Below are 56,578 nucleotides of genomic sequence, written 5' to 3'. Positions count from 1 at the left end.
GGGCGGCTGTTCGGGTGGCGGCGCATCGCGCTGGGGGCCGCCGTCGTCCTGGTCGTCTACGCGCCCTGGGCGGGGTTCCAGGCGATGTCGGTGCCGCCGGGCAACCGCCTGCCCAAGATGCATCTGGCCGGGCAGAACTCACGCGACCTGCGCAGCACCACCCAGGCGCTGAAGGACGCGTACGGCGCGCTGACGCTGGAGGCGTGGTGGGACGCGCGGGTGCGCAACGTGACCTTCCAGGTCGGCACCGCCGATTTCCTGCACCTGCTGTCGCGCGTCACCGGCAAATGGTACGTCGGCAAGAGCGAGACGGTCGCGGTGGCGCCCTCCGCCCGGCACCGCGGGATCGACGTGGAGACGCTGGACACCAGTTGGAGCACGGTCACGGGGCTGTGGCGGATCTGGCAGCGCGAGCATCTGGTGCCGGCCATCGGCATCCCGGTGATCGGCTGGCTCCTGCTGGCCGGGGCGGCGTGGCGGCGCGGCTGGCGCGACCGCCATCCGGCGCTGCTCCCGTTCGCGGGCTACACGCTCGCCACCTTCCTCGTCTGGTGCGTGCTGGAGTTCCATCCGGCCTGGACCTGGATCACCCACGCCAGCTTCACGATGGTGCTCGGCACCATGATGGTGCCCGCCATCATGGTGCACGACGCCGGGCGCGCCGTGCGCAGCGCGGTGCTGGCGCTGCACGCCGCGGTGTTCGCGGTGCTGTGGATCCTGCCCCTGCCCGGCGGCCACATCCGCCGCCACCACCCGACCATGGAGACTGCCGATCCGGGCTTCGTCGCCCTGACCGCGGTGGGGCTGGCGGTGCTGGCGGCGCTTTGGCTTGGCAGCGAGTACGGGTCCCGGCGTGCACCCCGGCTCAGCCCCGCGGCCGCCCCTTGATCCCCATCAGGATCACGCCGGGGTGCGGCTCGTCGTGGAAGCGGTGGGCGTAGAAGCCGTCGAAGCCGCGGTCCTGCATCATCAGGGCGATGCGGTTGAGGTCGTAGACGTTCATCTGCATCAGCGGCTCGTTCCACTTCCGGCCCGACGCGAGGTTGAGCGCGTGGTGCAGCGGCAGGAAGCGGGCGCGGCTCCAGTTGACCGCCTTGCGCAGGCGGGTGGCGCGGCGGGTCAGGTTGATGTGCAGCGCGCAGGCCCCGCCGTCCGCCACCAGATCGAGCAGCCGCCCGATGATGCGGTAGCCGCGGTGCGGCTGGATGTGCTGGAGCACGATCACCGTGTTGACGAGGTCGAAGCCGCCTTCGACGTTCGGCAGGTCGTCGCCGCCCGACGGCCGGAAGGACGCGTTGGGCAGCCCGAAGCGGAGCGCGTTCGCCTCCGCCTCGCGGATCATGGAGGGGGAGACGTCCAGCCCGACGACGCTGTCGAAGCGGCGGGCCAGCGGCAGCGCCACACGGCCGACGCCCGACCCGAAATCGAGCGCCCGGCCCCGGCCGATGCGGCCGGCGTGCGTCTCCAGCCGGTCGAGCAGCTCGGCGACGTACGTCTCTCCGGACGCGAAGAACTCCGCCTTCGCCGTCTCCGACAGCCGTTCGGCCCGGTATTTCGGATCGGCCGCCACGCCGAAATAGGGATCGTCGCGGCCATAGGCCTCCCAGGACTTGTCGGGACTGTCGACGAACATCGTCTCTCACTCCTTGCGGCTGTCGCAGTCGGTGCGCCCGGTCGGTCTGGTCGTCTGGGATCAGCCCGGTTGCGGAAGGGGAAGCCGCGCCGCGCGGCCGGCGGCGGCGGCCTCGTGATACAGGCCCAGCATGCGCGGGCGGATGCTGTCGGCGGACAACTCCGCCCGGTACAGGCGGCGCGCACCCTCGACCATGGCGGCGTAGGCCGCCGGCCCGGCGTCGAGCGCGCGGATCAGGCCGGGGGCCGCGTCGTCGCCGTCCACCACCAGCCCGGCGCCGTGGCGCTCGACCAGCGGCGCCAGCGGGATCTCGCGGCTGACCACCACGGGGACGGACAGCGCCAGCGCCTCCGCCACGCTGAGGCCGAAGCCCTCGAAACGGGACAGCTGCACGTACAGGCGGCTGCCGGCGAGCAGCCGGTGCTTCTCCGCCTCCCCCACCCGGTCGCGGCGGATCACCGCGGCTTCGGTCAGCCCGTGCTCCGCCATCAGCGCGTCGAGCGCCGGCCGCTCCACCCTGTCGGCGGGGCCCGCCAGCGTGAGAATGGGGGCGGCGGGCCGCTCCCGCCGCAGGGCGGCGTAGGCGGCCAGCAGCCGGTCGATGCCTTTCTGGTAACGGTCCATGCGGCCGAGATAGAGCATCCCGCAGCGCTCCTCCGCCGGGCACGGCGGCACCGGCGGCAGGGGGATGAAGTTGCGGACCAGGTGGATGCGCCGGTTGGCGGTGTGCCGGGCGATGCAGTCCCTCCCCTCCGCCGTCAGCGCGTGCAGCACCGCGGCGCCGTCCAGCACCCGCCGCTCCAGCGTCGCGAGGTACAGGCGCTTGGCCAGGGCGCGTGTGCGCAGGCTGGCCGGGACGTACGAGTCATGGGGTGTGAAGACATACGGCACACCGGCCCGCCGGCACTCCGCCGCGATGGCGAAATTCAGCGGCGCGAAGACCGAATGCAGGTGCAGGACCGGCTCCCCGGACAGGCCGCCCAGCCAGCGCCGGAAACCGCGCGGCAGGCGGAAGTTGCGCAGGCCCGGACGGCCGAAGCCGTGGATGCGCACGCGCCCGTCCAGCCGCACCAAGTGGGCGTCCGGATCGGGCTCGCCGAAGCCGACGACGTGGAAGCCGACATCCCCTTCCAGCAGGCGCCCGAGATTGTGGATGACGCGGTCGACGCCGTTGGGAAGCTCCGGATCGAAATGGCCGACGTGGTACACCTGGAGCATCGTTCAAGCCCATGTTCCGCTGGGCGAGAGGCTACGCAGGCACCACCGGATCCTCCACGGCGCAAAAGGAACCACGGCTTAGACGGGGGGAGTAGCGGCCCTCACCGCGCGGAGATCCCGTCGAGCTGGGCGATCCACTGGTCGATGGGCGTGGCGGACCTTGCGGGCGCGCAACAGCCGCCGCCGTATGCGAGGGCCGGCACGCGTACGCGGGCCGCCGCGGCCACGGTCGCGACATCCTGGCGGTTGCCGCCCAGCTCGGCCGCGAGATACGCGGCGCGGTAGCCGTCGGTCATCCCGACGGGTGCTCCCCCCCCGAAGGCGGTCGGCCCCGCGTAGGGCCGCGTGCGCAGCTGCGCCGCGGCGTCGGTGGCGTACAACGTGGTGAGCAGGGCCGCCGCCATCAATGTCTTGACCATCATCACCCTCCCATAAATCTCCCTCTCCCGCCGGAGGCGGGAGAGGGAGTGTTGGAAAGGGTAAGGTAAGGGGGGGCCTAGGACCCGGCCATGGGGGCAGGGGGTGCGCCACGTTGGTGGGTGCCGCGGGCGGGGATCAGCCCTTCGTTCGGATGATCCGTGAAAGGCGTCACAGACCGGCGTGGTCATCCCGGTTGGCGCCGGTGCGCCGGTTACGACCTTCGATCGGGCCGCGGCCCACCGCCCTGGTGTGCCCTCAACGCCCTGCCCCGGTCATCCCGGTGCGCCCGTGCCGTGGCGGCGTTGCCGGACCATAGTCCGTGACCGACGGCAACTTTCCCGAACGATCGGGCAGGAACGGCATGGCCCGGTGGACAGGCATGATACTCGCATCGGCGTTGCTCGGGCTGACCGGCTGTGCGGGCAGCGGCCCCTACCCGGCGAACGGCGTGGTGCCGGTGACCGGCTTTCCGGTGACCGACAACCGGACACCCTACAGCCAATGCCTCGCCGAGCTCGCCGCCATCCCGGCCAGCAACCTGCCGGTCTTCGCGGTGGGCGAGGTGGCCGACCGCACCGGCCAGTACCAGGCGGCGGAGACGAACACGCTCAGCACCGTGGTCAGCCAGGGCGTGGCCGAGATGGTGATGAGCGCCTTGTTCAAGAGCGGCAAGGTCCATCTGGTCGAGCGCTACGACCTGCGGGTGCCGCTGGCCGAGGCGAAGATGGCGCAGCAGGGGCTGACGGCACCGCGCCCCATCGGCGGCGTGCGGGCCAGCGACTTCACCGTCGTCGGCGCGCTGACCGAGCTGAACTACAACATCGTCAGCGACGGCGCCCGGCTGGCGGTGGGGGGCATCGGGATCGGCGGGCGCACGGTGGTGATCAACGTGGCGATGGACCTGCGCGTCATCGACAACCGCAGCTTCGCCGTCCGCTACGTCACCAGCCTGCAGAAGCAGATCCTGGGCTACGAGGTGGAGGCCAACGTCTTCCGCTTCTTCGGGACCCAGCTCGTCGAATTCGACGCCGGCCGCATCCAGAACGAGCCGATCCAGCTCGGCGTCCGCTCGGTGGCGGAGATGGCCGTCTACCAGATCCTCACCGACTTCCTGGGCCTGCCCTCCACCGAGGGCTGCCGCCCCCGCCGCCTCGGCATCGAAAGCCGCGCGGCGGATACCACGACGACACAAACCCGCAAGGAGGGGAACGCAGGATGACTCGACAGACGCTGCTCACCGCACTGGCGCTCGCCGCCGCGGCACTCGCCGGCGGGGCCGGAAGCGCCGCAGCCCAGAGCTCCGGCGCCTGGAACTGGGACTCCGCGCCCACCACCCCCGACCCGGACGTGCTGACCGTGCGTAGCCGGCAGGCCGCCGTCGGCAATCTGGATGCCGTGACCGACCAGAGCCGCTTCCGCTTCGACTGGAACGGCAACGCCACCGCCCTGCCGAAGGTGGAGGGCGCCGCCACGGCGGCCGGCAACCTGCAGAGCATCGACACCGACCGCAACCTGGATGTCCGCAGCACCCAGTTCGCCGCCGGCCGCATCCCCGGCACGCCGGACGGCACGGCGATGACCGACCCCTGGATGGGCGGCCTCGGCGACGGGCGCTTCGCGGTCGGTACCGCCACCGCCGCCGCCAAGGCGGATGATGTGCGCAACGCCTCGGTCGACATCGCCGCCACCGCGGCGGCCAACCTGTCGGTCCTGTCGACCGCGGCCCGGGCCGGCGGCAGCACGTCGGCCACCGTGGGCCTGACGCAGGTGGGCAAGATGGACAGCTCGGCCGCGGCGCTGGCGACCGGCACCCGCATCGACAGCCGCGTCGCCGGGGCCGGCATCGACACGGCGATGTCGCGCGCCACCGCGTCGGCCTTCGGCAACGTCTCCTCGATCACCGTGCGCGCCGGCGTGCCCGGCAACTGAGGAGCGCCACCATGACCCGCTTGCAGCTCCTGATCGGGACCACCCTGCTGCTGATCGGCGGTGCGGCCGAGGCGCAGTTGATCGGCAACCGCCCCTACGGCTTCCCGGCGCGCGACACTTCCGCCGCGGCGCAGGCGCAGATGCGCCAGCGCCACGGGCCGGAGATGGTGATCAACCAGTACTACTCGACCTCCACCTCCATCGGGAACATGACCTCGGTGACGCAGCAGGTGGGGGCCGGCGGCAGCGCCGGGCTGACCATGAACCAGACCCAGAGCAACAGCGGCAACCAGGGCGCCAACGCCTCGGTCGGTCTGACCGCGATCGAAAACCTGACCAGCCCGGCGCGGTGAGGAGGGCATGTGCGGGCGGGGTGTCACCCCGCCCGCACATGCCCCAGCTTGTCGGGGTTGCGCATGATGTAGACGGCGGCGATGCGGTCGCCGTCGATCTCCAGGGCGGTGGTCTGCGGCAGCCCGTCGGCGGCGGTGAAGACGAAGCCGGGCATGCCGTTGATGCGCACCAGCGTGGCCGCCGCGGGCACCGCGTCGGCGTGTTTGCGCGCCAGGCCGGCGAAGAAGCGGGCGATGCGGTCGGCCCCGCGCAGCGGGTTCAGCACCGCCGGCCGCTTGCCGCCGCCGTCGGCGACCAGAACGGCGTCGGCCGCCAGCAGCCCCTGCAAGGTTGCGATGTCGCCCTGGTGGGTGGCCGCCAGGAAGGCGCGGGTCAGCGCCTCCCCCTGGTCGGGGCTGGCCGGGTAGCGGGCGGGCGACGCCCGCACATGCTCCCGCGCGCGGGCCGCCAGCTTGCGGCAGGTGGCGTTGTTGCGGCCCAGCGCCCGCGCCACCGCGTCGAAATCCAGGTCGAACACGTCGTGCAGCAGGAAGGCCGCGCGCTCCAATGGCGACAGCCGCTCCAGCGTCAACATCAGCGCCACCGACAGGTCGCCCGCCAGCCCGTCATCGTCCGCAGCCTCGGTCGTCATGGATTCCACCAGCGGCTCGGGAAGCCACGCGCCGACATAGGTCTCCCGCCGGACGCGGGCCGATTTGAGCTGGTCCAGGCAGAGGCGGGTGACCACGGTGGTCAGGAAGGCCGCGGGCTCGCCCACCGCGGCGCGGTCGGCGGACTGCCAGCGCAGCCACGCCTCCTGCACCATGTCCTCGGCCTCCGCCACCGAGCCCAGCATGCGGTAGGCCAGGCGGAGGAGCGGGCGGCGCCGCTCCTCGAACAGGGCCGCGTCGGTGTCCACGGGCGCGGTCACGCCGCCGCCGCCGTCTTCGCCCAGCTCGCCGGGTGCTGCTTGCGGAAGCCGACGGCGATGCGGTTCCACATGTTGATGGTGGTGATCAGCAGGGTCAGCCACACGATCTCCGGCTCCGTGAACTCCGCCTTCAGCGCATCGTACACGGCGTCGGGGGCGCGCGTCTCCGCGATCAGGGTCAGGGATTCGGTCCAGGCCAGCGCCGCCCGCTCGCGCGGGGTGAAGAGCGAGGATTCCCACCAGGCGGCGACCAGATGCAGCCGCTCCTCGGTCTCCCCGGCGGCGCGGGCGTCGCTGGTGTGCATGTGGATGCAATAGGCGCAGCCGTTGATCTGCGAGGCGCGCAGCTTCACCAGCTCGATCAGGCTGTACTCCAGCCCGCTTTCCTTGATGGATTTTTCCACCGCGTAGAAGGGGCGGAAGGCGGCGGGGACGACGGCGAAGGCGTCGAGACGTTCGGTCATGGAAGGATCCTCCTCGGGGGGGCGCGGGCGGGGCGCCACCGCCCCGCTCTGACCCCATGACGAGACGGGGGACCCGCCGCGTGACATGGAGGAGGAGATTTTTTTCGTGAGGGGGCGCCTTACGCCCCGGCGTCCATCGCGTGCAGCTTCTCCACCCGGCGGCGGCAGTCCTCGTCGGTGGAGAATTCGGCCGTGAGGTAGGCGTCCACCAGATCCACCGCCAGCCAGGCGCCGACGATCTTGGCGCCGATGCAGCAGACGTTGACGTCGTCATGCTCCACGCACTGGTGGGCGGAGTGGGCGTCGTGGCAGACGGCGGCGCGGATGCCCTTCATCTTGTTGGCGGCGATGGAGGCGCCGACGCCGGTGCCGCACACCATGATGCCGCGCTCCGCCGCACCCGAGGTGATCTTCTCCGCCAGGGCGCGGGCGATGTCGGGGAAGTCCACCGGGTTGCCGTCGTAGGCGCCGACGTCGATCACCTCGTGCCCCTTGGCCGTCAGGTGCTCCAGGATGGCGGGCTTCAGCGGCCAGCCGGCGTGGTCGGATCCGATGACGATGCGCATGTCGGAAATTCTCCTTGGAAAACGGGCCTTGGAAATGGTGTCAGCGCAGCAGGCCGGGCAGCCAGAGCGTCAGGTCGGCCCACAGCGTGATGACCGCCAGGGTGCCCAGCAGGGGGAGGTAGAAGGGCAGCAGCGCCCGCAGCAGGTCGCGCATGCTGACCCGCGCGATGTCGGTCAGCAGGAACAGCGACAACCCCATCGGCGGCGTCAGCAGCCCGATCATCAGGTTGAAGATGGTGACGATGCCCAGATGGACCGGGTCGACACCGGCGGCCACCAGCGGCGGCGCGATGATCGGCACGATCAGTAGCGTCGCGGTGGTGCTGTCGAGGAACATGCCGGCCACGAAGAACAGCAGGTTGACGATCAGCAGCAGCACCAGCGGGTCCTTGGAGATGCCGAGCAGCAGGCGGGCCACGTCCTGCGGGATCTGCTCCACCGCCAGGATCCAGCCGAACAGCGCCGCCACCGCGACGATGATCAGGATGGCGCTGGTGTTGCGCGCGGTGACGATGGCGGCACCGATCAGGTGGTCCACCGTCATCTCGCGGTAATAGAGGAAGCCCACGGCGATGACGTAGAGCACCGTCACACCCGCGGCTTCCGTCGGGGTGAACAGACCGCTCAGCATGCCGCTGATCATGAAGACCGGGGCGAGCAGCGCCGGCAGCGCCGGCTTCAGGTCGCGCCAGATCTCACGCCCCCGCGGCCAGCGCTCGGCGCGCGGGTAGCCCTTGCGCAGCGCGATGATCGCCGCCGTCAGCATCAGGAAGGCGACGCAGAGCAGCGCCGGCACGATGCCGGCGATGAGGAGCTGCACGATCGACACGCTGGTGACCGAGCCGTAGACGATCAGCGGGATGCTGGGCGGGAAGATCGGCCCGACGATGGCCGACGCACCCGTGACGGCACCGGAGAAGGCGGGGTCGAAGCCCTTCTTGTTCATCGCCGCGATCTCGATGCGGCCGAGCCCGCCGACGTCTGCCAGCGCCGCCCCCGACATGCCGGAAAAGATCAGGCTGGAGAAGATGTTGACCTGCGCCAGCCCGCCCGGCACCCGGCCGACGAGGGTGTCGGCGAAGCGGAAGATGCGGTCGGTGATGCCGGCCAGATTCATCAGGTTGCCGACGAAGATGAAGAGCGGTACGGCGACCAGCGGGAAGCTGTCCAGCGCATAGGTGATGCGCTGGGCCAGCAGCCCGTAGGGCAGCTCCTCCCACAGGATGTAGGCGGTGGCCGGCAGCAGGATGGTGTAGACGACCGGAAATCCGGCGATGAAGAGGACGAGGAAGCTCGCCAGCATGACCATGCCCATCGGCGTGCTCCGGGGTCAGAGGGCGATGTTGGTGTCGCGCTGCGGCGGGTGCCGCAGGTGACGGATGTGCACCAGCGCCGCCCCGGCGAAGCCGACGAAGGTCGCCGACATGAAGAGCCAGAAGGGGATCTTCAGCGTCGGCGTGGCGTTGGTCATGTACTGCATGGCCGTGCGTACGGTGACGTACGCCACGAAGACGGTGGCGGCGATGGCGGTGGCCGATATCAGCAGGTCGATGGCGCGCCGCGCGGCGGTCGGCAGGGCCGCCTTCAGCTCCCCCATCACGATGTTCTCGCCATGCGCCACCACCAGCGGGAAGCCGGTGAAGACCAGGCAGATCAGCAGGAAGCGGGTCAGCTCCTCCGCTCCGATGAAGGGGAAGCCGATCGTGCGCATGACGATCTGCAGCGACGGGACGAGGACGAGGCCGAACAGCAGCAGCACGTTCAGCGCCGTCAGAAGCTTGCGGAGCATGGCGGTCATGGGATGCGGGCCTTGCGGACGGGGTGCGGACCCCCGGTGAGGGGTCCGCCGCCGCTCACTTCACGGCGTCGATCTGCTTGATGAGGCCGTCCCAGGCCGGGAAGTCCTTGGACACCTGTGCCATCACCGATTTCTTGAAGGCCGCGAGGTCGAGCCCGTTCTCCGGCGTCACGAAGGTGACGCCCTTGCCCTTCAACTCGCCGACCAGCGTCTTCTCGGCCTCGGTCGCCCAGACCAGCGACTCCTCCGCCTTCTGGTTCAGGGCGGTCTTGATGGCCTTGCGGTCGGCGTCCGGGATGCCCTGCCAGACCTGCTCGTTGATGAAGACGGCGAGCACGGAGTGCATGTGGCCGGTCAGCGAGACGTGCGACTGCACCTCGTACAGCTTGTTGGCGTTGATCATGGTCAGCGGGTTCTCCTGCCCGACCACCAGACCGGTCATCAGCGCGGTCGGCAGCTCCGCCACCTCCACGGGCGTGGGGATGGCGCCGAAACCCTTGACCATCGACACCCACAGCTCCAGCGGCACCGCGCGGAAGGGCTTGTTGGCGAGGTCGGCCGGGCTCTTGACCGCGAACTTGGCGCTGATGTGGCGGGCGCCGCGGTAGATGCGGCCGATGATCCGCACCCCGCCGTCCTTCACCAGCTTCTCGTTGATGGCGGCGACCGCCGGGCTGTCGGGATCGGTGGCGCGCAGCGCGTGGGTGGCGTCGCGGTAGATGAAGGGCGCGTTGAAGACCGCCACCTCCGGCACGATGCGGGCCAGCGACGCGAAGTCGTGGTGGCCCATGGAGATGGAGCCCATGCGGATGCCGTCGACCATCTCCGACACGCCGCCGAGCTGGCTGGCCGGGAAGACCTTGACCTTGTGGCGGCCCTGGGTCGCCTGCTCGATCGCCTTGGCGGCCTCGTCGGCGAAGCGGGTCTGGATGTCGCCCTCGGCCCCGACATGGGCGTAGCGCAGATCCTTGGCCGCGGCCGGGCCGCCGATGACGAGGGTCGCGGCGAGGACGCCGGCGGCCAGCGGTGCGAAGCGGGTCAGAAAGCTCATGGCGTTCCCTCCTGGTTGTTTGGTCGCGCGGCCCCGTTTGCGGTGGCCGCGTCCTGGTAGGCGGCGATGATGCTGCGGCGGCGCAGCTCGTCGCCGATGGTGAAATGCTCGCGCAGCTTGCGCTCGGCGTCGTCGGGGTCGCGGCGCAGGATGGACAGGAAGACCTCGCGGTGGGCGTCGGCGAGATAGTCGCGGATGCCCTCCACCGGGATGGTGACCGCCCGCCGCTGCACGTGGGAGCGCAGCAGCAGCGCCGAGATGGCCGCGTACATGGTGGACAGCACGCCGCTGTGTGCCGCCCCGACGATGGCGAGGTGGAACTGGAAATCCGCCTCGCCGCCCTTCGCCGGGTCGTTCAGCGTCGCCATGATGGCGTCGAGCGTCGCCTGGACGCGGGCGAGGTCGCGGTCGGACGCGCGCTCGCACGCCAGCCGGATCGCCTGGCACTCGATGGCGATGCGGCCCTGCATGACGTCCTCCAGGATGTCCGGCTGCTGGGCCAGGCTGAAGGTGAAGAAGTCGCGCAGGACCGCCACGTCGGCGTGGCGCACCACCGTGCCGCGCCCGTGCTGGATGTCGAGGAAGCCCAGCATGGCGAGCGAACGCAGCGATTCCCGCAGCAGCGGCCGGCTGACGTCCAGTGCCGCCGCCAGCTCCCGCTCCGCCAGCAGCCGGTCGCCCGGCTTCAACTCGCCGTTCAACAACTTGTCCCGGAAGAAGGCGAAGACCTTGTCCGAGGCTTTGAGCCCGTCCTGGCTGTCCTCGCGGGTGACGACGACCATGCGCACACTGTCCTTGCCGTGGTCTGACCAGTTATGCCGCGTTTTGTTTGGACGGTCAACCATCCTGTTTGCGAAGGGTGGGGAGTGGCCGCGTCCGGCCCCCACCCGGCCGCTTCGCGGGCACCCTCCCCCGTCGAAGATGGGGGAGGGTCGGGGTGGGGCCGTCCGCGTTACGCCTGCTCCTTGAAGGCCTTGTAGCGGGCCTTGGTCTCCTCGTTCATGGGGTAGAGGCCGGGGAGGGCCACACCGCGGTCGACCTCGGTCATGATCCAGGCCTCCATCAGCTCCTGCTCGGGCGCTTCGGCCAGCACCACCTCCAGGAATCTGGCGGGGATCAGCACGGCGCCGTCGTCGTCCACCACGACGATGTCGTCGGGGAAGACGGCGACGCCGCCGCAGGCGATCGGCTGCTGCCACGCCACGAAGGTCAGGCCCGCCACGGACGGCGGTGCGGCGATGCCGTTGCACCACACCGGCAGGCCGGTGCCGAGCACGCCGGCCGCGTCGCGCATCACCCCGTCGGTGACCAGCCCGGCGACGCCGCGCTTGCCCATGCGGGCGCACAGGATGTCGCCGAAGATGCCGGCGTCGGTCACGCCCATGGCGTCGGCCACCGCCACGCAGCCCTCCGGCATCGCCTCGATGGCGGCCCGGGTGGAGATGGGGGAGGCCCAGCTCTCCGGAGTCGCCAGATCCTCGCGCGCCGGCACGAAGCGCAGCGTGAAGGCGGGGCCGACCACGCGGCCCTGGCCGGAGCGGATCGGACGGGTGCCGCGCATCCACACGTTGCGCAGCCCCTTCTTCAGCAGGACCGTGGTGATGGTGGCGGTCGACACGGCCTTCAGCGTGTCGAGGATGGCGGGGTCGAGCGGCATGGCAACTCCTGGATGGCGGGCGGCCGGATGCCCCCGCGTGTCTTGGAACGCATGATATAGGACGGCGCGGCGCCCACGGGAAAGCGTCGCTCGACGGCCTTCCGCACGCCGGATAGACTGCGCGTGTCCGGTCCTGTGGAGCCCCGCGCATGCCATCTCTCCGTGCATCGGCCGTCGCCCTGCTGGCGCTGGCGGGAAGCCTCGCCCTGCCCTTCACCGCGCGCGCCGCCGATGATCCGTTCGAAGCCTTCAACCGCGCGATGTTCGCCTTCAACACCGCGGTGGTGGAGCGGGTCATCGACCCGACGGTGGAGACGGTGGGACCGTGGCTGCCGCAGCCGGTGGTGACCGGGCTCGGCAACGTCTACTCCAACCTGACCGAGATCGAGTTCATCCTGAACAACGCGCTGTCCGGCGACCTGCCGGGCACCGGCACGTCGGTGGCGCGCTTCGCCGTCAATTCCACGGTGGGGATCGGCGGGCTGTTCGACGTGGCGGGTGCGGCGGGCCTGCAGCGGACGGAGCGCGACTTCGGCGAATCGCTCTGCCACACCGGCCTGCCCCCCGGCCCCTACCTGGTGCTGCCGCTGGTCGGCTCGGCCAGCCTGTACAGCGCCGCCGCACTCGCCGGCGCGGTGGCGCTGGAGGTCTACGCCCTCAGCTTCATCTCCACGGTGCTGGCGGCGGCGGACTTCATCGTCATCGACATCGGCGGCACCGCCTCCACCCTCCGCTACTCCACCGACGTGCGCACGCCCGACGGCGAGGAGGTTGACGACGCGTACGCCGTGAAGCGTACGGAGTACCAGGACTATCTCGCCACCTCCTGCGCCCCGCCCCTGCCGGGGGCGTGAACGCCGCTCACCCGTCGGGGAGGAGGGTTCGTTCGCCACCCCCGGTCGGCATGTCTAGCATCGCACCGGCCGGGCATTCCGCCGCGGCGGGGAGGCGACATGGTGTTCAGCGAACGGGGGGAGCCGGCCGGCCGGCTTGGGGGTGCGGCGCTCGCGGTGGTGGCGGGTGCCGTTGTGATCAGCGCGGCCATGGGCATCCGGCAGACCTTCGGACTGTTCGTCGGCAGCTATTCGGCGGTGCACGACCTGCCGGTGGCGACCATCGCCTTCGCCATCGCCCTGCACAACCTCGTCTGGGGCTTCGCCCAGCCCCTCGCCGGGGCGGCGGCCGACCGTCACGGGTCGGCACCCGTGGTGGCGGTGGGTGCGGCGCTGTTCGCCGCCGGGCTGACCCTGCCGGCGCTGGTGCCGACCGGGCCGATGCTGGTGCTGGGCATCGGCGTTCTGGTCGGGGCGGGCATCAGCTGCACCAGCTTCGGCGTGGTGCTGACCGCGGTCGGGCGCGCGGTGCCGGCGGAGCGGCGCAGCGCCGCGCTGGGGCTGGTCAGCGCCGGCGGCTCGGCCGGGCAGGTGCTTCTGGTGCCGCTGGCGCAGGGCGTCACCGCGCTGTCGGGGCCGGCGGTGGCGCTGATGGCGCTGGCCGGCTGCATGCTGGCGGTGGCCCCGCTCGGGCTGCTGCTCGACCGCGGCGAGCGTGCCGCCATGGTCGCTGGTGGCGGTGCGGCGGCGGCCAGCGGGGGGGGAGGCCCGGCGATGCCGCTGCGGGCCGCGGTGGCGCAGGCGCTGGGCAACCGCGGCTATTGCCTGCTGACGCTGGGCTTCTTCACCTGCGGCTTCCAGCTCGCCTTCATCGCCACCCATCTGCCGGCCTATCTGACGCTGTGCGGTGTCGCGACCGGGATGGGGGCGACGGCGCTGGCGCTGATCGGGCTGTTCAACATGGTCGGGAGCTGGGGCTGCGGCTGGCTTGGCGGGCGCTACCCGCAGCAGCGGCTGCTGGGCTGGCTCTACCTGATCCGCGGGGCCGCCATCGCCGCCTTCTTCCTCGGCCCCAAGACGGAAGCGGCCGTCATCCTGTTCGCCGCCGTCATGGGGCTGACCTGGCTCGGCACCGTGCCGCTGACCAGCGGGCTGGTGGCGAAGGTCTTCGGCACGCGCCATCTCGGCACGCTGTTCGGCCTCTGCTTCCTCAGCCACCAGATCGGCTCCTTCCTGGGATCCTGGATGGGCGGCTGGGTGTTCGACGCCACCGGCTCCTACGGCGCGGTGTGGATCGCCACCGCGGTCGCCGGACTGGTGGCGGCGCTGCTGCATTTCCCCATCGACGACACGCCGGTGGCGCTGGCCGCACCCCTGCCGGCCGGCGATTAGAGCACCCGACCCAAACATCGGATTCACGACCGGCCGCCGCCCTTCTCGAAGAACCCGGCCCCTTGCCTGCACCATCGGGAATGGTCGGTGCATAGGCGCCGGTTTCGGCACCGGCGCGGTCGGCTTTGCCTCAACACGCTTTCCCGCCTCACAAACGTCACGGACTCTCCGGCGCGGCTCCGGGCATGACACGCCCGAGAGCCCGACGACGGCATGTGCGTGCCCGGCATGCCAACGGCTCGCGTCCCGTTGCCGTCGGACGGCTGTCGTTGGGTCCTGCCCCAGTATGGAAAAATTTCAATACTCGCGAAACGGACGCCCACAATAAATTGGTATACAAAGTAATATTGGACGCTTCTTTCCCTCGTGAGCCATTGGTCCACCAAACCTGGATCCATCAACAATTTGCACACAATCGGTATAATAATATTACATGCAACGAAAATATAATAATCTTAAAAGATAATCTTGTACTAAAGGCATAGTATGTTTCGACGGGGTAGCATTCGTGAACTTTGCCGGAAAGATACTATTCCACAAATCTGGAAGCATGTTAGCTATCAGAGCCGCATACTGCGGCATGCGATGTTCCGTTGTTGCGAATTGCATGCCGTAGCCGTCGCGGAATGTGTGCGTGTGCTCCCGGGGGGGCTTCTCATGACGATTTCATCGGCATCGAACATATGGCCCCTGTCGCATGACACCGCACGATGGAAGATCAGCCACGGCCTTTTCAACATGATGGCCGTGGTGCTGGCGCCCATGGCTCTTGTCGCCATCGGGATAACGGCCTGGAACCTGTCGTATCAGCGTCGATTTGCCGAAACGGAGATGGAGAGAACCGTCCATGCCATGGCGGTCGCGCTGGACCGGCAGATCCTCGTCACCATCGCGGCGCTGCAAAGTCTGGCGATCGGCATGGCCGACGATCCGAACTCGGAGCGCGCCTACCGCATCGCGCAGGAGGTGAAGGCCAAACATCCCTACTGGTCGCATGTCAGCCTCCGCCAGGCCGGAGAGAACCTGCGATTTTCCACCGCTCTTCCGTTCGGAGCTCCGATACCGAGCCCGAATCCCGTCGATCCCCTGGTGGCGAAGACGCTGGCGACCGGGCAGCCGCAGGTGTCGGACCTGATGTACGGGCCGATCGCGCAAGCCCCAGTGGCCGCGGTGCTCGTTCCCGTCCCGGCAAAAGACGGGCCGACGCTCGTGCTCATCGCCGTGGTCACCGCGACCAAGTGGGAAAAGCTCCTTCAGGAGCAAGGTGTCGCCGCTGGCTGGGTCGCGGGCATCATCGATGCGAAGGGCGTCGTCATCGCCCGCACGCGCGCGGCGGAACAGTTCGTCGGCAAGCCGGCGCCAGGCTGGGTCCTGGATGCGATCCGCCAAGCCGCGGATGGGCGGGCGGAAGGCCCGGCCCTGGAAGGGGAACCGCTGTCGCTGGTCTATTCCCGGTCGGCCATGTCCGGATGGACCGTTGCCTTCGCCGCACCGGCCTCCGAGCTCGAGGTGCCGTTGTGGCGATCGATGTGGCTGTCCGTCGCCGTCAGCAGCATGATGATGATGGTGGCCGCATTCGTCGTGCTTGCCTACGCACGCCGCCTGTCGCGCTCTGTGATCGGACTGTCCCGGGTGGCGGAGGCCATGGAGCGCCCAGGCGCGGATCTGCCGTCCATCCCGGCCTCGGCCTCGGCGGAACTGGCTCTGGTGTATGCGTCGACGCACACAGCCAGCCGGCATCTGCGCAAGACGGTCGAGGAGCACACGACAGCGATGCGCGAACTCCAGCATCGGGTGAAGAACGACCTCCAGGCCATCATAAGTCTGATCACCATGGAGCGCTTCCAGACCGGCTGTGCCGGAAGCTGCGCCATCCTGAGCGAGCTGGAAAGCAAGATCGAAGTGCTGCGCCTTGTCCACAGCCGGCTCTATGACGCCAGCCAAGTCGGTACGATCGAGTTGGGTGGTTATCTGCGGGAACTGTGCGAGCATGTCGTCGCGCTTTACGGTCGGGGCCGGGCTGAACCGATCATGTTCAAGGCGACGGTCGGCGAGGTGCGCGTCGATCACAGCACAGCGGCCTCGCTCGGACTGATCGCCAATGAGTTCATCACCAACAGCGCCAAGCATGCGTTTCCGGGGCGAGCGGGCACGATCACGCTCGACCTGTGGGCAGGGGAGGAAGGTCGCGGGTGGTTGCGCTTGGCCGACGATGGGATCGGCATGGCCGCCAGCCGGTCGCGGTCGTCCGGCACCAACTTGATCGAGAGGCTCGCGGACCAGGTCGGAGCGGAGCCCGAGTGGTCGGTCGTTGGGGGAACCAGCCTGCTGCTCTCCTTTGCCGTGGAGACGGCGGCAGAGGTCCAGCAATCCGCCATCGCGCAAGGCCAGCCGGCTGATCCATGTTGATCGATGGCCCGGACCGTGCGCGTCATCGTTGGAGGGGAGAACCGCGCGCCCGGACCTGATCCGAACCGTTCATCCGGACCATTGCCGCCGGCACCATCCTCGGAAAACCCGGCCGCCGACCCGCCCCGTCCGGATAAGCCACCGGATCAGGCCGGCACGCCGGCCCCGCCGGCGAGCGCGCGCAACAGGCGCAGGGCGTGGGCGGGCAGCTCGTCGGGATCGCGGACGCAGAGCAGCAGGTTGCGGTCGGCCCAGGGGTCGGTCAGCGGGACGCGGGCGATGGCCATGGTGGCGCGGCAGCGCTGGGCGGCGCTGTCCGGCACCACGGCCACCCCCACCCCGCGCTCCACCATGCGGCCGATGGCCTCGAACCCGCGCAGGCGGACCCGGTAGGACAGGCGGCGGCCGACACGCGCGGCGTGTCCGGCGAGGTGGCCTTGCAGCGCGCTGCCCTCCACCAGCCCGACGAAAGCCTCGTCCAGCGTTTCGGCGAAGGCGATGGCGTCGCGGCCGGCGAAGGGGTGGGCGGCGGCCGTCACCAGCACCAGCCGGTCGCGGCGGAAGGGGAAGGTCCGCAGCCCCGCCAGGTCCACGGAATCCGCGACGATGCCGATGTCGGCGGCGCCGTCGATGACGGCGGGGACGATCTCGCGGCTCAGCCGCTCCTCCAGGTCGATCTCCACGCCCGGATTGGCGGCAAGGAAGCCGCCCAGCGCGTCGGGGAGGAATTCCATCAGCGCCGCGGTGTTGCAGAGCAGCCGGACATGCCCCTTGACCCCGCGGGTGTGGTCGGCCAGCTCGCCCCGCATCCGCTCCATCTGGCGCAGCACGAGGCGGGCGTGGTGGACCAGCGCCAAGCCGGCCGGGGTCGGGCGCACGCCGCGCCCGCCGCGGATCAGCAGCGGCACGCCCAGCGCCTCCTCCATCCCGCGCACCCGCGCGCTGGCGGACGGCAGCGCCATGCCGGCCCGCCCGGCGCCGTGGGTGAGGCTGGCGGCCTCCACCACATGCAGGAACAGGCGCAGGTCGGTCAGGTCGAAGCGCAAGGGCGCGGGTCCTTCCCTGGACGAAGGCTTCGGGTTTTCCGAAGCCTGGATGCGGAACATGCGCATTGTCCGATGGGACGACCACGCCGACAATCCCCGACCATGACCGACACGCTTTTTCTCGACGCCGTTGTAACGGCCACCTTCCTCCTGGCCGGGCTGGTCAAGGGGGTCATCGGGCTCGGGCTGCCGACGGTGGCGGTCGGGCTGCTCAGCCTCGTGATGACGCCGGCGCAGGCCGCCGCCACGCTGGTGGTGCCGTCGCTGGTCACCAACCTCTGGCAGCTCGCCGCCGGCCCCGGCCTGCGCCCGCTGATCGCCCGACTGTGGACGATGATGCTGGGCATCGCCGTGGGAACCTGGGCCGGGTCCGGCCTGCTGACCGGCGACGGCGCCGGGCTGGCGGCGCGGGCCCTGGGCGCCGCCCTGCTGCTCTACGCCGCGACCGGGCTGACCAGCCGCCGTCTGGCGGTGCCGCGGCGGCTGGAGCCCTGGCTGTCCCCGGCGGTCGGGGTGGCGACCGGGCTGGTGACCGGGGCGACCGGCGTGTTCGTCATCCCCGCCGTGCCCTATCTCCAGGCCATGGGCATGGAGCGGGACGCGCTGGTGCAGGCGCTGGGGCTGTCCTTCACCGTCTCCACCCTGGCGCTGGCCGGGGCCCTGTACGGCAACGGGGCGCTGCCCTGGTCCACCGCCGCCGCGTCGGCGCTCGCGGTGCTGCCGGCGCTGGCCGGCATGGGAGCCGGGCAGTGGCTGCGCGGCCGCATCTCCGCCCACCTCTTCCGCCTCTGCTTCCTCTGGGGCCTGCTGGCGCTGGGCGGCCATCTGCTGCTGGCCGGCGGCGGACGGTGACGGGGCGGGCGATGCTCCATCTCGACGACCTCGTGATCGGCGACGCCGTCGACTGCGGCACCGCGCTGGTGGAGGCGACGGCGATGACCGCCTTCGCCGTACGCTTCGCGCCGCACCGCGTCTTCGTCGATCCGGTGGCGGCGGAGGCTTCGCTGTACGCGCGGCCGGCGGCGGCGTCGCTGTACGCGATGGCGCTGTGCCTCGGCTGTGCCGTACGCGCCATCGGGGATGTCGCGGTGCTGTGCGACCTCGGCTTCGGCGCGGTGACGGTGGCGGCGCCGCTCCATCCCGGCGACCGGCTGGCGGTGCGGGCCTGGTGGTCGGCGGTGGAGCGCCCGCCCGGCGGGGTGCGGCCGGGTGGCGCCACCCTGACGGTGGAGGGTCTCGCGCCGGATGGGCGTCCGGCCATCCGCTTCGACGCGCGCTGGCTGGTGGCGCGTGAACCGCGTTCACCCGCCGGTGAACACGCCGCCTTTGGCAGGCCGGCGGCGGTCCGGCATCATCGCGGCGGGGACCCCGCCCCCGCGGGCGGGGCCGGCAGGGGAGAGACGGGATGAAGGACGACCGGCGGGTTCTGATCGTCACCGGCGGTGGCCGCGGCATCGGTGCGGCGGTGGCGCGGCTGGCCGCGCGGGACGGCTACGCCGTCTGCATCAATTACGCGCGCGACGACGACGCGGCGGCGCGGCTGGTCGGGGCGCTGCGGGCCGGCGGTGCCGACGCCATCGCGGTGCGCGGCGACGTCGCCGAGCCGGACGCCGTGCGGGACCTGTTCGACCGGGCGGAGCGGGAGCTGGGGCCGGTCACCGCGCTGGTCAACAACGCCGGCATCACCGGCGGGCTCGGCGCCTTCCGCAACGCCGACCTCGCCATGCTGCGCCGGGTCATCGACGTCAACCTGCTCGGCACCATGCTCTGCGCGCAGGAGGCGGTGCGGCGGTGGGAGCGGGCCGGCACCGCCGGGCGCATGGTCAACGTCTCCTCCATCGCCGCGACGCTGGGGGCGGCGGGCGAGTATGTGCATTACGCCGCCACCAAGGCGGCGGTGGAGAGCTTCACCGTCGGGCTGGCGAAGGAGCTGGCCGCCGCCGGCGTCCGCGTCAACGCCGTCTCCCCCGGCACCACGCGGACCGACATCCACGCCGCGGCCGGCGACCCCGGCCGTCCCGCCCGCGTCGCCGCCGTGGTGCCGATGCGCCGCGTCGGCGAGCCGGACGAGATCGCCGAGGCCGTGCTGTGGCTGCTGTCGGACAAGGCGAGCTACGTCACCGGCGCCGTGCTGCGCGTCGCCGGGGGGCTGTAGGCGCCGGCGCTCACAGCCCCAGTTCGGTCAGGCCGGGATAATCGGCCGGGCGCTCCAGACCCTCCCACAGGAACTTGCGGTCGGTGGCCGCGATGGGAACGTCGTTGATGCTGGCCTCGCGGCGGCGCATCAGGCCGTTCTCGTCGAACTCCCACTGCTCGTTGCCATGCGAACGGTACCACTGCCCGGCGCCGTCGTGCCATTCGTAGGCGAAGCGCACGGCGATGCGGTTGTCGGTGAAGGCCCAGACCTCCTTGATCAGCCGGTAGTCCTGCTCCTTCTGCCATTTGCGGGTCAGGAACTCGACGATCGCCGGGCGGCCGGCGAAGAACTCCGACCGGTTGCGCCAGCGGCTGTCGGCGGTGTAGGCGAGCGACACCCGGACGGGATCGCGGCTGTTCCAGGCGTTCTCGGCCATCCGCGCCTTCTGCGCGGCGGTCTCGGCGGTGAAGGGGGGAAGCGGCGGACGCTGTTCCATGGATGTTTCCTCCGATTGTTCGTGAGTGCCTGTTCTAACCCGCGCGCACGCCGGCGATGAAGTCGTCGGACTGGCCGTGCAGGGCCGCGGCGCGCGTGGTCAGGCTTTCGGCCAGATCCTCCAGCAGGCGGGCGGCGTCGTTGGCGCGTTCGACGGTGGTCTGGAGGCCGCCGACCGCCGCGGTCATCCGGGCGACCCGCTCGCGGGTGGAGCCGACATTGTGGGCGACGCGGCCGGCGTCGGCGGATTGCCGGCCGCTCGCCTCCACGATGGCGTCGGCGACGGCGCGCAGATCCTCCACCACCTGCCCGATCTCGGCGATGCAGTCGCGCGTACGGCCGGTGTCCTCGCGCACCGCCTCGACCAGTGTGGCGATCTCCCCCGTCATCGCGGCGGTCTGCAGGGCGAGGCCGCGCACCTCCCCGGCGACGACGGCGAAGCCGGCCCCCGCCTCCCCCGCGCGCGACGCTTCGATGGTGGCGTTGAGCGCCAGCACCTGGGTCTGGCGGGCCACCTGCTCGATGGTGCCGACCGCGGTGCTGATCTTCCGGGCGGTGTCGACCAGCGCCGCGATGGCGGTCCCCGCCGTCTCCGCCGCGCGGGCGGCGGCGAGGCTGATGTCGCGCGAGCGCTGCACCTGCCCGTCGATGGCTTCCGAGGAGGCGGTCATGTCCTGCGCCGCGACGGCGACCGCGGACAGGGTGCCGGCCGCGACCCCGCCCGCCCGCTCCACCGTGTCGGCCTCCGCCCGCGTCGTCTCGGCGATGCCGCGGATGGTGTGCACCTCGGCCAGGAGCTGGCGGGCGTCCGCCTCCACGGCGTCGATGGCGCCGTGGATCTGGCCGGCGAAGGCCTCGCTGAAGCGCACCATCGCCTGCCGCCGTTCCGCCGCCTGCTGGCGGTGCTCGGCCAGCGCGGTCGACAGGGCGTCGGCCAGATCGGCGCTGTGGCGCTCCAGCCGGTGCAGCGCGCGCGCCGGGCGGCGGAAGACACCGCGGGCCGGCAGCGGGGCGGGTGGCACCGCCCCGCCGACCACGGCCATGATCCGCCCCACCCACACCTCCGGCGATCCGCCGGCGGCCCGCCGCAGCAGCGCCGCCGCCACCCCGCCGGACAGCAGGGAGCCGGCGACCGCGGCACCGAGCAGCGTGCCCGCGCCGACGCCGGACCCGGCCAGCAGCACCACCGGCAGGGCCGCCGCCAGACAGGCGGCGACGACGGGCAGCGCCGCCGCCAGGGGCGGTGCCGCGGGGCCGAGCTCGGCCTCGTCGCGGGCGGCGATGGCGCGGGACGCCGCCGGGCCATACTCGGCCCAGGCCGCCTGCGCCTGGTCGAAGGCGTCGGCCTGCACCGGCTCGAACAGGCCACGCATCCCCTCCAGCGCGCCCATGGCCGCCGCGGCGCGGCCGAGGAACTGGGTGAAATGGCGACGGCTGGCCGGGTTGCCGTCCGCCAGATAGTCGCGCAGGTGCGACGTCGCGATGCCGACCGGGCCGCGCACGTCGGCGATCTGGATGAGCAGCCGCTTGCGCTCCGCCGTGGCGGGCAGCGCCCGTTCCGCGTCCAGCATGGCGGTCAGCGCCGCCACCAGCCGTCCCGACACCGCCCCCATCCCGGCCATCAGCGCCGGATCCACCCGTGGGCCGGCGGTGGGGCGCACGATGGCCGGCCGCGCGGTGCCCGTCCGCTCCAACAGGCCGGGCACCGTGCGCTCCAGGAAGGCGAAGCGTTCCTCCACCTGGGCGAAGACCATGGCCTGGGTGGCGGTGAGCAGCGCCCGCTTGCCGGCGATGGTGTTGCGCGCCGCCGCCGCCTTGCTGAAGCCCTGCTCGAAGGCGGCGCGCAACCCCACCTCCCCGGTCGCCAGATAGCCGCGCAGGTTCCCCGCCGCCAACCCCAGCGGCGCCCGCAGGTCGGCGAAATCCGCCAGCAGCGCCTTGCGCTCCGCCGTGGCGTCGAGGACGGCCTCCTCGTCCATCAGCGTCGTCATCAGTTGGGCGATGGCGGCCGCGGCCCGCCCGCACTCGCGGTCGGGCGCGCCGCCGTCCGGCGCCGCCGGGCGGGTTTCGGTCATGATGGTCGCCGTGTCGTGGAGACGCCGTGTCGTGGAGACGATGGGTTTACGGGTTGCCGAAGCCGTAGTCGGGCACCCCGTCCTCGTTGCCGTAATATTTGTAGGGCAGGAACTTGCCGGACATGGTGATCTTCACCCGGTCACCCTTGGGGTTGGGCAGCCGCTCCATCTCCATCTCGAAGTCGATGGCGGACATGATGCCGTCGCCGAACTCCTCCTGGATCAGCTCCTTGAAGGTGGTGCCGTAGACGTTGACCAGCTCGTAGAAACGGTAGATCAGCGGGTCGGTCGGCACCGCCGTCGGCAGCGAGCCGCGGTAGGGCACCTCGTTCAGCATCTTCGCCTCGCTCTCGGTCAGGCCGAACAGCGCCGCCGCCTTCTCGGCCTGCGGCTTGGTCAGCTTCATCTGGCCGAGCAGGGCGGCGGTGATCAGGATCGGCGAGTAGCCGCCGATCGCCTCGGCGATCTGCGCCCAGCTCAGGTCCTTCTCGCGCTTGATGTCCAGGATCTTCTCGGTCAGGTCGTCGCGCTTCATGGGATGTCTCCTCGGGATCAGTGTTTGTGGGCGGCGGCGAGCGGCAGGGTCGCCGCGTCGCCGGGGGTGGTGACGACGAGTTCGGGGGCGGCGGAGGGCCGCACCACCGGCGGGTGGCGCGGGTCGTGGCCGTCGGCCGGCTGGTCGCGCAGCGTGCGGCTGCGGGTGACCAGGAAATCGATGAGGTGGTTGCGCAGAGCGTAGTAGTGCGGGTGCCGGTGCAGGTCGATGCGCGAGCGCTCGCGCGGCAGCGGGTTCTCAACGATCTCGGCGATGCGGGCACCCGGGCCGTTGGTCATCAGCACGATGCGGTCGGCGAGGTAGATCGCCTCGTCCACGTCGTGGGTGATCATGAAGGTGGTCTGGCCGGTGTCCAGGCAGATGCGCCGCACCTCGTCCTGCAACGTGCCGCGGGTCAGCGCGTCGAGTGCGGAGAAGGGCTCGTCCATCAGCAGGATCTTCGGCTCGATGGAGAGCGCCCGCGCGATGCCGACGCGCTGCTTCATGCCGCCCGACAGCTCCGCCGGCCGCTTGCGCTCCGACCCGCCGAGCCCGACCAGCTCGATGAAGCGGCGCGCCTGCTCCTCGATCGCCTCCTTGGCACGCTTGGGCCAGCGCGACTTGACCGCGAAGGCGACGTTGCCCAGCACCGTGCGCCAGGGCAGCAGCGCGTGGCTCTGGAAGATGACCGCGCGGTCCAGGCTGGGGCCGGAGATGGCCTTGCCGTCCACGATCACCTCGCCGTCCGACGGCGCGTCGAGCCCGGCCAGGATGTTGAGCACCGTCGTCTTGCCGCATCCGGAATGGCCGATCATGCAGACGAACTCGCCGCGCCGGATCGGCAGCCACAGGTTCTCGAAGATGGTGGTGGTCTGGCGGCCCGGCGCCGGGTAGCGGCGCGCGATGCCCTCGATGGAGATCAGGGGCTTCTCGGTCATGATGTCCCTCACTCCGGGAAGGTGACGAGGCGGGCGACGCGCGCCAGCGCCTGGTCCAGCACCATGCCGACAAGGCCGATCACCAGGATGGCGGTGATCACGTTGGTGATGGACAGGTTGTTCCACTCGTTCCAGACGAAGTAGCCGATGCCGGTGCCGCCCACGAGCATCTCCGCCGCCACGATCACCAGCCAGGCGATGCCGATGGAGATGCGCATGCCGGTCAGGATGGTCGGGGCCGCGGCCGGCAGGATCACCTGGAAGGCGCGGCGGAAGGTCCCGACCTCCAGCGTGCGGGCGACGTTCAGCCATTCCTTGCGGACATTGGCGACGCCGAAGGCGGTGTTGATCAGCATCGGCCACAGCGAGCAGATGAAGATGACGAAGATCGCCGACAGCCCGCTGTCCTTGATGGTGTAGAGCGCCAGCGGCATCCAGGCGAGCGGCGAGATCGGCTTCATGATCTGGATGAAGGGGTCGAGCGCCCGCGACATCAGCGGCGACATGCCGATCAGGAAGCCGACGGGGATCGCCACCAGCACCGCCAGCAGATAGCCGGCCGCGACCCGGGCGATGGACCAGCCGATCTGGATGCCGATCCCCATGTCGTTGGTGCCGCGCACGTAGAAGGGGTCGGACAGGTGGCCCCACAGGGTGGCGGCCACGTCCAGCGGGCCGGGCATGGCCGATTTGCCCTGCGTCGCCGTCAGCCCCATCAGCTTGGCGTATTCCGGGTCCATCCCGGCGGTGGCGCCGGTGCCGCGCGTCGCCAGATGCCAGACCGTGAGGAAGACGGCCAGGATGACCAGGGAGACCAGCCCGGCGCGCAGTGACTGGGATCGGTGCATGCCCCGCCCTCCCCGTCAGCCGGCTCGGCGGATCGCGAAGGACGCCAGATAGCCCTCCGGATCGGCGGGGTTGAAGGTCTTGCCCATCACCGAGAAGCTCTTGGTGGTGGTCGTGGGCGGGGTCAACCCGGCCTCCTTCATCAGGCGGGTGGCGTCGGTGGCGAGGAAGACCTGCTGCGCCACCGCCTTGTAGTCGATGTCGCCCTTGATCTGGCCCCAGCGCTTCATCTGGGTCAGGATCCACACGGCGAAGGACTCCCACGGGAACGGGTCGAAGTCGATGCGGTCGGGGACCTTGCGCACCTGCCCCAACCCGTCGGCGAAGGTGCCGGTCAGCACCTGCTCCACCACCGTCACCGGCTGGTTCAGGTAGTTGGCGGGCGCGATCGCCTCGGCGATCTGCTTGCGGTTCTCCGGCTTCGTGGCGTAGGCGGTGGACTCGATGATGGCGCGCAGCAGGGCGGCGTAGGTGTTCGGCATCTGGGTCACGAACTCCTTCGACGCGGCGAACGCGCAGCAGGGGTGCCGGTCCCAGATTTCCTTGGACAGGATGTGGATGAAGCCCACCCCGTCATACACCGCGCGCTGGTTCACCGGGTCGGGCGCCAGGAAGCCGTCGATGTTCTCCGCCCGCAGGTTGGCGACCATCTCCGGCGGCGGCACCGAGCGGATCTGCACGTCGGTGTCGGGGTCCAGCCCGGCTTCGGCCAGATAGTAGCGCAGCAGGTAGTTGTGCATCGAGTAGTCGAAGGGCACGGCGAGCTTGAAGCCCTTCCACTGCTTGGGATCGCGCTTGTCCTTGTGCTTCATGGCCAGCGTGATCGCCTGGCCGTTGACGTTCTCCACCGCCGGCATGGTGTAGGGCTGCGGGTTGGAGCCGGCGCCGATGGTGATGGCCAGCGGCATCGGCGACAGCATATGCGCCGCGTCGTATTCCTTGTTCAGCGTCTTGTCGCGCACCACCGCCCAGCCGGCCGTCTTCACCACCTCCACATTCAGCTTCTGCTTGCTGTAGAAGCCCATGGGGTGCGCCATGATGATGGGCGTGGCGCAGGTGATCGGGATGAAGCCGACCTTCAGGTCGGTCTTCTCCAGCGGCGCACCCTGGGCCAACGCGTCGGCGGCTGTGGCGATGGGCAGCAGGGAGGCGACCGCGGCGGCGGCGGTGCCGGCGCCGACCGCGCGCAGGAAGTTGCGGCGGGTCAGGTCGTCGGGGAAGAGGGCGCGCATGACCGCACCCTCGACCACCCGCATCAGGCGCCCGTCGCCGGACAGCGCCGACGCCGCCTCATGCTCCGCCTGGGAGGCGTGCTGCCCGCAGGAGCAGCCCTGGCGCGACAGGCGGCGGTTGAGGTCGAAGGGATCGTCGAAGGTGGCCATGTCTGCTGCTCCCTGCTGAGCGACGCGACGTTGCGTCCGGCTTGCCCCCGTATCAGCAAGCCCCGTGCCAGAAGGAGTGGCAGCGTGAACGCCGCCATTCGCGCCGCGCCGCGGCCGGAAGGCCGTTGACGAAATCTCGTGAATGACGAAAAATCGTCACCGGCTTGACGACATCTCGTAAGAGGCGGGGCGAGGATGGTGGTCGCGGAGACCAGGGCGGACCGCTTCGGCGTGGCCTTCGAAACCGGGCTGGACGCGGCGCTGGTGGTGGACCCGGCGACGGGCCGCATCCTCGACGCCAACCCCGCCGCCGGGCGCCTGCTCGGCTACGACCGGGAGACGCTGCGCGCGACCGCCATCACCGACCTGCACCAGGGGCAGGAGCCGGCGCTGATCGTCTTCACCGAGGCGGTGCTGACCAAGGGCGCCTACTGGACGCGCAGTTTGTGTGCGAAACATGCGGCGGGCCTGCCGCTGCGGCTGGAGTATGCCGGCACCTTGCTGCCGGGGGAGGACCCGCCGCTGATCCTGCTGACGCTCAGCGACCTGGACGCCCGCCGCCGCCGCGACATCGACGCGGAGGGCGAGCTGTTCATGCGCGACGGCCTGCAGGAATGGCAGCGGGTCGAGCGGGTGTTCCAGGACATCGAGCGGGAGAACCAGCTCATCCTCCAGGCCGCCGGCGAGGGCATCTACGGCGTCAACGCGGAGGGGAAGACCACCTTCGTCAACCCCGCGGCGGAGCGCATGCTGGGCTGGACGGCGGCCGAGATGCTGGGCCGCAGCATGCACGCCACCGTGCACCACCACCGCCCCGATGGCTCCCACTACCCCGACCACGAATGCCCGATCTACGCCGCCTTCCGCGACGGGCAGGTGCACCGGGTGTCGGACGAGGTGTTCTGGCGGCGCGACGGGTCGCCGCTGTGGGTGGAGTACACCAGCACGCCGATCCGCGCGCACGGCCGGATCGTCGGCGCCGTCATCGTCTTCCGCGACGTCGGCCAGCGGCGGGAGGCCGACGAGCGGCTGCGCGCCGCACTCGCCGAGGTCGACCGGCTGCGCGAGCGGCTGGAACTGGAGAACGCCTATCTCCAGGAGGAGATCCGGCTGACCGGCAACCACCGCGGCATCATCGGCACCAGCGCCGCCATCCGCAAGATCGTGGAGCAGGTGGAACTGGTGGCGCCCACCGGGGCCAGCGTCCTGGTCACCGGCGAGTCCGGCACCGGCAAGGAGCTGATCGCGCGCGCCATCCACGAGGCGAGCGGCCGGCGCGAACGGCCGCTGATCCGCGTCAACTGCGCCGCCGTGCCGGGCGAGCTGTTCGAGAGCGAGTTCTTCGGCCACACCCGCGGCGCCTTCACCGGCGCCTTGCGCGACCGCGTCGGCCGCTTCGAGCTGGCCGACGGCGGCACCCTGTTCCTGGACGAGGTGGGGGAGATCCCGCTGGAGCTCCAGGGCAAGCTGCTGCGCGTCCTTCAGGAGGGGCAGTTCGAGCGGGTGGGCGAGGAGCGGACGCGGCGGGTGGACGTGCGCATCGTCGCCGCAACCAACCGCGATCTCGGCGCCGAGGTCGAGCGCGGGCGCTTCCGCCGCGACCTGTATTTCCGCCTGAACGTCTTCCCCATCGAATCCCCGGCCCTGCGCGACCGGCCGGAGGACATCCCGCTGCTGGCCGCCCATTTCCTGCGCGACGCCGCGGCCAAGCTGAACACCGGCGCGCTGACCCTGACCGAGGGCAACGTGCGCCGGCTGGTCGGCTACCGCTGGCCGGGCAATGTACGGGAGTTGCAGAACGTCATCGAGCGGGCGGCGATCCTGGCGCGCAACGGCCGCATCGCCATCGACGTGCCGGCCACGGTGGAGGCCCCGCCCGACGCTCCCAGCGATGAGGGTGGCGTCGGCGAGGAGGGCGGCGGCGACCGCCCGCCGGGGATCGAGACGGAGGCGGAGCGCCGGGCGCGCGAGCGCGCCAACATCCAGGCGGCACTGGAGGCCGCCGGCGGCCGGGTCTCCGGCCCCGGCGGGGCCGCCGCCATCCTTGGCCTGCGCCCGACCACGCTCGCCTCCCGCATCAAGGCGCTGGGGATCGAGCGGCGCCCCGCCCGATAGGGGAGCCGGTCAGCCCACCCGGCGGTAGGTGGACCACATGAAGTGTGTCCATTCCCCGTCGGCGCCGCGGACGCGGGCGTTGAAGCGGCGTTCGTCGGGGCCGACGATCTCGCTGATGTCCTGGTAGGTCGCCATGCCCTGGCCGGTGAAGGCCGGCCCCTCGGCGGTCAGGGTCAGCACCCGCCCGCTGTCGTCCAGCGCGCCGTCATACACCCACAAATGCGAGGACATGGAGCCGATCCAGGTGCCGACGAAGCGGCCCGACTTCACGTCGAAGCCCAGCGTGATCATGGTCATCGCCGTGCCGCCGCCGGGCATCTCCCCCTCGCCGTCGCCGACGACCCACAGGCCGCCGACCGCACGCACCGTCTCCCGCCCGCGGAAGCTCGCGTTCGGCTGGCCGGGACCCATCAGGCACTCGCCCTCGTAGGTCCACTCGCCCACGAGTTGCTGGAGCCAGGCGTGCTCGGTCTGTGGATCGGTCTGCATGAATCCTCCCGGTCATCGGCCTGCGGCGAATTGCCGCGCTGCATTGTCTCTTATTGACTTGAACAGTTGATATCAACACATCAGACGCATGTCAACGCCACCCGATCACGCCGCTCCCGATTGCCTCGCCGATGCCGTTCGGACGGAGACCGTTTCCGCCGATGTGCCCTTCGCGACCACCATCATGGTCCGCGACCGCTGCCTGTGCCTGCATGTGCAGCGCGCCGCACGCGCGCTGGCCCGCCGTTTCGACGACGCCCTGCGCCCGGTGGGGCTGACCAACGGCCAGTTTTCGCTGATGATGGCGCTCAACCGGCCGGAACCGGTGGGGATGGCGCCGGTGGCGAAGCTGCTCGCCATGGACCGCACCACCCTCACCGCGGCGCTGAAGCCACTGGAGCGGCGCGGGCTGGTCGCGGTGGCGGTCGATCCCGCCGACCGCCGCGGCCGTCTCATGACGCTGACGCCGGAGGGGCGGGGCGTGCTGGCGGCGGCCGTGCCGATCTGGCGGGACACCCACGATCTGGTGGACCTCCAGCTCGGCGACAGCGACCCGGAACGGCTGCGCGCCGATCTGCGCGCGCTGCTGTGACCGTCGCCCCGCCGGTCACGATTTCCAGAAGGGCTTGTTGACCTCGTGCCGCATCTCGCCGCGGGTCATGCCGATGTCCTTCAGCATGTGGTCGTTGAAATCGGCGAGCCATTGCCGCTCGCGCTCCCGCTCGCCCCATGTCAGGAGGCGGTCGCGGATGGCGCTGAACAGCCGCCGCAAGCGGCTTTCGGGGACGGGCTGCCCGGCAGCAACACGCCCGGCAGCAGGACCGGTGACATGATCGTACAGCATGGCGGAACGCCTCCTCGTCGGCGGGAACACGGGCGGCCCGGGGAGGCCGCGCGATGCCGATGATGGGCGCGTTCGCCGCGCTGCGGCAAACGCGGGGTTCTCGCCGCCGGATGAACGGCGTTCACGCCGGTTCCGCGAACAGCCCCTCCAGCCAGCCGCAGAAGGCCCGCAACTCCGGCCGTTCCAGCGCGCCGGCGCCGCCGACCAGCCAGTAATGGCTGCGCGCGGGCACGGAGATCGGCAGGGCCTCGACCAGCCGGCCGTCCTCCAGCTCGGGGTCGATGGTCGGCCGCCGGCCGATGGCGACCCCCATCCCGCGCACCGCCGCGTCCATCGCCAGCCGGATCTCGTCGAAAACCAGCGCCGCGGGGGCGGTCAACTCGGGATGCCCCGCCTCCCCCAGCCACCATTGCCAGTCCTCCGACGCGCTGGACACGTGCAGCAGCGGCACGGCGGTCAGATCCTCCACCCGGCGGATGCGGGCGGCCAGCGCCGGGGCGCAGACCGGCACCAGCCGTTCGCGCAGCAGCGGCACCGCCACCAGCCCCGGCCACGGGCCGGTGGCGAGCCGGATGCCCAGATCCACGCCGTCGCGCGGGAACTCCACCACCCGGTGCGAGGTGTCGATGGAGACGGCCACCTCCGGGTAGCGCTCCTTGAAGGCCGGCAAAGCCGGCAGCAGCCAGCGCCCGGCGAAGGTGGGCGCCACGCTGATGCGTACATGCCCGCGCGCCGAGCGCCGCCGCACCCCGTCGCTGGCCGCCGCCAGCACCTCCAGCGCGTGGCGCACCTCGCGCAGATAGGCCGTCCCGACCTCGGACAGCCGCAGCCCGCGGCTGCCGCGCAGGAACAGCTCCGCCCCCAGCCACTCCTCCAGCGCGCGGATGCCGTGGCTGACGGCGCTGGGCGTGACGCACAGTTCGTCGGCCGCCAGCTTGAAGCTCAGATGACGCGCCGCGGCTTCGAACAGGCGCAGGGTGTGCAGCGGCGGCAGCCGGAACGCCATGGGACGGGGGACCTTCAGGGCGGGGGAACGGACGGAACCGCCGCCAGTATCGGCCGTCGCCGCCTCCGTTCCAAGCCGTCACCTCCGGGCATCAGCGTCCCTCGAAACGCGGCTCCCGCTTTTCCAGGAAGGCGGTGATGCCCTCGCGGATGTCGGACGTGGCCGCCATCCGCGCGAACTGCGCCGCCTCCACCGCCAGCCCCTCGTCGATGGACAGGTTGAGCCCCCGCGTCGTGGCGGCGAGGCAGGCGGCCACGGCGAGCGGCGATTGCGCGGCGATGCGCCCGGCGAGATCCAGGGCAGCCTCCATCAGCCGGTCCGGCGGCACCACCGCGTTGACCAGCCCGCAGGCCCGCGCCTCCTCCGCGCCGATGCGGTCGCCGGTGAGCAGCATCGCCAGCGCGCGCTTGCGCCCGATCAGCCGCGGCAACCGCTGCGTGCCGCCGTAGGGCGGCGGGAAGCCCAGCCGGATCTCGGACTTGGCGAACAGCGCGCGGTCGCTGGCGATGGCGAGCGGCACCGCCTCCGTCACCTCGCAGCCGCCGCCGAAGGCCAGCCCGTTGACCGCGGCGATGATCGGCTTGGGGAAGGACTCCAGCCGGCTGGTGAAGCGCTGCCCGCGCCGCACGAACTCCCGCAGCGCCGCCTCCGGACCGGCGAAGACGGGGCCGGCGAACTCGTGGATGTCGGCACCGGCGGAAAAGGCGCGGTCGCCGGCCCCGGTCAGGATCACCGCGCGCACGGCCGGATCGGCCTCGATCCCGTCGAGCAGCGCGTGCAGCCGGTCGATGGTGGCGAAGTCGATGGCGTTCAGCCGGTGCGGCCGGTTCAGCGTCAGGACCGTGACCGGCCCGGCGCTGGATGTCAGAACGATGTCGCTCAAGGACGCTCCTCCCTCCGCCGCGCCACCCCACGGGGGCAGCGAACCGGCCCGATGCTGCCGGGGGAGCGCGGCGCGCGGCAAACGACCTCTCCTCACCGGCGGATGAACACGGCGCGCTTGGCGGCGCGCGGCGGCGGCGCCATGATCGGGGCCGCTCCGCTGCAAGGATCCGTCATGCACCAGCACACCAGCGCCCGCTCGAAGGGGGAGGCGTTCCGCGCCCTGCACGCCCGGCCACGCCCCTTCCTGGTGCCGAACCCGTGGGACGCCGGCACGGCGCGGATGCTCCGGGCGCTGGGCTTCGAGGCGCTGGCGACCACCAGCGCCGGGCTGGCCTTCTCCCTCGGCCGGCCGGACGGGCGGCGACGGGTGTCGCGGGCGGAGACCATCGCCCACGCCGCCGCCATCGCCACCGCCGTGGACATCCCGGTGACCGCCGATCTGGAGAACGGCTTCGGCGACCGTCCGGAGGAGGTCCGCGCCACCATCCTGCTGGCCGGGGAGGCGGGGCTTGCCGGCGGCTCCGTCGAGGACGCGACCGGGCTTCCGGAGCCCGCCGTTTACGACCACGGTCTGGCGGTGGAGCGCGTCGCCGCGGCGGCGGAGGCCGCGCGTTCGCTTCCCGGCCCCTTCACCCTGACGGCGCGGGCGGAGAATTTCATCGCCGGGCGGCCCGATCTCGACGACACGCTGCGGCGGCTGGAGGATTACGCCAGGGCCGGTGCCGACGTGCTCTACGCCCCCGGCCTGCCGGGCCTCGACGCCATCGCCGCCGTCTGCGCCCTCGGCAAGCCGGTCAACGTGCTGGTCGGCGGCGCCGGCTGTTTCCTTCCGGTGGACGCCCTGGCGGCGGTCGGCGTGCGCCGGGTCAGCGTCGGCGCCGCCCTCGCCCGCACCGCGCTCGGCGCCTTTCTGGAAGCGGCGCGCGAGCTGCGCGACCACGGCACCGCGGAACGGCTGCGTGGCGCCGCCACCGAAGACGCGATCACGGCGCTGCTGGAGACGGGAACCGCCGGATGACCGACGCCGCGCCCGCGGGCCTGCGCAACGACGCGCTCCTCTACCGCCGGTTCGGGCCGCCCGGGGAGGTGCTGGCGCTGGAGTCGCAGCCGCTCGGCCCGCCGGAGCCCGGCCGGGTCCGCGTCCGCATGATCGCGGCCCCCGTCAACCCCTCCGACCTGATTCCCGTCACCGGCGCCTACGGCCACCGGGTGCGGCCGCCGCTGGTCGCCGGCTACGAGGGCGTGGGGGCGGTGGTCGGGAGCGGTGGCGCGTTGGCCGAGGGGACGCGCGTGCTGCCGCTGCGCGGGCCGGGCACCTGGCAGCGCGTGGTGGACGCCGACCCGGCCTGGTTGGTGGCGGTGCCCGACGACATCCCGACGGAGTTGGCGGCGCGCGCCTACATCAACCCGCTCTCGGCCCAGCTGATGCTGGAGGCGTGGCCGGTGGCCGGCCGGCGGGTGCTGCTGACCGCGGCGGGGTCCGCCTGCGCAGGCCTGCTGGCGCTCTGGGCCTTCGCCGCCGGTGCCCGGTCGGTGACCGGCATCGTCCGCTCGGCGGCGCATGGCCCGGCGCTGGCCGCCCTTGGCGTGGAGCCGGTGACGATGGCCGACACCGCCGCCGTGACCGCCGCCGCGGCGCGGGCGGAGGTCGCCTTCGACGCGGTCGGCGGGCCGCTGGCGGAGGCGATCCTGGATGCCATGCCGCCGGGCGGGGATTTCGTGTCCTACGGGCTGTTGTCCGGGCAACCCTTCGCCGTGCCGGCGGTGCGGCCGGCGCTGCGGCGCTTCCACCTGCGCGACCGGCTGGCGACGGTGGCGCCGGAGACGTGGCAGGGCTGGTTCCGCACGCTCTGGCCCCGGCTGCGCCGCGCGCCGCTGCCGGGCGTCGCCACCGTGCCGCTGGCCGAGTGGCGGCGGGCTCTGGCACTGTTCCACACCGCCGGACGGCGGGACAAGCCGCTGCTGGTCATGGGCTGACTTCGGCCAACCAAGGCGGCCAACCACGGGAGATATGACGGGATGCGCCTGATCGGAATGCTGGATTCGCCCTATGTGCGGCGCGTCGCCGTGTCGATGGAGGTGATGGGCCTGCCCGTCACGCACGAGTCGGTGTCGGTCTTCCGTCACTTCGACAGCTTCGCCGCGATCAACCCGGTGGTGAAGGCGCCGAGCTTCGTCACCGACGATGGGGTGGTGCTGATGGATTCCACCTTGATCCTGGAGCATCTGGAACGGATGGTGCCGGAGGAGCGGCGGCTGTCGCTCGCCGGTCTCGCCGACCACGCCCGCGCCCAGCGCGTCGTCGGGCTGGCGCTGGCCGCCTGCGAGAAGGCGGTGCAGATGGTCTACGAGCGGGAGCTGCGACCGGAGGAGAAGCGCCACCAGCCCTGGATGGACCGCGTGCGGGGCCAGCTCCTCACCGCCTTCCGGCTGCTGGAGGCGGAGCTGGGCACGGGCGACGCGTGGCTGTTCGGTGACCGTCCGCTGCAGGCCGACATCACCACCGCGGTGGTCTGGCATTTCACCCAGGAGCTTCTGCCCGGCGTGGTTCCGTTGGCGGATCACCCGGCGCTCGCCGCCTTCTCCGCACGTGCCGAGGCGACGGTGGCCTTCACCGCCTGGCCGCACGACGGCTGAGCGCAGGGCGGGTGAGCAGCGCCCTCAGATCCAGCCGGCCAGCCACGCGGCGACCGCCGCCAGCGCCGGCAGCGCGAGCAGCCCGGCGGCGAGAAGACCGCGGCGGCGGCGGGTGCCGCGGCTCTGCACGGCGCGCTGGGCGGCGAGCAGGCGGCGCTGCTCCGGGCCGAGGAAGGCGCCCTGGTCCAGCTCCGGCGAGCTGTTGACGACACCGCGCCGGCCGCGCGGCGTGGGCGGCGGCGGAAGCTGGTGCGGACGGAGCGGCCGCCCGGACGCCGGCGGCAAGCCGTAGGGCCGCGAGTCCGCTCCGTCCGCGGTCCCCTCCTCCGCCGCACTGGCCATCGCGAGCGCCGCCGCCTGCGTGGTCCTGCGCGCCGGCGCGGTCTGCCGCTGCGGTACGCCGCGGCGCCGCTTCCTGCCTCGTGTCCTGCTTGCCATCGCCTGCCGGGGTCCGTGCTCGAAACCGATGTTCCTGGGGACACGAGTCATACAGGGCGGGGGCGGCGCTGTCAGCCCTGGACGGTCAGTATACCCCGCGCGGAGTTGCCGCGTTCAGGCCGCGAAGCGGGCCACCGCCACCACCGCGAGCAGGACCAGCACCGCGGCGACACCGATCGGCAGGGACGCCCGGTAGACCGCCCCCTCCGCCCGCGCCAGCCCCAGGAGGCTGGCCGCCATGACGATGCGGCCGGGGTTCAGCATGGTCCACAGGCTGCCCGACACGGCTTGCAGGGCGGCGACCAGCAGCGGCGGCACGCCGCTGCCGGCGGCAAGGTTCAACTGGATGGTCATCATCAGCGCGTTGCCGGCGGTGTTCGATCCGGTCAGCATCCCCACCGCCGCCCCGAACAGCGGGGTCGCCAGCACGGCGAAGGGACCGGCGAGTTCGCGCCACGCCGCCCCGAACAGTGCCGCACCGCCGGAGGCGGCCATGCAGACGGCGAGCACGATGAAGACCAGCGTCGTCGCCATCGGCATCAGGGCGGCGCGCAACGCCCCCGTGACGACTCCTCCCGCGGCACCCGGCGGCAGCCTGACCAGAAGCGCCATCGCCAGCAGCACCAGCCAGCTCGACGGGTGGCGCAGGACGGGCAGCGGGGCGAGCCCGTCGAAGGGGTCGAGCACCAGCCACGACGCGGTCCAGCCCGACAGCGGCGGCAGCAACCGTGTCGCCATCAGCCCGCCGACCAGCAGCGCGTAGGGCCACAGCCGCCCGGCGAGTCGCGGCAGGGCGGCCGGATCGCGCAGCCGGCGCGGCCCCTCCAGCAGCAGAAGCAGCAGCCCGGTGGACAGTCCGCCGCCCAGCTCCGGCGCGACGAACCGGTTGGTGGCCCAGATCAGCCCGCCCAGCGCCAGCACCAGCAGCAGATCGCGCAGTCGGTCGGCGGGGCGCGACGCGATGCCCGACCGGTGGATCAGCCACCAGAAGACCGGCAGCACACCCGGCAGCACCACCAGCATCAGCAGCGCCGAGGTGCTGCCGAGATCGGCGAAGGTCACGCCCACCAGCTCCGCCCCCACCCGCGTGCCCACCCCCATGGCGCCCCAGGGCACCAGGATCTGGCTGAACAGGCCGAGAGCGGCGGCGCGCACCGGCGGCAGGTCGAGCGGGCGCAGCATGGCGAGCGCCACCACCAGCCCGATGCCGAAGCCGGTGACCGATTCGGCGAAGGGTCCGACCAGGAAGCAGGCGGTGACGGCGGTGCGGCGCCGGTCCTCCACGCCCGCCGCCGCCTCGGCCGCCACCGGGCGCGCCTCGTAGGCGCGGTGGAACAGCAGGCCGGCGGCGATGATCGACATGGCATGCCACGCCAGCCACACCCCCTCCGCCGCCTTCCGCGCCACCACGGCGACGGCGGTCCCGGCGTCCGGCTGCACGGCGGCGAGCGTCGCCATCGCCAGCAGCATGCCGACCGAGCCGGCCCCCAGCAGGCTGACGCGCCGCGACGCCAGCAGAAGGATGGTGCCGGCGAGCGGAAGGGCGTGGAAGGCCAGGGCCATGATCGGATACCGCCGCGGACAGGGAACGTGTGCGGCACACTGGTATATCAGTTCTGGCGATCCCGCTCCGCGAAACGCACCGGTCTGGGTTGCGGCAGTCGCGCGCGGCCTACCCCCACAGCCGTCGGTCGGCCGGCACCGGGCGCCAGGCGTGGCGGCGGGCGAGGCGGTCGCGCCACCAGCCGCGGAGGTCCGGGATGGCCGTCGCCTCCACCGCGTCGTGGTCGTGGGTCATCCCGGTTTCCAGATAGACGTCGAGGTTGGCGAGGTCCGGCACCGGCAGCCGCCCCTGGCGGCAGTCGTCCCACATCGCCTCGAACAGATCCTCCAGCCGGCGGACGAGGCCGGGCGTGTCGAAAAGCGCGCAGCTCTCGCGCCTTGCCGCCAGCCGTTCCCGGTAGCGCGCGGTGCGCGCCCGGTCGCGGCCGAGTGCGACGGCGCGGTCCACATACTCCCCCGGCGTGGCGCAGACCAGTTCGGGCAGACCGGCGGCGCGCAGCAGGCTGCCGCAGACCCGCGACGCGAAGGAGCGGCCGCTCAGCGTCAGCATCGGCACCCCCATCCACAGCGCGTCCGACGCGGTGGTGTGCGCGCCGTAGGGCATGGTGTCGAGGAACAGGTCGGCCAGCGGATAGCGGGCGAGGTGGCGGGCGTTCGCCATCTTCTCCGCGAAGACCAGCCGCTCCGCCGCGATGCCGCGCGCCGTCGCGAGATCGCGCAGCCGCGCCTCCGCCCCCGGTGCGCCCGACAGCAGCCACAGCACGCTGCCCGGCACCCGCTCCAGCACGGTCAGCCAGCGCTCGGCGGTGAAGCGGGTGATCTTGTGCAGGCCGTTGAAGCAGCAGAAGACCATGGCGTCGTCGGGCAGCCCCATCTCCGCCCGTGTCGGGCGGTCGGCGGCGACCGTGCGCTGGCGGTCGTTGGGCTGGTAGCAGGGCAGCCGCAGCACCGTCTCCGAGTAGAAGATCTCGTCGTCGGGCGGGATGATCCAGTCGTCGGCAATGATGTAGTGGTGGTAGGGGCTGCCCATGGTGCCGGGGTAGCCCAGCCAGTTGACGATCACCGGGGCCGGGCGCAGCGCCACCAGCTTCGTCCGCCCGTCGCGGGTGTAGCCGTTGAGGTCGACCAGGATCTGGATGCCGTCGTCGGCGATGCGCCGCGCCGCCGCCGCGTCGTCCAGGTCGCCGATGTCGAGCCAGTGGTCGACCGTGCCCTTGATGCGCTCCTGCAAGGCCCCGCCCAGCCGCGGGCCGCAGTAATAGGCGTACACCTCCACCCGGCCGCGGTCGTGCAGCCCGAAGACCTCCGCCGTCAGGTAGCCGACCGCGTGGTCGCGCAGGTCCGACGACAGGTAGCCGACGCGCAGCGGACCCCCGCCCTGCCCCTCCAGCGCCGCCCAGTGGGAGGTGACCAGCCCCGGCCCCGGCGCGCCGACATCGCGCAAATTGTAGTTCCAGGCGGCGGCCAGATGCAGCATCGGGTCGTCGGCCCAGGCGGCCATGGAGAGCGGCGACATGCCGGCGACCAGCGCCTCGCGCCCCACCCGGTCCCACGGGCGCACCACCGGCCATTCGCACTGCCGCTGGCGCAGCGCGACATAGTGCTGGAGCACCTCGCGCTGGTTGCGGTCGAGGTCGAGCGACTGGTGCAGCATGGCCTCGGCCGGCTCGTCCTGATGGCTTTCCTCCAGCACGCGGGCGAGCTGGTTGAGGGCGGTGGTCTTGTGGGCCACGGCGCTGCCGGTGACTGGGGCGAGGCGGTTGAGAAGGTCCGTCCAGCGCATCACCGCGTCCGCCGGCGATCCCAGACGCTCCAGCACATGGCCGAGGTTGATGTGGGCCGACAGGAAGTCGGGGTTGAGGGCGATGGCCCGCTCCAGCCCGGCCCGCGCCTCCTCCAGCCGGCCGGTGGCGGAGAGGATGACGCACTGGTTGAACAGCACCGCGTAGAGCAGCGGGTTGTCGGCGTTGTGCGCCACCCACGCCGCGTAGAGCGGCAACGCCGCCGCCGGGCCGCCGGCCGCGGCCGCCGCCTCCGCCGCATGGATCAGGTCCATGACGCTGAGGTCGCGCTCCTCCGCCCGCCGGATCGCCGCTGCCAGGATGTCGCCGTTCATGAAGGGTCCCTTGCCGTGCTACGCGCCTCAGGCCACCGCGGCACCCAGCGCCGCCTGCTGCTCGGCGGTCATCCAGCCGATCTGGGTGGTGGTGAAGGCGTCGATCTGCGCCGCCGTCAGCGCCAGGATCTGGCTGGCGGTCAGCGCGTTGATGGTGGTCTGCGCCAGCCGGGCGATGGTGGTGGTGGTCAGCCCGCCCATCTGCACCGCGCTCAACTGGCCGATGGCGGTGGTCGACATCTGCGCCAGCTGCGGCACGGTCAGCGCCCCCACCTGGGTGGCGCTCAGGGTGGCGAACTGGGTCGCGCCGAGGGCTTCCAGGCTGGTCACCGACAGGTTGGCGATCTGGGTGGTGCTGAGCGCGGCGATCTGGGCGTTGGTGAGCGCCCCCACCTGCTCGGTGCCAAGTGCCCGCAGCGGCACCCGGCCGATGGCGTTGAGCTGTGCGCCGGTCAGCGCCCGGATCTGGGTGGTGGTCAGGCCCGCCACCATGGTGGTGGTGAGGGATTCGAGCTGGGTGGACGCCAGCCCGGCGAGCTGGGTGGTGGTCAGCGCCGCCGTCTGGGCCGCGCTCAGCCCCTCCAGCCCGGTGACGGAGATGGCGCCGACCTGGGCGGGGCTCCAGGCGGCGAGCTGGGTGGTGGTCAGCGCCGACAGGTTGGCGGCGGTCAGCCCGCCGATGCCGGCCGCCGACAGGGCGCCGATCTGGGTGGTGGTCAGCGCCGCGAACTGGGTGGCCGTAAGCGCCGCCGCCCCGGTCGCCGTCAGCCCGGCGATCTGGCCGGTGGTCAGCGCCGCGATCTCCGCCGTGGTCAGGCCGGCGACCTGGGTCGAGGACAGGGCGGCGATCTGCGCGGTGGTCAGGCTCTGCAATTGGGCGGTCGTGAGCGCGCCGATCTGCGTCGCGGTCAGGCCGCGGATGCCGGTGGTGGAGAGCGAGGCCACCTGGGCGGTGGACAGCGCCCCGATCTGCGCCGCGGTGAGCGCCGCCATGCCGTCGGTGGACAGGCCACGGAGCTGGGTGGAGGCCAGCGCCGACACCGCGGCGGTGGACAGCCCGGCGATCTGCGCGGGCGTCAGCCCGCCCATCTGCGTCTCCGTCAGGCCGCGGAGCTGGGTGGCGGTGAAGGCCGCGAGCTGCGCCGCCGTCAGCGCGTCCACCGCGGTGCTGTCGAGCGCGCCCACCTGCGCGGCCGACAGGCCGCGGAGTTGCGTGGTGGTCAGCGCCGCCACCTGCGTGTCGGTCAAGCCGCCGAGGCCGCTGGCGGACAGCCAGCCGAGCTGGGTCGAGGTGAGGCGGTCGAGCTGCGTGGTGGTGAGCGCCGCAACCCCGGTCTCCCGCAGCCCATTGACTTGCGCCGCGGTCAGCACCGCCAGCGCGGAGGTCGACAGCCCGGCCGCCTGGGTCGCCGTCAGCGCCCCCATCTGCGCCGGGGTCAGACCGCGGAGCTGGGTGGAGGTCAGGCTGGCGAGCTGGGTGGTGGTCAGGCCGGCGACCGCCGTGGTGGACAGGCCGGCGACCTGCGTCGCGGCGAGGCTGGCGAGCTGGGTCGGGGCCAGCGCCGCCGCCTGGGTCGCCGTCAGCCCGCCGAGCTGCGCCGGGGTGAGGGCCGCGAGCTGGGTCGCGGTCAGGCTGCCGAGCTGCGTCGCCCCCATCGCCGCGATGCCGGTGGCGGCGAGCGCCGCGAGCTGCGAGGTGGCGAGCGCCGCCAGCTCATCCGCCGTCAGCCCGCCGACCTGGGCGGTGGTCAGCGCCGCGATCTGCATGGGCAGCAGGCCGCGGAGCTGGGTGCCGTCGAGCGCCGCGATCTGCGTCTGCGACAGCCCGCCGATGGCCGATGTCGACAGCCCGCTGAGCTGGGCCGGGGTCATCCGCTGCAGCAGGGTGGTGGACAGATCCGCCACCTGCGTTTCCGTCAGGCCGCCGAACTGCGCCGGCGTCAACATGGCGAGCGTGGTGGTCGGCAGCCCTTCGAGCTGGGCGCCGGTCAGCGCCCCCATCTGGGCGGGCGTCAGGCTGCGCAGCTGCGCCAGGCTGAGGCCGGCGAGCTGGGTGGTGGTCAGGCTGTCCACCTGGTCGGCGGACAGGCTGGCGATCCGGGTGTTGGACAGGCCGGCGAGCTGGGTGGCGCTCAGCGTCACCGTCTGCTCGTCGGTGAGGCCGCCCAGCGCCGTCGCCGACAGGGCGCCGATCTGCGTCGCCGCCAGCCCGGCCAGTTGGGTGGTGGTGAGCGCCGCCATGGAATCGGCGGTCAGCCCGCCCATCTGCGTGGTGGTGAAGGCGGCGAACTGGGTGGCGGACAGGCCGCGCAGCGCCGCCGCCGACAGAGCCCCCATCTGGCCCGCCGTCAGCCCGCGCAGCTGGCTGGTGGTGAGCGCCGCCGCCTGGGTGGTGGTCAGCGCGCCGACCGCCGTGCCCGACAGCCCGGCGAGCTGGGTGGAGGCCAGCGACGCGAGCTGCGTGGCGGCCAGCTCCTGAACCTGCGGGCCGCTCAGGCCGCCGAGCTGGGTGGCGGTGAGGGCGGCGAGGTCGGTGGTGTCGAGGGCGGCCAGCTGCTCGCTGGACAGCGCGTGCATCTGGCCCGCGGTCAGCCCGCGCCACTGCCCGGTGGTCAGCGTCGCGAGCTGGGTGGTGGTCAGGCCGGCGAGACCGTCGGTCGACAGGCCGCCGAGCTGGGTACCGGTGAGCACCGCGAGCTGCGTCGGCGCCAGCGCCGCCACCTGGGCCGAGCCCAGCCCGCCCACGGCCGCCGCCGACAGCGACGCCATCTGCGCGGTGGTCAATCCGGCAAGCTGGGTGGCGCTCAGCGCGGCGATGTGGGTCGGGCGCAGCCCGCCGAGCTGGGATGTCGTCAGGGAGCCGATGCCGGACGCCAGCAGCCCGCCGACCTGGGTGGTGGTCAGCGCGCCGATCTGGGCGGGGGTGAGGGCGGCGAGCTGGGTGGCGGTCAGCGCCGCCATCTGGGTGGCGGTCAGCCCGGCCACCCCCTCGTCCGACAGGGCGGCCATCTGCGCCGACGACAGCACCGCGAGCTGGGCCGGGGTGAGCGCCTCCACCTGCGTGGTGGTGACGGCGCCGAGCTGGTGGGCGCCGAGCGCCGCGATCTGCGACGTGCCGAGGGACGCCAGCTGCGACGGGTCGAGCGCGCCGACCTGGGTCGCGGTGAGGCCGCGGAGCTGGGTGGAGGTCAGGGCGGTCAGCGCCGTTGTGGGCAGCGCCACCATCTGCGCCGCCGTCAACCCGCCGAGCTGGGTGGAGGTGAGCGCCGCGAACTGCGTCGCGGTGAGCACGCCGCCGAGCTGCGCCTCCGACAGGCCGCGCATGGCGGTGGCGGACAGCGCCGCCAGCTGGGTGGTGGCGAGGGCACCCAGCTGCGTGGCCGTCAGCGCGCCGACCGCGTCGGACCCCAGCCCGGCCATCTGCTGCACGCTCAGCGCGCCGAGCTGGGTGGTCGACAGCCCGCCGACACCGTCCACCGTCAGCCCGCCGAGCTGGGTCGCGGTCAGCGCCCGGAGCTGGGTGGTGCTCAGGGCGGCCATCTGGGTGCCGGTCAGCCCGTCCACCGAGGTCGCGGCGATCGCCGCGACCTGCGTCGGGGCGAGGCTGTCGAGCTGCGTGGTGGACAGAGCGGCGACCGCGGTCTGGGTCAGCCCCGCCATCTGCGGCGAGCCGAAGGCGTCGAGCTGGGTGGTGGTGAGAGCGGCGATGCCGTCGGCCGGCAGGGCGGCGACCTGCGCCGCGCTCAAGGCCCGGATCTGGGTGGCGGTCAGCCGCGCCACGCCGGTGCTGTCGAGCGCGCCGATCTGCGTGGTGGTCAGGCCGGCGACCTGCGTCGCGGTCAGGGCCGCCGCCTGCGTCGCGTCGAGGGCGGCGAGCTGGCTGCCGGAAAGTCCGTGCAGCGCCGTCACCGACAGGGCGGCCAGCTGGGTGGTCGCCAGGGCGGCCAGCTGCGTGTCGCCCAGCGCCGCCGCCTGCGCCGCCGTCAGCCCGGCCATCTGGGTGGCGGCGAGGGCGGCCAGCGTGGTGGTGGTGAGGCCGGCGATCTGGGTGGTGCTCAGCGCGCCGATCTGGGTGGCGCTCAAGGCGCGGATCTGGGTCTGCGTCAGACCGGCCATCTGCTCACCCGTCAGGCCGCCGATGCCGGTCGCGGACAGGGCGGCCAGCTGCGTCGCCGCCAGCGCCCCCAGCTGGGTGGGCGTCAGCCCGCCGACCATGCCGTCGGCCAGCCCGCGCAGCTGCGTGGTGGTGAGGGACGCGACCGCGGTCGTCGTCAGCGCGCCGAGCTGGGCGGCGTCGAGCGCGCCGAGCTGCGCCGCCGTCAGCCCGCGCACCTGTGTGGTGGTCAGCGCGGCGATGGCGGTCGTCGCCAGCCCGCCGATCTGGCTGGTGCCGAGCGCGGCGAGCTGGGTCGGGGCGAGTGCCGCCACCTGGTCGGTGGTGAGACCGGAGAGCTGCCACGCCGACAGGCCGGCCATGGCCGGCGCGTTCAGCGCCGCGATGTGGGTCGGCGCCAGCGCCGCGATCTGCTCGGCGCTCAGACTCGCGAGCCCGGACGCGTTCAGGCCGCTCGCCTGGGTGGTGGTGAGCGCCGCGATCTGGGTGGTCGACAGGGCGGCGACCGCCAGCGGCGACAGGCCGGCGACCTGGGCGTTGTTCAGCCCCTGGAGCTGGGTGGTGGTCAGCCCCGCCAGCTGCTCGCCCGACATTCCCCGCATCGCCGCGGGCGCCAGCGCGCCGAGCTGGGACGAGCTCATGGCCGCGAGCTGGGCGGTACTCAGCGCCTCGATCCCGGTCGGCGACAGCCAGCGGAACTGCAGCGTCGGCATCGCCGCGATCTGGGTGGTGCTCAGCCCGGCGACGGTGTCGGCGGACAGCGCCGGCACCTGGGTGACGGTCAGCGCGTTCACCTGGGTGGTGGTCAGCGCCGCCCACTGGGTGGGGGCGAGCGCTTCGAGCTGGGCCGGGGTGAGGGCCGCCACCTGGGTCGATGTGAGGCCGGCGACCTGCGTGGTGGTCAGCGAGCGGAGCTGCTCCTCCGTCAGGCCGCGGATCGCCGTGGCGCTCCACTGCGTCATCCGCGTCGGCGTCAGCCCGGCGAGCTGGGTGGTGGTCAGGGCGCCCAACTGGCCGGGGCTCAGCGCCGCGAACTGGGTGGTGGAGAAGGCGTCGAGCTGCGCCGGGGTCAGCGCCGCCATCTGGGTGGCGTTCAGTCCCGCCATCTGGTTGGCGGTGAAGGCGGCGAGCTGGGTGGTGGTCAGCGCCGCCACCTGGGTGGCGGTGAAACCACCGATGCCGGCGGCGGTGAACTGCTGGATCTGGGCGGTCGACAGCGCCCCCACCTGGGTGGTGGACAGGCTGGAGACCGCGGTCGTGGTGAGGGTGCGGAGCTGCGCCACCGTCAGCCCGGCGACCGACGTGGTGGTCAGGGACTGGAGCCGGGTGGTGTCGAGCGCCGAGAGCTGCGCACCGGTGAGCGCGCGCAGAAGCGTCGAGGCGAGGGCGCCCACCTGCCCGGCGGTCAACCCCGCCAGCTCGTCGGCGCCCAGCGCCGCCGCCTGGGTGGTGGTCAGGCTGTTGAGCTGGGTGGTGGACAACGCGGCCACCTGCCCGCTCGACAGACCGGTCAGCGCCTTGGTGCCGAGTGCGGCGACCTGCGTCGTGACGAAGGCGCCGAGCTGCGTGGTGCTCAGCGCCCCCAGGGCCGTGGCGCTGAAAGCCGCCACCTGGTCCCCGCCCAGCGCCGCGATCTGGGTCGCCGCCAGGCCGCCGAGGGCGGTGGTGGACAGGGCCGCCAGCTGGGTGGTGGTCAGGCTGCGGATCTGGGTCGTGGTCAGCGCCGCCACCTGGTCGGCGGTCAGGCCATCGACCGCGCCAGCGGCCAGCGCCGCCGTCTGGATCGGCGTCAGCGCCGCAAGCTGGGTGGATGTCAGCGCCGCGATGCCGCTGTCCGCCAGTCCGGCGAGCTGCGCCGTGCCGAGGACCGCCAGCTGGGTGGCGGTCAGGGACGCCACGCCGGTGGTGGACAGGGCCCGCATCTGGGTCGCGGTCAGCGCCTTGACCTGGGAGGTGGTGAGCCCGGCCACCGCCGTCGGCGTCAGTCCGCCGAGCTGCGTGGCCGTCAGCGCGGCGATCTGGGTGGGCGCCAACGCGTTCCACGTGGTGGAGGAGAGCCCGTCGAGCTGCGTGGCCGTCAGGCCGGTGACGGCGTTCGCCGACAGCGCGGTCACCGTCGTCGCGGGCAGCCCGTCGAGCTGGGTGGCGGTCAGCTGCGACAGCTGGCTGGCGGTGAGGCCACGGACCTGCGCCGTGCTCAACGCCGCCAGGGTGGTGGCGGTCAGCCCGCCGATCTGGGTGGCGGTCAGGCCGGCGACCTGGGTCGGTGCCAGCGCCGCGAACTGGGTGGCCGCCAGCCCCTCGATCCGCGTCGCCGTCAGCCCGCCGATGCCCGATGCCGACAGCGCCGCGAACTGCAGGGTGGACAGCGCCGCGAGCTGGGTGTCGGTCAGCGCCGCGACGACGGTGGAGGACAGGCCGCGCATCTGCGTGGTGCTGAGCGCCGCCAGATCCGTCGGAGTCAGCCCCTGGACCTGCGCCACATACATGGCGGCGAACTGCGCCGCGGTCAGGCTGCGGGTCTGGGAATCGCTCAGGCTGGAGAGCTGGGTGGTCGTCAGGCTGTCCACCGTGTCGGCGCTGAGCGCCGCCACCTGCTGGGTGGTCAGGCCGGCAAGCTGGGTGGTGGTCAGCACCTCCACCTGCGCGTCGGTCAGCCCCTTGATGGCTGTGGTGGTGAAGCCGCGAATCTGGTCCGCGCCGAGGGCCGCCACCTGGGTGGTGGTCAGCGCCGCCACGGCGGTCGCGCCAAGCCCGGAAAGCTGGGTGGTGTTGAGCGCGGCGATTTGGCTGGTGGTCAACGCGCCCAACGCGTCGTAGCCCAGCGCCGCCCACTGCGTCGAGGGCAAGCTGCGGATCTGGGTGGTGGTCAGCCCGCCGATCTGCTCCGCGGTCAGGCTCCCCGCCTGCGGCGCGCTCAACGCGGCGAGCTGGGTCCCGGTGAGCCCGCCGAGCTGGGTGGTGGTGAGCGCGCGGAGCGCTCCCGCCGTCAGGCCCCGCAGCTGAGTCGCGTTCAACCGGCCAAGCTGGGTCGGGGAGAAGCCGGTGACCGACGCCGCCGAGAAGGCCCCCATCTGCGCGGCTGGCAGCGCCTCGATCTGCGTCAGGGTCAGCGCGGCGACGTGCGTCTCCCCCAGACCCCGGATCCCGGCCGCGGAAAGACCGGCGATCTGCGCGGAGGTCAGCGCCGCCACTTGGTCGGTGCCGAGCGCCGCGATCTGCTGGGCACCGAGCATGCGCGCGTTCGCCGGCGCCAGGCTCCGGATTTGGGTCGTGCTGAGCGCGCCGATCTGCTCCGGCGTGATCGCCGCCACCTGGGCGGTGGTGAATCCGCCGATCTGCGCCGGGCTGAGCCGCGCGATCATCGTCGTCGACAGACCGGCGATCTGACCCGGAGTCAGGCTGGCGATGTGCGCGGACTGAAGGGCCGAGAACTGGGTGGTGTCCAGCGCGTCGAGAACGGCGGTGTTGAGTCCGCGCATCTGCGTCGCGGTCAGTGCCGCCACCTGGGTGGTGGACAGGACGGCGAGCTGGTCGGTGGCGAGCGCCGAAATCCCGGCGGCGTTCAGCGCACGGAACTGGGTGACGCTCAACCGGGTCAGCAGCGTCGTATCCATGGAGGCGATCTGCGCGGGAGCCAGGGCCGCGATCTGGGTCGAGGTGACGGCTGCAAGCTGCGACGGCCTCAGCGCCGCCAGACTGGCCGGGCCGAAGCCCCTGATCTGCGTGGCCGTGAGCGCGCTGATCTGGGCCGCCGTCAGGCCGGCGACCTGCGTGACAGTGAGCGCCCCCATGTGGGTCTCGGACAGGCCGACGATGGCCGTGCTGGTCACCGCCGCGATCTGCGTCGCCGACAACGCCGCCAGCTGCTCTGGGCTCATCGCCTGCAACTTGACGGCCGTAAGGCCGCTGGCCTGGGTGATCGAGAGCGCCCCCACCTGGGTCGGTGTCAGTCCCTCGAACTGCGGCGTCGTCAGGTTCGCGATCTGCGTGGCGGTCAGGGCGGCGAACTGGGAGGCCGACAGCGCCTGCAGGGAGGCGGTGGTGAGCCCGCGCACCGCCGCGGTGGACAGCGCTTTGATCTGAGTCGTTGCCAACGCGCCGAGCTGGTCGGCGTTCAGGACTTCGAGCTGGCTTGCCGCCAGGCCGGTGGTCTGCGCGGCTGTCAGACTGGCGAGCTGGGTGGCGGACAGGGCGCCGACCTGATCGAGGGTCAGGGAGCCGACCTGCGTGGGCGCCAGCCCGCGGAGCTGGGTGGTGGTCAGATCGTCGATGTCGGCGACCGACAGATTGCGGATCTGGGTCTGGTTCATCGCCGCGATCTGTGCCGCGGTCAACCCGGAAAGCTGCGCCACGCTCATCGCGGCGATGTCGGTGATGCTCAACCCGCGGATGCTGGTCGTGCTCATCCCCGCGATCTGTTGGGAACTGAGGACCGCGAGCTGCGAGTCCGTCAGGGACATGATCCCCGTCACCGTGAGGCCGGCGATCTGCGTGGGGGCCAGTGCGACGATCGATGTCGTCGGCAGTGCCGCGATCTGGCCGGGCGTGAGGACCGCCATCTGCGTCGCGCGAAGCCCGGAGAGCTGCGTCACCGTGAGTTCCGCCATTTTGGCGGGCGAAATGCCGGCGAAATGCGCGGTCGGAAAGACCGCGATCTGCGTCGGCGACCAGGCGGAGAACTGGGTGGTGGTCAGCGCCACCAGTTGGGTCGGGGTTATCCCGCTGATCTGGGTCGCCTTCAACGCGGCGAGGGACTCGGTACCCAGAGCGGCGAACCGTGCCGGGGCCAGCGCGCCGATGTGCCCCGATGACAGCCCGGCGAGCTGGGTGGTCGTCAAGAGCCCGATCTGCGTCGTCGTCAGTCCGCGCATCTGGGTGGCGTTGAGCACCGCGAGCTGCGAGGAGGACAACATGGCGAACTGCGCGTCGGTCAGTTCGCCCAGGTCGGTCGCGGTCAGGCCCTTCAACTGCGCCGTGGTCAGCGCGGCGATCGCCTCCACGTCGATGGCGTCCTGCTGGGCGTCGAGCAGCACCGAGAGCTGCTGGCCGCTGAACTTCATCTGTGCGGGCGTCAGCGACGCGATCTGCGTCGTCGTCAGGCCCCGCATGGCCGTGGTGCTCAGCGCCGCGAGCTGCGTGCCGCTCAGCACCTCCATCTGCACCAGGCTGAAGGCGCCGACGTCGGTCGGCGTCAGAGCGCGCATCGCCGTCGTGGTGAGCCGGGCGACCTGTTCGGTGGTGAGCGAGGTGACGAAGGAACTCACGGCAGCGCAACTCCATCCGTCACCGGTCGCAGGGGACCGGCGGGGACCTGGGCCGGAACCGTCATGCGTACAGGGACGTGTCCTGTACCCCGGCACCCGCCCCTGCGCAAGGGTGCCCCACGACGCTGGATCATGCGGCGCGCGGCTTTGGCGCCCGGTGCATCAATCCGTCCCGCTTTGCGTCCGGAATGGTTCTCTCGTGCCGTCCGGCCGGGCGGTCACGACCGCGACACACCCCGCCTCGACCATGCAAGGGTCGTGGAACTGGGTTAACCGGAGGTAAATTCGCGCGGAAATGGAAAAGGCCGCCCGTCATGCGACGGGCGGCCTTCCATGGCGGCCAGCACCTTGGCGGTGCAGCCGCGGCTCACTGCTTGGCGCTGTAGGGCAGCCAGGTGGCGACCGACGGCACGAAGATGATCAGCACCACAACGGCGGTCAGCGCCAGGATGAAGGGCAGGGCCGCCCGGCTGCCCTGCACCAGGTTGGCCCGCGCGATGCCGCAGGTGACGAACAGGCTGGCCCCCACCGGCGGGGTGATCAGGCCGATGGCCAGCCCGATGATGGTGACGATGCCGAACTGCACGGGGTCGATGCCCAGCTTCTGGGTCAGCGGCCACAGCACCGGCACCAGGATGATGATGTTGGCGCCGAGGTCGAGCAGCATGCCGGCCACGAAATACACGCACAGGATCAGCAGCAGCACCATGTGCGGCTCGGTGGTCAGGTTCATGATCAGCTCGGCCGCCGCCTGCGGCAACTGTTCGCGGGTGACGATCAGGCCGTAGAGGGAGGCGGCGGCGATCATCAGCATGACCATGCCGGTGGTGACCATCGATTCCAGCACGATCGCCGGCAACTGCCGCACCGTGATGGTGCGGTAGACGAACATGCCGACCACCAGCCCGTAGGCCACCGCCACCACCGCCGCCTCGGTCGGGGTGGCGATGCCGTAACGGATGCTGCCGATGATGACGACCGGCATAAACAGGCCCCAGACGCTGGCCCGCGTCGCCTTGGCGATGCTGGAGAAGGTTGGCCGCGGTCCCTTCTGGTAGCCGCGCCGCACCGCCAGCGCCCAGGCGGTCACCATCAGCGCCAGCGCCATCAGGATGCCGGGGATCACCCCGGCGATGAACAGGTCGGCCACCGACACGCCGGTGACCACCGCGAAGATGATCATCGGGATGGACGGCGGGATCACCACCGACAGGGTGGAGGCGGCGGCCGTGACCGCCGCGGTGAAGGGGGCGTCGTAGCCGCGCTTCAGCATCGGCGGGATCAGCGCGCCGCCGGTGGACGCCGCCTCCGCCACCGCGGAGCCGGTCATGCCGCCCATCAGCGTGCCGGCCGCGATGTTGGCCTGCGCCAGCCCGCCGCGCAGCCAGCCGACCACCGAATCGGCGAAATCGATGATGTCGCGCGCGATGCCGCTGCGCGCCATCAGGTGGCCGGACAGCAGGAACATCGGCACCGCCAGCAGGACGAAGCTGTCCATTGCCGCGGTCATCTTCTGCACCAGCAGCCCCAGCGGCAGCCCGCCCCAGAGGATCGCCAGCAGCGACGCGATGCCCAGGCTGAAGGACACCGGAACGTTGATCAGCAGGAGGACGAAGAAGCTGACGAGCAGCACGGTCGCCATGGCCCGGGCTCTCCCCTTACGGTTCAGCGCGGCGCAGCACGCCGGCCCAGGTCATCAGGATGTCGCCGCCGATCAGCAGCGCCATGACGTTGTAGCCGCCATAGACGTAGGCCATCGGGATCTCCAGGATCGCCGAGGGCTGGTCCAGCGTCAGGCCGAGCAGGCGGAAGTTGGAGTAGAAGGTGTAGGCGGCGAAGGCCAGCACCAGGAACTCCACCAGCCGCGTGCAGGCGCGGGTCAGCGCCGGCCGGTTCAGGTAGGTGACCGCATCGAGCGCGATGTGCGCCCGATGCTTCCAGGCCAGCCAGCCCGACAGATAGCCGATCCACACGAAGGTGTAGCGCGCCAGTTCCTCGGACCAGGTGAGCGGATCGTTGAACACGTAGCGCCAGAACACCTGCGCCAGGCTCACGACCACCATGACGGTCACGAGCGCGATCAGCAGGGTCTTCGCCAGCAGCTCGACCCCGCCCCAGAGCCGGGCGACGGAGACGGGGCTGCCGCCCCGTCCGGCCGCGCCCGGCACCTCACCCGGTCGCGAGGACACGCTCACTTGCCGGCGTCCCGGATGGCGGCCAGCATCGCCGGGTCGATGTTCTTGGCGGTCTCGGCGACCTTGGCGGTGGCGTTGCGGAAGGCGGTGGTGTCGACCTTGGACACGGTCATGCCGTGCGCCCGCAGCTTCTCCATCTGCTCGGCCTCGAGCCGGGCCGACTGCTCACGCTGGTAGGTGGTGGACTCCGCGGCGGCCTGCTGGATCGCGGTCTTGGCGTCGGCCGGCAGCGTGTCCCACTTCATCTTGCTGAACATCACCACGTGCGGGCCGTAGACGTGGCCGGTCAGGGTGACGTTCTTCTGCACCTCCCACAGGGAGTTGGTGTAGATGATGGTGATCGGGTTCTCCTGCGCGTCGATCACCTTCTGGCCCAGGCTGGTGAACACCTCGCCCCAGGCCATCGGGATCGGGGAGGCGCCGAGCTCCTTGAAGGCGGCGATGTGCACCGGGTTCTGCATGGTGCGCAGCTTCATGCCCTTCAGATCGTCGGGGCTTGCCACCGGCTTGTTGGTGGTCAGGTGCCGCCAGCCGTTCTCCCACCAGGCGAGGCCCACGATGCCCTTCGGCTCGAGCTTGGCGAGCAGGCTCTTGCCGACCTCGCCGTCCAGCACCTTGTAGACATGCGCGCTGTCCTTGAACAGGAAGGGCAGGTCGATCACCCCGATCTGCGGCGCGAAGGCCAGCAGCGGGCCGGTGGAGATCACCGCCATGTCGACCGAGCCGAGCTGCAGCCCCTCGACCATCTCCCGTTCCTCGCCGAGCTGGCGGTCGGGGTAGATCTGGACCTTCACCTTGCCGTTGGTCTTGGCCGCCACGAGCTCCTGGAACTTCACGAGGCCGAGGTGGCTGGGGTGCGCGGTCTGGGTGCCGTGGCCGGCGCGGATGACGATCTCGTCGGCCGCCTGGGCGATGCCGGCACCGGCCAGCGCCGACAGCAGCAGGCCGGAAAGCAGGGAAAGGGTGCGCTTCATGACGTGGTTTCCTCCGGGGGTGTTTGTTTGGTGGGGTTTTCGAGACGGGCCCCCACCCAACCCTCCCCCACTTCTCGCGCAAGCGAAGCTTGCGCTGACAGCGTCAGGCGAAGCTGCGCTTCGCCGAGAGCTGGGCGGGGGAGGGCTTTTTCTTCCCCCTCCCCCGTCGAAGATGGGGGAGGGTCGGGGTGGGGGCCGGACGCGGAAACTACGCGCAGATCTCCTTGACCGACTTCAGCACGGACTCCTTGTCGAAGACGCGCTCCAGCCAGCCCTCGCGGAAGATCTCGGGCTTCGCCTGGGCGATGGCGTGCAGGGCGCCGTCGGAGAAGCGGCCCTCCGGGAAGACGTTGAAGGCGATCGCCAGCTCGATGGTCAGGTGGCCCATCATGAAGTCCATCGCGGCCTGATGCGGCACGCCGCGGCGGGCGGCCTCGTCCACCGCGTCGCGCATGGCGAGCGCGAGCGTGGCGCCGACCGTCTCCGACAGGGCCGGCTCCAGGATGGCGAGCTGCTCGACGGTGACGCGGTGCGAGCGCATGACCGGCTTGTAGATGGTCCGCGCGATCTCCTCGCACAGCGTGTAGTGCTCGTCCGGCCCCTGCATCAGGGCGCAGACGATGTGCTGCTTGGCCGCGATGCCGCCGAAATAGTCGGTCTTGGCCGCCGGCTCGACCTCGTCGTTGAAGATCGGCGGGTGGCAGGGGTGGGTGACGAAGTAGGTGACGTCGTCGCGCTTCGGCAGCTCGCCGGCGTGCGGGGCGGCGGCGTCGAGCATGATGATGGCGGTGCCCGGCCGGATCTTCTCGATGAAGGAGTGGGCGATCTTGCCGATCAGGCGGTCGGGGACCGCCATCAGCACCACGTCGGCACCGGCCAGTGCGGTGTCGCGGTCGACGCAGTCCGCCCCCGTGGCCGCCTTCAGGCGGGCCTGGCCCTCCGGCGAAATCTCGACGTGGTCCACCTCGAAGCGCGACCCCATGAGGTTGGTGGCGAGGCGAACGCCCATCTTCCCACCGGCGCCGAGCAGAGCGATCTTGGTCATGTCCTGTCCCTGGTTTGCGTGTCTTGCGATGTGTGTCAGGCCGGCCGTCCGCCGCGGCGGACGGCGGTGAAGAAGTCCGGCGCGCCCATCTGGCCGCCCTTCAGGGCGATCTCCAGATCGGCGTGGGCCGGGTCGTCGGAATGGGCGCGGCAGAGCGGCGAGCCCGGCGCCACCGGCGCCAGCGCCGTCAGCGCGTGGATGCCGAGCGTCATGGCCGCGTGGCCCGAGGTGTCACCGCCGGCGATCGCCGCGCGGGTGACGCCGCCGTCGCGCATCACACGGTCGAGCAGCCGGCCGAGCCCGGCGCCGATGCGGTCGTTGACCGTCTCCGCCGGCTGGCCGCTGGTCCGGACCGCCTCGCGCATGGCGGCCACGGCGGGGTCGTCGGGGCCGGCGGCGGAATAGACCAGCGGGTCCCTGCCCTCCCCCAGAGCGGCCAGCGCCGCGTCGGCCGCGCGGCCGAGTTCGCGGTCCCACGCCGCCGCGTCCACCGCCAATGCGGCGTCGACGCGGATGGCGGCGAAGCCGTTCTCCGCGGCGTGGCGGATCTGGCCCGCCGTGACCGGCGAGCAGGAGCCGGACACCGCGGCGATGCGGGCGGCGGGCTCGGCGACGAAGCTTCCGGCCGGCGGTTCGGCCAGGGCGCCCGTGCGGCGCCAGTGCGCCACCAGCGCGTATTCGACCCCCTGCGAGCCGAGGGCGAACAGCCGTTGTCCCCGGTTCTCCCAGATCAGGCGCCCGGCCTCGGCCAGCGTCTCCTCGTCCACCACGTCCAGCGCGACGATCTCCGCCCCCTCCGCACGGACGGTGGCGAGCGCGTCGCCGCCCTGCCCCGCCTTCATCGACACCAGATCGACCAGCCCGAAGCGGCGGTCGGTCTGGCGGGCGAGGTGTTTGCACACGTCCGCCTCGTCCATCGGCGTCACCGGGTGGCGGGCCATGGTCGGGTGGCGGTCGAGCCGGTGGCGGCGCCCGTCGGCGGCCACCGCGAACAGGTTGCCGAAGGCCTGGAAGCGGGCGATGCCGGGGGCCGCCACCACCAGCGGCGTCCAGTCGCCGCCCAGCACGGGGATGGCGAGGTCGGCGGCGCGGCCGATGGAGCCGACATGCGGCGCGCTGTCGAGCGTCGAGCAGATCTTGTAGTGGGTGACCGACGCCCCGAGATCCGCCAGCGCCCGGTAGACGGGCGGCAGGTTCTCGTCCATCCAGGCCGGGCTCTGCGAGCGCGCCACACCGGCGATGCCGATGCCGCTGTAGCCCACGAAGCGCGCCAGCTGCTCCGGCGTCGGCACGTCGAGGAACAGCACCGTCGGCAGCCCGGCGAAGGTCATCACCTCCATGACCGAGGCGGAGCCGGTGTAGTCGTCGCCGTAGAAGGCGACGAGCAGCCCCGGTGGAAGGGTGTCGGGCGTGCTCATCCGCCGTAGGTCTCCAGCGCGCGGGCGAGCGCGGGCCGGCTGCTGGCGTAGTCGGCCAACGGCACCCCCTCCATCGCCGCCTCCCAGCTCTGGCGCAGGCTCATGAGGCCGGCGGCGGGGCCGTCCGGGTGCGCCATGATGCCGCCGCCCGCCGCGAAGATCAGGTCGGCCGAACCGAGTGCGGCGTAGGTGGCTGGCGGCTGCTTGGCCGACTGGCCGGAGGAGAAGACCGGCATGGCGATGCAGGGCTTGTCCGCGAACATCGGGGTCAGGCAGGCCTTGGCCGAGGCGATCACGCTGTCGTCGGGCTCGCAGAACTTGTTCTGCAACCCGTTGACGTGCATGTGGTCGGCGCCGGCGAGACGCCACAGCTTCTGCCACGCCACATAGGACCAGCCGAGCGACGGCTCGCGCGACAGGTAGCCCCAACCGTTGCGGTGGGCGTGGATGGGAAGCTGCGTGAAGCGCCCCAGCTCGATCATGCCGACAAGCCCGACCGAATTGAGGCTCGCCATCACGCAGGTGCCGCCGAGCCCGAGCACGAGGTCGTGGCGGCGGCGCATCTCGTCCAGGTCGCCGGTGATGTTGAAGGCGAACATCACCTTCTTGCCGGTGCGGTCGGCGTGGCGGTTGACGACCGCCATCACCGCGCGGACTCGCGCCTCGAACGGGCAGTGCGGGCCGTCGGCCTGGAGCTCGTCGTCCTTGATGAAGTCGATGCCGGCCTCGGCCAGCGTGTCCACCAGCGCCGCCGTCGCCTCCGGCCCCATGCCGACGCTGGGCTTCACGATGGTGCCGATCACCGGCCGCCCCTCGACCCCGGTCAGCCGCCGCGTGCCCGCGATCCCGAACTTCGGCCCGCCATAGGCATTCGCGAACTCCGCGGGCAGGCCGATGTCGATCAGCCGCATGCCGCTGAAGGCGCGCAGCTCGTAGAGGTTTCCGGCCACCGTCGCCACCAGGTTCGGCAGCGAGGTGCCGAAATTCTCCAGCGACCAGGACAGCACCACCTCCGCCCGGCGGTAGACCGGGTTGGGGCCGGCGCCCTTGGGCAGGCCGGCGCCGGGCAGCGACGGGGCCGCCACCGTGTCCAGCTCGGTCAGGCGCTCGATGCGGGCGCCGCAGCGCTCGCGCAGCTCGTCGGTCTCGCCCGGCAGCCGGACGAAGGTGCCGGTCGACTGCTCGCCGGCCATGGATTCGGCCGCGTCCTGCAACGGGTAGGCGGTCTCGATGCGGTAGGTTGCGGTGACGCGCGACGCGGTCATCGGTCCTCTCAAGGCGCGGGTATGACGGTGACGGCGCCGGAGAGGCGCCGCGGAACACGGATGGCGGTGCGGAGGGTGGCGCCGGCTTGGCGTCGCGCCCCGTTTCGCCCCTCAGTGTGGGCTGATTATGTAGTCATCATACCAGTTGGCGCCGGGAGCGCAACTGAATCTTTCGAACGCTGATTGTCCAGCCCGGTGACGGTTCGATCAAGGCCTAACTGGTATGCTGAGCGGGCCAGCGACGGGGTGCGGGCATTGAAAAACCGCCGCCCGCGTGGTCGCCATGCCCTTCGTGGCCGCCGTGCTTACCGACCGCGAAGGAACCGAAGGTGCCGACCACGCTGCGCCATGCCATGACCGCCCCCATCCGATGGTCCGATTCCCAACGGATATGGTACCGGCGGGTACGGGCTTCGAGCGCCCGATGGATGCGGCACGCCGGCCACAGCGAAGGGGGGAAACGGGATCCCGGATCTTGTCACAGCGCAGCCGGCATTTGCCTAAAATGCGAAATATCTTGTTAACCCGATCGGCCGACCCTTTGCCTACCAACGTCGCAGAGGGATACCACCGACATGGCTACCACCACGGACCTCGCCGAGGTGACTTTCGTCGTCAACGCCTGGGGACAGGCCGCCGGCGGCATCTGGCCGACCTTCACGGTCCGGCTCGACGGTGTCGATATCGGGACGGCGACGGCCGCAACGGCCAACCAGTCGCGTTACAGCTTCACCGCCAAGGTGGCGCCGGATCAGGCGCACAAGCTCCAGGTCATCTACACCAACGACGGCACCGTCAACGGGGTGGGCCGCGACCTCTACGTGAAGTCGATCGAGGTCGCCGGCAAGACCATGACGCCCACCGCCAGCGGCGTGACCTACGACCGTTTCGAGCTGGACGGCAAGGACGTGATCGCCGGGCAGGAGGGCATGTGGTGGGACGGGGCGCTGAATTTCGGCCTGCCCGCCACCTGGTTCCCGGCCCCGGTATCGACCACGCCCCCGCCCCCGCCCGCCCCGGTCACCACCTCCACGACCATCACCGTCAACGCCTCGGCCGATATGGCGAAAGGTGTCGGCGCCCACTTCAAGCTGATGGTCGACGGCAAGGTCATCGGCGAGGCGACCGCCACCACCACCGCCAAGGCCTACAGCTTCACCACCAACCTGACGGCCGAACAGGCCCACAAGGTGCAGATCCAGTACGACAACGATTATTACGCCAACGGCGAGGGGCGGAACCTCTACGTCAAGTCGGTGGCGATCAACGGCAAGTCCTTCGACGTGACCGGCAGCGGCGCCAGCTTCGACCGCGGGGCGCTGGACGGCAAGGACGTGCTGGCCGGCACCGGCAACCTGTACTGGAACGGCACGCTGACGCTGGACGCCGGCAAGGATTACTTCCCCGCCACCACCACCCCGCCCTCCCCGCCCGCCGGGACCAAGCCGGTGACCATCACGGTCGATGCCTCGGCCGACATGGCGAAGGGCGTCGGCGCCCACTTCAAGCTGATGGTGGACGGCACGGTGATCGGCGACGCCACCGCCACCACCGGCGCCAAGACCTACAGCTTCACCGCCAACCTGACGCCCGACCAGGCGCACAAGGTGCAGATCCAGTACGACAACGATTACTACGCCAACGGCGAGGGGCGGAACCTCTACGTCAAGGGGGTGACCATCGGCGGCAAGTCCTTCGACGTCACCGGCACCGGCGCCAGCTTCGACCGCGGGGCGCTGGACGGCAAGGACGTGCTGGCCGGCACCGGGAACCTGTATTGGGACGGCACGCTGGTCCTGAACGCCGGCAAGGAGTATTTCCCCGGCTCCACCACCCCGCCGCCGGCCCCGACCCCGCCGATGGTGTCGGTCAACGACCTGTCGCTGACCGAGCCCGGCACCACCATCGTCAAGGGCGGCATCGCCGACGGTTACCTGCACACCGAGGGCAACCAGATCGTCGACAGCAGCGGCAAGGCGGTGAAGCTGACCGGCGTCAACTGGTTCGGCGGCGAGGGCTACGCCTTCGTGCCGAACGGTCTGTGGGCCGACAGCTACCAGGGCCACATGGACAAGATGATGGCCCAGGGCTTCAACCTGATCCGCCTGCCCTACTCCGA

48 protein-coding genes (1 of these 48 cut by a window edge) are annotated in these 56,578 nt (G+C 71.7%); 16 read left to right on the top strand and 32 right to left on the bottom strand.

Annotation, left to right across the window (positions count from 1 at the left end):
* Positions 1–888, top strand: partial view of a hypothetical protein gene (locus HL658_RS31610; protein ID WP_180286029.1) — the final stretch only. 933 nt of this gene lie to the left of the window's left edge; only the last 888 of its 1,821 coding nucleotides appear in the window; its start codon lies beyond the left edge, outside the window; it ends in the stop codon at positions 886–888.
* On the opposite strand, the gene HL658_RS31605 is transcribed toward HL658_RS31610, so the two are convergent.
* The 3 genes from HL658_RS31605 to HL658_RS31595 form a co-directional block, all read right to left on the bottom strand.
* Positions 866–1,633 carry a class I SAM-dependent methyltransferase gene (locus HL658_RS31605; protein ID WP_180286028.1) on the bottom strand — a complete coding sequence of 256 codons (768 nt, stop codon included), beginning with the start codon at positions 1,631–1,633 and terminating at the stop codon, positions 866–868. The two genes, HL658_RS31610 and HL658_RS31605, sit on opposite strands and share 23 nt — an antisense overlap.
* Positions 1,634–1,693: 60 nt before the next feature.
* Positions 1,694–2,851 carry a glycosyltransferase gene (locus HL658_RS31600; protein WP_180286027.1) on the bottom strand — a complete coding sequence of 386 codons (1,158 nt, stop codon included), beginning with the start codon at positions 2,849–2,851 and terminating at the stop codon, positions 1,694–1,696.
* A 101-nt stretch (positions 2,852–2,952) separates the two neighbouring features.
* A complete protein-coding gene (locus tag HL658_RS31595; RefSeq protein ID WP_180286026.1) occupies positions 2,953–3,270 on the bottom strand; it encodes a hypothetical protein in 318 nt (105 codons plus the stop codon).
* Between the two features lie 380 nt (positions 3,271–3,650).
* Here HL658_RS31595 and HL658_RS31590 point away from each other — a divergent pair, with 380 nt between their 5' ends.
* Genes HL658_RS31590 through HL658_RS31580 form a run of 3 tightly spaced genes read left to right on the top strand, consistent with a single transcriptional unit; the run spans position 3,651 to position 5,553 of the window.
* Positions 3,651–4,490 (top strand): CsgG/HfaB family protein, encoded by an 840-nt coding sequence (locus tag HL658_RS31590; RefSeq protein ID WP_180286025.1) that lies wholly within the window; start codon positions 3,651–3,653, stop codon positions 4,488–4,490.
* Complete coding sequence (locus HL658_RS31585) at positions 4,487–5,200, top strand: hypothetical protein (protein WP_180286024.1); 714 nt, start codon at positions 4,487–4,489, stop codon at positions 5,198–5,200. Before HL658_RS31590 ends, HL658_RS31585 begins: the two co-directional genes overlap by 4 nt.
* 11 nt (positions 5,201–5,211) lie before the next feature.
* Positions 5,212–5,553 carry a hypothetical protein gene (locus tag HL658_RS31580; RefSeq protein ID WP_180286023.1) on the top strand — a complete coding sequence of 114 codons (342 nt, stop codon included), beginning with the start codon at positions 5,212–5,214 and terminating at the stop codon, positions 5,551–5,553.
* Between the two features lie 23 nt (positions 5,554–5,576).
* Here HL658_RS31580 and HL658_RS36720 read toward each other — a convergent pair whose 3' ends face one another.
* From HL658_RS36720 to HL658_RS31545, 8 genes are all read right to left on the bottom strand, one after another.
* On the bottom strand, positions 5,577–6,464 hold the full coding sequence (locus tag HL658_RS36720) for a sigma-70 family RNA polymerase sigma factor (protein ID WP_343055397.1): 888 nt from the start codon (positions 6,462–6,464) through the stop codon (positions 5,577–5,579).
* The gene (locus HL658_RS36715) at positions 6,461–6,928 is read right to left on the bottom strand and encodes a carboxymuconolactone decarboxylase family protein (protein WP_211109904.1); all 468 of its coding nucleotides are present in this window, start codon (positions 6,926–6,928) and stop codon (positions 6,461–6,463) included. Before HL658_RS36715 ends, HL658_RS36720 begins: the two co-directional genes overlap by 4 nt.
* Positions 6,929–7,047: 119 nt before the next feature.
* Entirely contained in the window at positions 7,048–7,494 is a 447-nt protein-coding gene (rpiB, locus tag HL658_RS31570; protein WP_180286021.1) for a ribose 5-phosphate isomerase B, read from the bottom strand.
* Positions 7,495–7,534: 40 nt separating this feature from the next.
* A complete protein-coding gene (locus HL658_RS31565; RefSeq protein ID WP_180286020.1) occupies positions 7,535–8,809 on the bottom strand; it encodes a TRAP transporter large permease in 1,275 nt (424 codons plus the stop codon).
* Between the two features lie 15 nt (positions 8,810–8,824).
* A complete protein-coding gene (locus HL658_RS31560) occupies positions 8,825–9,292 on the bottom strand; it encodes a TRAP transporter small permease (protein ID WP_211109903.1) in 468 nt (155 codons plus the stop codon).
* Positions 9,293–9,347: 55 nt separating this feature from the next.
* Positions 9,348–10,343: a TRAP transporter substrate-binding protein gene (locus HL658_RS31555; protein ID WP_180286019.1), complete on the bottom strand. Its 996-nt coding sequence runs from the start codon at positions 10,341–10,343 to the stop codon at positions 9,348–9,350.
* On the bottom strand, positions 10,340–11,125 hold the full coding sequence (locus tag HL658_RS31550) for a FadR/GntR family transcriptional regulator (RefSeq protein WP_180286018.1): 786 nt from the start codon (positions 11,123–11,125) through the stop codon (positions 10,340–10,342). The genes HL658_RS31555 and HL658_RS31550 overlap by 4 nt, the downstream gene beginning before the upstream one ends.
* Positions 11,126–11,295: 170 nt before the next feature.
* Positions 11,296–12,000 carry a ribonuclease activity regulator RraA gene (locus tag HL658_RS31545; RefSeq protein WP_180286017.1) on the bottom strand — a complete coding sequence of 235 codons (705 nt, stop codon included), beginning with the start codon at positions 11,998–12,000 and terminating at the stop codon, positions 11,296–11,298.
* Between the two features lie 149 nt (positions 12,001–12,149).
* Between HL658_RS31545 and HL658_RS31540 the strand changes: the two genes are divergently transcribed.
* The 3 genes from HL658_RS31540 to HL658_RS31530 all read left to right on the top strand — a co-directional run bounded on the left by HL658_RS31540 (position 12,150) and on the right by HL658_RS31530 (position 16,634).
* Entirely contained in the window at positions 12,150–12,854 is a 705-nt protein-coding gene (locus HL658_RS31540; protein WP_180286016.1) for an MlaA family lipoprotein, read from the top strand.
* Between the two features lie 99 nt (positions 12,855–12,953).
* Positions 12,954–14,225, top strand: a complete 1,272-nt coding sequence (locus HL658_RS31535) for an MFS transporter (RefSeq protein WP_180286015.1) — start codon at positions 12,954–12,956, stop codon at positions 14,223–14,225.
* Positions 14,226–14,882: 657 nt separating this feature from the next.
* A complete protein-coding gene (locus HL658_RS31530; protein WP_180286014.1) occupies positions 14,883–16,634 on the top strand; it encodes a sensor histidine kinase in 1,752 nt (583 codons plus the stop codon).
* Between the two features lie 146 nt (positions 16,635–16,780).
* Here the strand turns inward: HL658_RS31530 and HL658_RS31525 are convergent, their stop codons facing one another.
* Positions 16,781–17,680, bottom strand: coding sequence for a LysR family transcriptional regulator (locus HL658_RS31525; RefSeq protein WP_180286013.1), 900 nt, complete (start codon positions 17,678–17,680; stop codon positions 16,781–16,783).
* 102 nt (positions 17,681–17,782) lie between these two features.
* Here HL658_RS31525 and HL658_RS31520 point away from each other — a divergent pair, with 102 nt between their 5' ends.
* Genes HL658_RS31520 through HL658_RS31510 form a run of 3 tightly spaced genes read left to right on the top strand, consistent with a single transcriptional unit; the run spans position 17,783 to position 19,835 of the window.
* Entirely contained in the window at positions 17,783–18,532 is a 750-nt protein-coding gene (locus HL658_RS31520) for a sulfite exporter TauE/SafE family protein (protein WP_180286012.1), read from the top strand.
* A gap of 11 nt (positions 18,533–18,543) precedes the next feature.
* The gene (locus tag HL658_RS31515; protein WP_180286011.1) at positions 18,544–19,089 is read left to right on the top strand and encodes a MaoC family dehydratase; all 546 of its coding nucleotides are present in this window, start codon (positions 18,544–18,546) and stop codon (positions 19,087–19,089) included.
* Complete coding sequence (locus HL658_RS31510; protein WP_180286010.1) at positions 19,086–19,835, top strand: SDR family oxidoreductase; 750 nt, start codon at positions 19,086–19,088, stop codon at positions 19,833–19,835. Before HL658_RS31515 ends, HL658_RS31510 begins: the two co-directional genes overlap by 4 nt.
* A 10-nt stretch (positions 19,836–19,845) precedes the next feature.
* Here the strand turns inward: HL658_RS31510 and HL658_RS31505 are convergent, their stop codons facing one another.
* Genes HL658_RS31505 through HL658_RS31480 form a run of 6 tightly spaced genes read right to left on the bottom strand, consistent with a single transcriptional unit; the run spans position 19,846 to position 26,088 of the window.
* The gene (locus HL658_RS31505) at positions 19,846–20,313 is read right to left on the bottom strand and encodes a nuclear transport factor 2 family protein (RefSeq protein ID WP_180286009.1); all 468 of its coding nucleotides are present in this window, start codon (positions 20,311–20,313) and stop codon (positions 19,846–19,848) included.
* 34 nt (positions 20,314–20,347) lie between these two features.
* Positions 20,348–22,387, bottom strand: a complete 2,040-nt coding sequence (locus HL658_RS37900) for a methyl-accepting chemotaxis protein (protein WP_180286008.1) — start codon at positions 22,385–22,387, stop codon at positions 20,348–20,350.
* A 46-nt stretch (positions 22,388–22,433) separates the two neighbouring features.
* Entirely contained in the window at positions 22,434–22,922 is a 489-nt protein-coding gene (gene cynS / locus HL658_RS31495) for a cyanase (protein WP_180286007.1), read from the bottom strand.
* Between the two features lie 17 nt (positions 22,923–22,939).
* The gene (locus HL658_RS31490) at positions 22,940–23,860 is read right to left on the bottom strand and encodes an ABC transporter ATP-binding protein (protein WP_180286006.1); all 921 of its coding nucleotides are present in this window, start codon (positions 23,858–23,860) and stop codon (positions 22,940–22,942) included.
* Between the two features lie 8 nt (positions 23,861–23,868).
* Positions 23,869–24,708 carry a nitrate ABC transporter permease gene (gene ntrB, locus HL658_RS31485; RefSeq protein ID WP_180286005.1) on the bottom strand — a complete coding sequence of 280 codons (840 nt, stop codon included), beginning with the start codon at positions 24,706–24,708 and terminating at the stop codon, positions 23,869–23,871.
* Positions 24,709–24,723: 15 nt separating this feature from the next.
* The gene (locus HL658_RS31480; RefSeq protein ID WP_180286004.1) at positions 24,724–26,088 is read right to left on the bottom strand and encodes a CmpA/NrtA family ABC transporter substrate-binding protein; all 1,365 of its coding nucleotides are present in this window, start codon (positions 26,086–26,088) and stop codon (positions 24,724–24,726) included.
* A gap of 195 nt (positions 26,089–26,283) precedes the next feature.
* Here HL658_RS31480 and HL658_RS31475 point away from each other — a divergent pair, with 195 nt between their 5' ends.
* Positions 26,284–28,203 (top strand): sigma 54-interacting transcriptional regulator, encoded by a 1,920-nt coding sequence (locus HL658_RS31475; RefSeq protein ID WP_180286003.1) that lies wholly within the window; start codon positions 26,284–26,286, stop codon positions 28,201–28,203.
* A gap of 9 nt (positions 28,204–28,212) precedes the next feature.
* Here HL658_RS31475 and HL658_RS31470 read toward each other — a convergent pair whose 3' ends face one another.
* Positions 28,213–28,692, bottom strand: a complete 480-nt coding sequence (locus tag HL658_RS31470; RefSeq protein WP_180286002.1) for a DUF1579 domain-containing protein — start codon at positions 28,690–28,692, stop codon at positions 28,213–28,215.
* Positions 28,693–28,780: 88 nt separating this feature from the next.
* Between HL658_RS31470 and HL658_RS31465 the strand changes: the two genes are divergently transcribed.
* Positions 28,781–29,284 (top strand): MarR family transcriptional regulator, encoded by a 504-nt coding sequence (locus HL658_RS31465; protein ID WP_180286001.1) that lies wholly within the window; start codon positions 28,781–28,783, stop codon positions 29,282–29,284.
* Between the two features lie 15 nt (positions 29,285–29,299).
* Here HL658_RS31465 and HL658_RS31460 read toward each other — a convergent pair whose 3' ends face one another.
* The 3 genes from HL658_RS31460 to HL658_RS31450 form a co-directional block, all read right to left on the bottom strand.
* Positions 29,300–29,536 (bottom strand): DUF1127 domain-containing protein, encoded by a 237-nt coding sequence (locus HL658_RS31460; RefSeq protein WP_180286000.1) that lies wholly within the window; start codon positions 29,534–29,536, stop codon positions 29,300–29,302.
* 121 nt (positions 29,537–29,657) lie between these two features.
* Entirely contained in the window at positions 29,658–30,542 is an 885-nt protein-coding gene (gene gcvA, locus HL658_RS31455) for a transcriptional regulator GcvA (RefSeq protein ID WP_180285999.1), read from the bottom strand.
* Positions 30,543–30,633: 91 nt separating this feature from the next.
* A complete protein-coding gene (locus HL658_RS31450) occupies positions 30,634–31,425 on the bottom strand; it encodes a crotonase/enoyl-CoA hydratase family protein (RefSeq protein ID WP_180285998.1) in 792 nt (263 codons plus the stop codon).
* Positions 31,426–31,599: 174 nt separating this feature from the next.
* On the opposite strand from HL658_RS31450, the gene HL658_RS31445 reads away from it, so the two are divergent.
* The 3 genes from HL658_RS31445 to HL658_RS31435 are packed head-to-tail and all read left to right on the top strand — an operon-like array spanning position 31,600 to position 34,064.
* Complete coding sequence (locus HL658_RS31445; RefSeq protein WP_180285997.1) at positions 31,600–32,445, top strand: isocitrate lyase/PEP mutase family protein; 846 nt, start codon at positions 31,600–31,602, stop codon at positions 32,443–32,445.
* Positions 32,442–33,404, top strand: coding sequence for a zinc-dependent alcohol dehydrogenase family protein (locus HL658_RS31440; protein ID WP_211109902.1), 963 nt, complete (start codon positions 32,442–32,444; stop codon positions 33,402–33,404). The genes HL658_RS31445 and HL658_RS31440 overlap by 4 nt, the downstream gene beginning before the upstream one ends.
* A gap of 42 nt (positions 33,405–33,446) precedes the next feature.
* Positions 33,447–34,064, top strand: coding sequence for a glutathione S-transferase family protein (locus tag HL658_RS31435; protein ID WP_180285996.1), 618 nt, complete (start codon positions 33,447–33,449; stop codon positions 34,062–34,064).
* A gap of 24 nt (positions 34,065–34,088) precedes the next feature.
* Here HL658_RS31435 and HL658_RS31430 read toward each other — a convergent pair whose 3' ends face one another.
* From HL658_RS31430 to HL658_RS31385, 10 genes are all read right to left on the bottom strand, one after another.
* Positions 34,089–34,502, bottom strand: a complete 414-nt coding sequence (locus HL658_RS31430; RefSeq protein WP_180285995.1) for a hypothetical protein — start codon at positions 34,500–34,502, stop codon at positions 34,089–34,091.
* Between the two features lie 114 nt (positions 34,503–34,616).
* On the bottom strand, positions 34,617–36,065 hold the full coding sequence (locus tag HL658_RS31425; RefSeq protein ID WP_180285994.1) for an L-lactate permease: 1,449 nt from the start codon (positions 36,063–36,065) through the stop codon (positions 34,617–34,619).
* A gap of 109 nt (positions 36,066–36,174) precedes the next feature.
* Positions 36,175–38,181, bottom strand: a complete 2,007-nt coding sequence (locus HL658_RS31420; protein ID WP_180285993.1) for an O-linked N-acetylglucosamine transferase, SPINDLY family protein — start codon at positions 38,179–38,181, stop codon at positions 36,175–36,177.
* Between the two features lie 27 nt (positions 38,182–38,208).
* Positions 38,209–47,562 carry a hypothetical protein gene (locus HL658_RS31415; protein WP_180285992.1) on the bottom strand — a complete coding sequence of 3,118 codons (9,354 nt, stop codon included), beginning with the start codon at positions 47,560–47,562 and terminating at the stop codon, positions 38,209–38,211.
* A gap of 367 nt (positions 47,563–47,929) precedes the next feature.
* A complete protein-coding gene (locus tag HL658_RS31410; RefSeq protein WP_180285991.1) occupies positions 47,930–49,204 on the bottom strand; it encodes a TRAP transporter large permease in 1,275 nt (424 codons plus the stop codon).
* A 16-nt stretch (positions 49,205–49,220) separates the two neighbouring features.
* Positions 49,221–49,757 carry a TRAP transporter small permease gene (locus tag HL658_RS31405; protein WP_211109901.1) on the bottom strand — a complete coding sequence of 179 codons (537 nt, stop codon included), beginning with the start codon at positions 49,755–49,757 and terminating at the stop codon, positions 49,221–49,223.
* Positions 49,754–50,731, bottom strand: coding sequence for a TRAP transporter substrate-binding protein (locus tag HL658_RS31400; RefSeq protein WP_180285990.1), 978 nt, complete (start codon positions 50,729–50,731; stop codon positions 49,754–49,756). Before HL658_RS31400 ends, HL658_RS31405 begins: the two co-directional genes overlap by 4 nt.
* Positions 50,732–50,939: 208 nt before the next feature.
* Complete coding sequence (locus tag HL658_RS31395) at positions 50,940–51,776, bottom strand: phosphogluconate dehydrogenase C-terminal domain-containing protein (protein ID WP_180285988.1); 837 nt, start codon at positions 51,774–51,776, stop codon at positions 50,940–50,942.
* A 35-nt stretch (positions 51,777–51,811) separates the two neighbouring features.
* A complete protein-coding gene (locus HL658_RS31390; protein WP_180285987.1) occupies positions 51,812–53,194 on the bottom strand; it encodes a four-carbon acid sugar kinase family protein in 1,383 nt (460 codons plus the stop codon).
* The gene (locus tag HL658_RS31385) at positions 53,191–54,459 is read right to left on the bottom strand and encodes a ribulose-bisphosphate carboxylase large subunit family protein (RefSeq protein ID WP_180285986.1); all 1,269 of its coding nucleotides are present in this window, start codon (positions 54,457–54,459) and stop codon (positions 53,191–53,193) included. The genes HL658_RS31390 and HL658_RS31385 overlap by 4 nt, the downstream gene beginning before the upstream one ends.
* Before the next feature lie 575 nt (positions 54,460–55,034).
* On the opposite strand from HL658_RS31385, the gene HL658_RS31380 reads away from it, so the two are divergent.
* A partial coding sequence (locus HL658_RS31380; RefSeq protein ID WP_281378925.1) for a carbohydrate-binding domain-containing protein occupies positions 55,035–56,578 on the top strand: 1,544 nt, incomplete at its 3' end.

Origin of the sequence: Azospirillum oleiclasticum, from assembly GCF_013423485.1 — a bacterium.
GTDB lineage: Bacteria > Pseudomonadota > Alphaproteobacteria > Azospirillales > Azospirillaceae > Azospirillum > Azospirillum oleiclasticum.
The sequence above is the reverse complement of the archived record's forward strand: the minus strand, read 5'-3'. Positions and strand labels throughout refer to the sequence as shown.

Bases quoted from the DNA above. Each gene is read 5' to 3' on its own strand.
- HL658_RS31605 (WP_180286028.1), bottom strand. From the start codon at position 1,633: ATGTTCGTCGACAGTCCCGACAAGTCCTGGGAGGCCTATGGCCGCGAC.
- HL658_RS31600 (WP_180286027.1), bottom strand. From the start codon at position 2,851: ATGCTCCAGGTGTACCACGTCGGCCATTTCGATCCGGAGCTTCCCAAC.
- HL658_RS31595 (WP_180286026.1), bottom strand. From the start codon at position 3,270: ATGGTCAAGACATTGATGGCGGCGGCCCTGCTCACCACGTTGTACGCC.
- HL658_RS31590 (WP_180286025.1), top strand. From the start codon at position 3,651: ATGATACTCGCATCGGCGTTGCTCGGGCTGACCGGCTGTGCGGGCAGC.
- HL658_RS31585 (WP_180286024.1), top strand. From the start codon at position 4,487: ATGACTCGACAGACGCTGCTCACCGCACTGGCGCTCGCCGCCGCGGCA.
- HL658_RS31580 (WP_180286023.1), top strand. From the start codon at position 5,212: ATGACCCGCTTGCAGCTCCTGATCGGGACCACCCTGCTGCTGATCGGC.
- HL658_RS36715 (WP_211109904.1), bottom strand. From the start codon at position 6,928: ATGACCGAACGTCTCGACGCCTTCGCCGTCGTCCCCGCCGCCTTCCGC.
- rpiB (WP_180286021.1), bottom strand. From the start codon at position 7,494: ATGCGCATCGTCATCGGATCCGACCACGCCGGCTGGCCGCTGAAGCCC.
- HL658_RS31565 (WP_180286020.1), bottom strand. From the start codon at position 8,809: ATGGGCATGGTCATGCTGGCGAGCTTCCTCGTCCTCTTCATCGCCGGA.
- HL658_RS31560 (WP_211109903.1), bottom strand. From the start codon at position 9,292: ATGACCGCCATGCTCCGCAAGCTTCTGACGGCGCTGAACGTGCTGCTG.
- HL658_RS31555 (WP_180286019.1), bottom strand. From the start codon at position 10,343: ATGAGCTTTCTGACCCGCTTCGCACCGCTGGCCGCCGGCGTCCTCGCC.
- HL658_RS31550 (WP_180286018.1), bottom strand. From the start codon at position 11,125: ATGGTCGTCGTCACCCGCGAGGACAGCCAGGACGGGCTCAAAGCCTCG.
- HL658_RS31545 (WP_180286017.1), bottom strand. From the start codon at position 12,000: ATGCCGCTCGACCCCGCCATCCTCGACACGCTGAAGGCCGTGTCGACC.
- HL658_RS31540 (WP_180286016.1), top strand. From the start codon at position 12,150: ATGCCATCTCTCCGTGCATCGGCCGTCGCCCTGCTGGCGCTGGCGGGA.
- HL658_RS31535 (WP_180286015.1), top strand. From the start codon at position 12,954: ATGGTGTTCAGCGAACGGGGGGAGCCGGCCGGCCGGCTTGGGGGTGCG.
- HL658_RS31530 (WP_180286014.1), top strand. From the start codon at position 14,883: ATGACGATTTCATCGGCATCGAACATATGGCCCCTGTCGCATGACACC.
- HL658_RS31520 (WP_180286012.1), top strand. From the start codon at position 17,783: ATGACCGACACGCTTTTTCTCGACGCCGTTGTAACGGCCACCTTCCTC.
- HL658_RS31515 (WP_180286011.1), top strand. From the start codon at position 18,544: ATGCTCCATCTCGACGACCTCGTGATCGGCGACGCCGTCGACTGCGGC.
- HL658_RS31510 (WP_180286010.1), top strand. From the start codon at position 19,086: ATGAAGGACGACCGGCGGGTTCTGATCGTCACCGGCGGTGGCCGCGGC.
- HL658_RS31505 (WP_180286009.1), bottom strand. From the start codon at position 20,313: ATGGAACAGCGTCCGCCGCTTCCCCCCTTCACCGCCGAGACCGCCGCG.
- HL658_RS37900 (WP_180286008.1), bottom strand. From the start codon at position 22,387: ATGACCGAAACCCGCCCGGCGGCGCCGGACGGCGGCGCGCCCGACCGC.
- cynS (WP_180286007.1), bottom strand. From the start codon at position 22,922: ATGAAGCGCGACGACCTGACCGAGAAGATCCTGGACATCAAGCGCGAG.
- HL658_RS31490 (WP_180286006.1), bottom strand. From the start codon at position 23,860: ATGACCGAGAAGCCCCTGATCTCCATCGAGGGCATCGCGCGCCGCTAC.
- ntrB (WP_180286005.1), bottom strand. From the start codon at position 24,708: ATGCACCGATCCCAGTCACTGCGCGCCGGGCTGGTCTCCCTGGTCATC.
- HL658_RS31480 (WP_180286004.1), bottom strand. From the start codon at position 26,088: ATGGCCACCTTCGACGATCCCTTCGACCTCAACCGCCGCCTGTCGCGC.
- HL658_RS31475 (WP_180286003.1), top strand. From the start codon at position 26,284: ATGGTGGTCGCGGAGACCAGGGCGGACCGCTTCGGCGTGGCCTTCGAA.
- HL658_RS31470 (WP_180286002.1), bottom strand. From the start codon at position 28,692: ATGCAGACCGATCCACAGACCGAGCACGCCTGGCTCCAGCAACTCGTG.
- HL658_RS31465 (WP_180286001.1), top strand. From the start codon at position 28,781: ATGTCAACGCCACCCGATCACGCCGCTCCCGATTGCCTCGCCGATGCC.
- HL658_RS31460 (WP_180286000.1), bottom strand. From the start codon at position 29,536: ATGCTGTACGATCATGTCACCGGTCCTGCTGCCGGGCGTGTTGCTGCC.
- gcvA (WP_180285999.1), bottom strand. From the start codon at position 30,542: ATGGCGTTCCGGCTGCCGCCGCTGCACACCCTGCGCCTGTTCGAAGCC.
- HL658_RS31445 (WP_180285997.1), top strand. From the start codon at position 31,600: ATGCACCAGCACACCAGCGCCCGCTCGAAGGGGGAGGCGTTCCGCGCC.
- HL658_RS31440 (WP_211109902.1), top strand. From the start codon at position 32,442: ATGACCGACGCCGCGCCCGCGGGCCTGCGCAACGACGCGCTCCTCTAC.
- HL658_RS31435 (WP_180285996.1), top strand. From the start codon at position 33,447: ATGCGCCTGATCGGAATGCTGGATTCGCCCTATGTGCGGCGCGTCGCC.
- HL658_RS31430 (WP_180285995.1), bottom strand. From the start codon at position 34,502: ATGGCAAGCAGGACACGAGGCAGGAAGCGGCGCCGCGGCGTACCGCAG.
- HL658_RS31425 (WP_180285994.1), bottom strand. From the start codon at position 36,065: ATGGCCCTGGCCTTCCACGCCCTTCCGCTCGCCGGCACCATCCTTCTG.
- HL658_RS31420 (WP_180285993.1), bottom strand. From the start codon at position 38,181: ATGAACGGCGACATCCTGGCAGCGGCGATCCGGCGGGCGGAGGAGCGC.
- HL658_RS31410 (WP_180285991.1), bottom strand. From the start codon at position 49,204: ATGGCGACCGTGCTGCTCGTCAGCTTCTTCGTCCTCCTGCTGATCAAC.
- HL658_RS31400 (WP_180285990.1), bottom strand. From the start codon at position 50,731: ATGAAGCGCACCCTTTCCCTGCTTTCCGGCCTGCTGCTGTCGGCGCTG.
- HL658_RS31395 (WP_180285988.1), bottom strand. From the start codon at position 51,776: ATGACCAAGATCGCTCTGCTCGGCGCCGGTGGGAAGATGGGCGTTCGC.
- HL658_RS31390 (WP_180285987.1), bottom strand. From the start codon at position 53,194: ATGAGCACGCCCGACACCCTTCCACCGGGGCTGCTCGTCGCCTTCTAC.
- HL658_RS31385 (WP_180285986.1), bottom strand. From the start codon at position 54,459: ATGACCGCGTCGCGCGTCACCGCAACCTACCGCATCGAGACCGCCTAC.